55 protein-coding genes, 4 pseudogenes and 1 other annotated feature (1 of these 60 cut by a window edge) are annotated in these 56,656 nt (G+C 71.0%); of the genes and pseudogenes, 39 read left to right on the forward strand and 20 right to left on the reverse strand.

Features of this window, described 5'->3' with window-relative positions; all coding sequences use genetic code 11:
* The coding region (locus K6U06_RS11180; protein ID WP_262322017.1) for an amidohydrolase family protein at positions 1–521 on the forward strand (521 nt) is incomplete at its 5' end.
* Positions 522–860: 339 nt separating this feature from the next.
* Here the strand turns inward: K6U06_RS11180 and K6U06_RS24690 are convergent.
* The 3 genes and pseudogenes from K6U06_RS24690 to K6U06_RS11200 all read right to left on the reverse strand — a co-directional run bounded on the left by K6U06_RS24690 (position 861) and on the right by K6U06_RS11200 (position 3,444).
* Positions 861–1,629 (reverse strand): annotated as a pseudogene (locus K6U06_RS24690) (SDR family oxidoreductase).
* Entirely contained in the window at positions 1,622–2,152 is a 531-nt protein-coding gene (locus K6U06_RS11195; RefSeq protein ID WP_262322020.1) for a lipocalin-like domain-containing protein, read from the reverse strand. The pseudogene K6U06_RS24690 and the gene K6U06_RS11195 overlap by 8 nt, the downstream one beginning before the upstream one ends.
* A gap of 23 nt (positions 2,153–2,175) precedes the next feature.
* Positions 2,176–3,444, reverse strand: a complete 1,269-nt coding sequence (locus K6U06_RS11200; protein ID WP_410051034.1) for an amidohydrolase — start codon at positions 3,442–3,444, stop codon at positions 2,176–2,178.
* A gap of 30 nt (positions 3,445–3,474) precedes the next feature.
* Here K6U06_RS11200 and K6U06_RS11205 point away from each other — a divergent pair, with 30 nt between their 5' ends.
* From K6U06_RS11205 to K6U06_RS11215, 3 genes and pseudogenes are all read left to right on the forward strand, one after another.
* Positions 3,475–4,179 (forward strand): trimeric intracellular cation channel family protein, encoded by a 705-nt coding sequence (locus tag K6U06_RS11205; RefSeq protein WP_262322022.1) that lies wholly within the window; start codon positions 3,475–3,477, stop codon positions 4,177–4,179.
* A 150-nt stretch (positions 4,180–4,329) separates the two neighbouring features.
* A complete protein-coding gene (locus K6U06_RS11210; RefSeq protein WP_262322023.1) occupies positions 4,330–4,722 on the forward strand; it encodes a hypothetical protein in 393 nt (130 codons plus the stop codon).
* Positions 4,723–4,743: 21 nt separating this feature from the next.
* A pseudogene (locus K6U06_RS11215) lies at positions 4,744–5,789 on the forward strand (IS3 family transposase); the annotation flags it as partial.
* Positions 5,028–5,159: a sequence feature (AL1L pseudoknot), on the forward strand. Its footprint overlaps the pseudogene before it by 132 nt.
* A gap of 21 nt (positions 5,790–5,810) precedes the next feature.
* On the opposite strand, the gene K6U06_RS11220 reads toward K6U06_RS11215, so the two are convergent.
* The 4 genes from K6U06_RS11220 to K6U06_RS11235 all read right to left on the reverse strand — a co-directional run bounded on the left by K6U06_RS11220 (position 5,811) and on the right by K6U06_RS11235 (position 9,039).
* Positions 5,811–7,871, reverse strand: a complete 2,061-nt coding sequence (locus tag K6U06_RS11220) for a recombinase family protein (RefSeq protein WP_262322024.1) — start codon at positions 7,869–7,871, stop codon at positions 5,811–5,813.
* Positions 7,872–7,877: 6 nt separating this feature from the next.
* On the reverse strand, positions 7,878–8,138 hold the full coding sequence (locus tag K6U06_RS11225; protein ID WP_262322025.1) for a hypothetical protein: 261 nt from the start codon (positions 8,136–8,138) through the stop codon (positions 7,878–7,880).
* Positions 8,125–8,601, reverse strand: coding sequence for a hypothetical protein (locus tag K6U06_RS11230; RefSeq protein ID WP_262322026.1), 477 nt, complete (start codon positions 8,599–8,601; stop codon positions 8,125–8,127). The genes K6U06_RS11225 and K6U06_RS11230 overlap by 14 nt, the downstream gene beginning before the upstream one ends.
* 189 nt (positions 8,602–8,790) lie before the next feature.
* Positions 8,791–9,039, reverse strand: a complete 249-nt coding sequence (locus K6U06_RS11235) for a Y4bD/Y4pK family protein (protein WP_262322027.1) — start codon at positions 9,037–9,039, stop codon at positions 8,791–8,793.
* 44 nt (positions 9,040–9,083) lie between these two features.
* Here K6U06_RS11235 and K6U06_RS11240 point away from each other — a divergent pair.
* Positions 9,084–9,308, forward strand: a pseudogene (locus K6U06_RS11240) (integrase core domain-containing protein); the annotation flags it as partial.
* 5 nt (positions 9,309–9,313) lie between these two features.
* Here K6U06_RS11240 and K6U06_RS11245 read toward each other — a convergent pair.
* Positions 9,314–9,544 carry an ECF-type sigma factor gene (locus tag K6U06_RS11245; RefSeq protein WP_262322028.1) on the reverse strand — a complete coding sequence of 77 codons (231 nt, stop codon included), beginning with the start codon at positions 9,542–9,544 and terminating at the stop codon, positions 9,314–9,316.
* 145 nt (positions 9,545–9,689) lie between these two features.
* On the opposite strand from K6U06_RS11245, the pseudogene K6U06_RS11250 reads away from it, so the two are divergent.
* The 15 genes and pseudogenes from K6U06_RS11250 to K6U06_RS11320 all read left to right on the forward strand — a co-directional run.
* A pseudogene (locus K6U06_RS11250) lies at positions 9,690–9,893 on the forward strand (IS607 family transposase); the annotation flags it as partial.
* On the forward strand, positions 9,893–10,975 hold the full coding sequence (locus K6U06_RS11255; protein ID WP_262322286.1) for an RNA-guided endonuclease TnpB family protein: 1,083 nt from the start codon (positions 9,893–9,895) through the stop codon (positions 10,973–10,975). The pseudogene K6U06_RS11250 and the gene K6U06_RS11255, both read left to right, overlap by 1 nt.
* A gap of 94 nt (positions 10,976–11,069) precedes the next feature.
* Entirely contained in the window at positions 11,070–11,315 is a 246-nt protein-coding gene (locus tag K6U06_RS11260) for a ribbon-helix-helix protein, CopG family (protein ID WP_262322029.1), read from the forward strand.
* On the forward strand, positions 11,309–11,632 hold the full coding sequence (locus K6U06_RS11265; protein WP_262322030.1) for a type II toxin-antitoxin system PemK/MazF family toxin: 324 nt from the start codon (positions 11,309–11,311) through the stop codon (positions 11,630–11,632). Before K6U06_RS11260 ends, K6U06_RS11265 begins: the two co-directional genes overlap by 7 nt.
* 578 nt (positions 11,633–12,210) lie before the next feature.
* Positions 12,211–13,641 (forward strand): ABC transporter substrate-binding protein, encoded by a 1,431-nt coding sequence (locus K6U06_RS11270; protein ID WP_262322031.1) that lies wholly within the window; start codon positions 12,211–12,213, stop codon positions 13,639–13,641.
* Positions 13,642–13,674: 33 nt separating this feature from the next.
* Positions 13,675–14,619: an ABC transporter permease gene (locus tag K6U06_RS11275; RefSeq protein ID WP_262322032.1), complete on the forward strand. Its 945-nt coding sequence runs from the start codon at positions 13,675–13,677 to the stop codon at positions 14,617–14,619.
* The gene (locus tag K6U06_RS11280) at positions 14,616–15,539 is read left to right on the forward strand and encodes an ABC transporter permease (RefSeq protein WP_262322033.1); all 924 of its coding nucleotides are present in this window, start codon (positions 14,616–14,618) and stop codon (positions 15,537–15,539) included. The genes K6U06_RS11275 and K6U06_RS11280 overlap by 4 nt, the downstream gene beginning before the upstream one ends.
* Positions 15,539–16,534 (forward strand): ABC transporter ATP-binding protein, encoded by a 996-nt coding sequence (locus K6U06_RS11285; RefSeq protein WP_262322034.1) that lies wholly within the window; start codon positions 15,539–15,541, stop codon positions 16,532–16,534. The genes K6U06_RS11280 and K6U06_RS11285 overlap by 1 nt, the downstream gene beginning before the upstream one ends.
* Complete coding sequence (locus K6U06_RS11290; protein ID WP_262322035.1) at positions 16,531–17,343, forward strand: ABC transporter ATP-binding protein; 813 nt, start codon at positions 16,531–16,533, stop codon at positions 17,341–17,343. Before K6U06_RS11285 ends, K6U06_RS11290 begins: the two co-directional genes overlap by 4 nt.
* The gene (locus K6U06_RS11295; RefSeq protein WP_262322036.1) at positions 17,340–18,548 is read left to right on the forward strand and encodes a M20 family metallopeptidase; all 1,209 of its coding nucleotides are present in this window, start codon (positions 17,340–17,342) and stop codon (positions 18,546–18,548) included. The genes K6U06_RS11290 and K6U06_RS11295 overlap by 4 nt, the downstream gene beginning before the upstream one ends.
* A complete protein-coding gene (locus K6U06_RS11300) occupies positions 18,545–19,627 on the forward strand; it encodes a P1 family peptidase (protein WP_262322037.1) in 1,083 nt (360 codons plus the stop codon). Before K6U06_RS11295 ends, K6U06_RS11300 begins: the two co-directional genes overlap by 4 nt.
* Complete coding sequence (locus K6U06_RS11305) at positions 19,624–21,084, forward strand: aldehyde dehydrogenase family protein (protein ID WP_262322038.1); 1,461 nt, start codon at positions 19,624–19,626, stop codon at positions 21,082–21,084. The genes K6U06_RS11300 and K6U06_RS11305 overlap by 4 nt, the downstream gene beginning before the upstream one ends.
* 6 nt (positions 21,085–21,090) lie before the next feature.
* Entirely contained in the window at positions 21,091–21,861 is a 771-nt protein-coding gene (locus tag K6U06_RS11310) for an SDR family NAD(P)-dependent oxidoreductase (RefSeq protein WP_262322039.1), read from the forward strand.
* Complete coding sequence (locus tag K6U06_RS11315) at positions 21,854–22,699, forward strand: FadR/GntR family transcriptional regulator (RefSeq protein ID WP_262322040.1); 846 nt, start codon at positions 21,854–21,856, stop codon at positions 22,697–22,699. The genes K6U06_RS11310 and K6U06_RS11315 overlap by 8 nt, the downstream gene beginning before the upstream one ends.
* A complete protein-coding gene (locus K6U06_RS11320; RefSeq protein ID WP_262322041.1) occupies positions 22,696–23,805 on the forward strand; it encodes a 3-isopropylmalate dehydrogenase in 1,110 nt (369 codons plus the stop codon). The genes K6U06_RS11315 and K6U06_RS11320 overlap by 4 nt, the downstream gene beginning before the upstream one ends.
* Positions 23,806–23,831: 26 nt before the next feature.
* Here K6U06_RS11320 and K6U06_RS11325 read toward each other — a convergent pair whose 3' ends face one another.
* Both K6U06_RS11325 and K6U06_RS11330 read right to left on the reverse strand, forming a co-directional pair.
* Positions 23,832–25,199: an aspartate aminotransferase family protein gene (locus tag K6U06_RS11325; RefSeq protein ID WP_410051035.1), complete on the reverse strand. Its 1,368-nt coding sequence runs from the start codon at positions 25,197–25,199 to the stop codon at positions 23,832–23,834.
* A gap of 13 nt (positions 25,200–25,212) precedes the next feature.
* A complete protein-coding gene (locus K6U06_RS11330) occupies positions 25,213–26,703 on the reverse strand; it encodes a CoA-acylating methylmalonate-semialdehyde dehydrogenase (RefSeq protein WP_262322043.1) in 1,491 nt (496 codons plus the stop codon).
* A gap of 48 nt (positions 26,704–26,751) precedes the next feature.
* On the opposite strand from K6U06_RS11330, the gene K6U06_RS11335 reads away from it, so the two are divergent.
* Complete coding sequence (locus K6U06_RS11335) at positions 26,752–28,101, forward strand: PLP-dependent aminotransferase family protein (protein WP_262322044.1); 1,350 nt, start codon at positions 26,752–26,754, stop codon at positions 28,099–28,101.
* Positions 28,102–28,105: 4 nt separating this feature from the next.
* Here K6U06_RS11335 and K6U06_RS11340 read toward each other — a convergent pair whose 3' ends face one another.
* Positions 28,106–28,384, reverse strand: coding sequence for a hypothetical protein (locus tag K6U06_RS11340; protein ID WP_262322045.1), 279 nt, complete (start codon positions 28,382–28,384; stop codon positions 28,106–28,108).
* A gap of 162 nt (positions 28,385–28,546) precedes the next feature.
* Between K6U06_RS11340 and K6U06_RS11345 the strand changes: the two genes are divergently transcribed.
* The 4 genes from K6U06_RS11345 (at position 28,547) to K6U06_RS11360 (ending at position 31,344) form a co-directional block, all read left to right on the forward strand.
* Complete coding sequence (locus K6U06_RS11345; RefSeq protein WP_262322046.1) at positions 28,547–29,527, forward strand: alpha-ketoacid dehydrogenase subunit beta; 981 nt, start codon at positions 28,547–28,549, stop codon at positions 29,525–29,527.
* A complete protein-coding gene (locus K6U06_RS11350; RefSeq protein WP_262322047.1) occupies positions 29,512–30,573 on the forward strand; it encodes a thiamine pyrophosphate-dependent dehydrogenase E1 component subunit alpha in 1,062 nt (353 codons plus the stop codon). Before K6U06_RS11345 ends, K6U06_RS11350 begins: the two co-directional genes overlap by 16 nt.
* 79 nt (positions 30,574–30,652) lie before the next feature.
* The gene (locus K6U06_RS11355; protein WP_262322048.1) at positions 30,653–31,132 is read left to right on the forward strand and encodes an Lrp/AsnC family transcriptional regulator; all 480 of its coding nucleotides are present in this window, start codon (positions 30,653–30,655) and stop codon (positions 31,130–31,132) included.
* Positions 31,133–31,212: 80 nt separating this feature from the next.
* Positions 31,213–31,344 carry a hypothetical protein gene (locus K6U06_RS11360; protein WP_262322049.1) on the forward strand — a complete coding sequence of 44 codons (132 nt, stop codon included), beginning with the start codon at positions 31,213–31,215 and terminating at the stop codon, positions 31,342–31,344.
* Positions 31,345–31,347: 3 nt separating this feature from the next.
* Here K6U06_RS11360 and K6U06_RS11365 read toward each other — a convergent pair whose 3' ends face one another.
* The 3 genes from K6U06_RS11365 to K6U06_RS11375 are packed head-to-tail and all read right to left on the reverse strand — an operon-like array spanning position 31,348 to position 34,195.
* Complete coding sequence (locus tag K6U06_RS11365; RefSeq protein ID WP_262322050.1) at positions 31,348–32,478, reverse strand: glutamate--cysteine ligase; 1,131 nt, start codon at positions 32,476–32,478, stop codon at positions 31,348–31,350.
* Positions 32,479–32,522: 44 nt separating this feature from the next.
* Entirely contained in the window at positions 32,523–32,984 is a 462-nt protein-coding gene (locus K6U06_RS11370) for a hypothetical protein (RefSeq protein ID WP_262322051.1), read from the reverse strand.
* Complete coding sequence (locus K6U06_RS11375; RefSeq protein ID WP_262322052.1) at positions 32,981–34,195, reverse strand: molybdopterin-dependent oxidoreductase; 1,215 nt, start codon at positions 34,193–34,195, stop codon at positions 32,981–32,983. The genes K6U06_RS11370 and K6U06_RS11375 overlap by 4 nt, the downstream gene beginning before the upstream one ends.
* 77 nt (positions 34,196–34,272) lie before the next feature.
* Here K6U06_RS11375 and K6U06_RS11380 point away from each other — a divergent pair, with 77 nt between their 5' ends.
* From K6U06_RS11380 to K6U06_RS11395, 4 genes are read left to right on the forward strand one after another with little or no spacing between them, the layout of a single operon-like run.
* The gene (locus K6U06_RS11380; RefSeq protein ID WP_262322053.1) at positions 34,273–35,019 is read left to right on the forward strand and encodes a response regulator transcription factor; all 747 of its coding nucleotides are present in this window, start codon (positions 34,273–34,275) and stop codon (positions 35,017–35,019) included.
* A complete protein-coding gene (locus K6U06_RS11385) occupies positions 35,016–36,278 on the forward strand; it encodes a sensor histidine kinase (RefSeq protein ID WP_262322054.1) in 1,263 nt (420 codons plus the stop codon). Before K6U06_RS11380 ends, K6U06_RS11385 begins: the two co-directional genes overlap by 4 nt.
* 57 nt (positions 36,279–36,335) lie before the next feature.
* Positions 36,336–36,533, forward strand: coding sequence for a ferredoxin (locus K6U06_RS11390; protein ID WP_262322055.1), 198 nt, complete (start codon positions 36,336–36,338; stop codon positions 36,531–36,533).
* A gap of 50 nt (positions 36,534–36,583) precedes the next feature.
* Positions 36,584–37,804, forward strand: coding sequence for a cytochrome P450 (locus tag K6U06_RS11395; protein ID WP_262322056.1), 1,221 nt, complete (start codon positions 36,584–36,586; stop codon positions 37,802–37,804).
* A gap of 44 nt (positions 37,805–37,848) precedes the next feature.
* Here K6U06_RS11395 and K6U06_RS11400 read toward each other — a convergent pair whose 3' ends face one another.
* The gene (locus K6U06_RS11400) at positions 37,849–38,502 is read right to left on the reverse strand and encodes a hypothetical protein (protein ID WP_262322057.1); all 654 of its coding nucleotides are present in this window, start codon (positions 38,500–38,502) and stop codon (positions 37,849–37,851) included.
* Between the two features lie 96 nt (positions 38,503–38,598).
* Here K6U06_RS11400 and K6U06_RS11405 point away from each other — a divergent pair, with 96 nt between their 5' ends.
* Positions 38,599–40,215, forward strand: a complete 1,617-nt coding sequence (locus K6U06_RS11405; protein WP_262322058.1) for an aldehyde dehydrogenase family protein — start codon at positions 38,599–38,601, stop codon at positions 40,213–40,215.
* A 177-nt stretch (positions 40,216–40,392) separates the two neighbouring features.
* Here K6U06_RS11405 and K6U06_RS11410 read toward each other — a convergent pair whose 3' ends face one another.
* Positions 40,393–41,586, reverse strand: coding sequence for an MFS transporter (locus tag K6U06_RS11410; RefSeq protein WP_262322059.1), 1,194 nt, complete (start codon positions 41,584–41,586; stop codon positions 40,393–40,395).
* Entirely contained in the window at positions 41,583–42,110 is a 528-nt protein-coding gene (locus K6U06_RS11415) for a Chromate resistance protein ChrB (protein WP_262322060.1), read from the reverse strand. The genes K6U06_RS11410 and K6U06_RS11415 overlap by 4 nt, the downstream gene beginning before the upstream one ends.
* 97 nt (positions 42,111–42,207) lie before the next feature.
* On the opposite strand from K6U06_RS11415, the gene K6U06_RS11420 reads away from it, so the two are divergent.
* Entirely contained in the window at positions 42,208–42,966 is a 759-nt protein-coding gene (locus K6U06_RS11420; protein ID WP_262322061.1) for a phosphatase PAP2 family protein, read from the forward strand.
* Positions 42,967–42,997: 31 nt separating this feature from the next.
* Here K6U06_RS11420 and K6U06_RS11425 read toward each other — a convergent pair whose 3' ends face one another.
* From K6U06_RS11425 to K6U06_RS11435, 3 genes are all read right to left on the reverse strand, one after another.
* The gene (locus tag K6U06_RS11425; protein WP_262322062.1) at positions 42,998–44,050 is read right to left on the reverse strand and encodes a Gfo/Idh/MocA family oxidoreductase; all 1,053 of its coding nucleotides are present in this window, start codon (positions 44,048–44,050) and stop codon (positions 42,998–43,000) included.
* Between the two features lie 195 nt (positions 44,051–44,245).
* A complete protein-coding gene (locus K6U06_RS11430; protein ID WP_262322063.1) occupies positions 44,246–45,784 on the reverse strand; it encodes an MDR family MFS transporter in 1,539 nt (512 codons plus the stop codon).
* Positions 45,781–46,452: a TetR family transcriptional regulator gene (locus K6U06_RS11435; RefSeq protein WP_262322064.1), complete on the reverse strand. Its 672-nt coding sequence runs from the start codon at positions 46,450–46,452 to the stop codon at positions 45,781–45,783. The genes K6U06_RS11430 and K6U06_RS11435 overlap by 4 nt, the downstream gene beginning before the upstream one ends.
* 129 nt (positions 46,453–46,581) lie before the next feature.
* On the opposite strand from K6U06_RS11435, the gene K6U06_RS11440 reads away from it, so the two are divergent.
* From K6U06_RS11440 to K6U06_RS11475, 8 genes are all read left to right on the forward strand, one after another.
* Positions 46,582–50,052, forward strand: a complete 3,471-nt coding sequence (locus tag K6U06_RS11440; RefSeq protein WP_262322065.1) for an SIS domain-containing protein — start codon at positions 46,582–46,584, stop codon at positions 50,050–50,052.
* Between the two features lie 130 nt (positions 50,053–50,182).
* Complete coding sequence (locus K6U06_RS11445; RefSeq protein WP_262322066.1) at positions 50,183–50,575, forward strand: holo-ACP synthase; 393 nt, start codon at positions 50,183–50,185, stop codon at positions 50,573–50,575.
* Positions 50,576–50,975: 400 nt separating this feature from the next.
* Positions 50,976–52,427: an NAD(P)H-hydrate dehydratase gene (locus tag K6U06_RS11450; protein WP_262322067.1), complete on the forward strand. Its 1,452-nt coding sequence runs from the start codon at positions 50,976–50,978 to the stop codon at positions 52,425–52,427.
* Between the two features lie 102 nt (positions 52,428–52,529).
* Positions 52,530–53,039 (forward strand): GNAT family N-acetyltransferase, encoded by a 510-nt coding sequence (locus K6U06_RS11455; protein WP_262322068.1) that lies wholly within the window; start codon positions 52,530–52,532, stop codon positions 53,037–53,039.
* A gap of 64 nt (positions 53,040–53,103) precedes the next feature.
* Positions 53,104–54,333, forward strand: coding sequence for an alanine racemase (gene alr, locus K6U06_RS11460; protein ID WP_262322069.1), 1,230 nt, complete (start codon positions 53,104–53,106; stop codon positions 54,331–54,333).
* A gap of 8 nt (positions 54,334–54,341) precedes the next feature.
* Complete coding sequence (locus K6U06_RS11465; protein ID WP_262322070.1) at positions 54,342–55,394, forward strand: alpha/beta fold hydrolase; 1,053 nt, start codon at positions 54,342–54,344, stop codon at positions 55,392–55,394.
* Positions 55,391–56,260 (forward strand): P1 family peptidase, encoded by an 870-nt coding sequence (locus tag K6U06_RS11470; RefSeq protein WP_262322071.1) that lies wholly within the window; start codon positions 55,391–55,393, stop codon positions 56,258–56,260. The genes K6U06_RS11465 and K6U06_RS11470 overlap by 4 nt, the downstream gene beginning before the upstream one ends.
* Positions 56,261–56,300: 40 nt before the next feature.
* Positions 56,301–56,656, forward strand: the 5' portion of a protein-coding gene (locus K6U06_RS11475; protein ID WP_262322072.1) for a uracil-DNA glycosylase. The gene runs 241 nt beyond the window's last position; the window shows 356 of its 597 coding nt (coding positions 1–356); the start codon lies at positions 56,301–56,303; its stop codon lies beyond the right edge, outside the window.

Consider the following 56,656-nt stretch of genomic DNA (forward strand, 5'->3'; position numbering starts at 1 on the left):
ACCAGCAGGCGCACGATCTAGGCCTAGAACTCGACGTTCTGCCGGAGAGAGTGCTGACCTGCTGGCGGCTCAGCGACCAGCCTCACTCACTCAACCAGCGAGGTGGTCGATCCCCATTAGCCGAGATGCAGGCCGGGACGCTCCCGTGCCAGGCGGTGTGGAAGTTCAGCCGCGACAGCCGGGCGATCATCGACGCGCAGCAGCTACTGGCAGCAAGCCACGTCAAAGTCGCCTACGGGACCGACTGCGGCATGTTTCCCTTCAGCCACGGCATCTTTGAGTTCCAGGCCATGGTCGCGGCCGGTCTGAGCCCTCTACGGGCGCTTCGGGCCGCGACCTCGGTCGCGGCTGAACTGCTCGGCCGAGACGACATCGGGGTGCTCGAGCCGGGAGCCTCCGCTGACATTGTCGCCATGGCGGGAAACCCCCTCGAAGACATCGCCGCAACCGCCGGCGTCGACTTCGTCATGCGATCCGGGCTAGTGCATCGCCATCCAGCGCAAGAAGCTCCACATGGCTGACGCCACCGCAACTGGAACGGCCATCCCAACCACCCGTTGATCCGGTCCTTCGAGCCGGGAGAGGACTGGTGGTGCTACCCGGACCAGCTGTCTTTTGAGGTGGACGGCGCTCCTCTGGCTCCGTCCCACGCCTACAGGCTCGGGTCAAGGTGACGGCATCGCGCCGCTGGCCGGCTCCGAAGCCCGGCGCTCTCACCGCCGGCAATCGCCGGTTCGCCCAAGCGGAGGAAACGTGAATGACCGCGGATGATTCCGCTGTGGTCGATGACCGCGGCAGGTCCGCTACGGGGGCGGACCGTTGCGGACCCCGGCCCACCAGCTTCGTGAGGCTGGTCGATGTCACACCGCCGTCTGGGAGTCGCCGTCGATGGGGACGGTCTGCCCGGAGATCGACTTGGCCCGGTCGGAGGCCAGGAACACCCGCCAAGGCGGCGATGTCGGCCGGGTCGACGAATCGCTTGATGGCCTGCACGCCGAGAGCGTCAGCGCTCACCTCCTCGAGGGATCGTCCGCTGGCCTCGGCCCGGCCCTGCAGGACCCGGCGGATGCGGTCGCCCTCGACCGCGCCGGGGGCGATGACGTTGGTGCGGATGCCGTCGCCGCCCAACTCGAGGGCCAGGGTCTCGGCGAAGGCGATCAGGCCGCGCTTGGTGGTGGCATAGGGGCTGCGGCTGGGGTAGCCGAACCGTCCCCCCCAGGGACGACATGAACAGGACCACGCCCGCAGCGGACTGCTTGAGATAGGGGATGGCCAGGCGGGTGACGTTGAACGTGCCGGTCAGGTTGACGGCCAGTACCTGTTCCCACTGGTCGCGGTCGAGGGTCTCGACCGGGGCGGTGGGCCCGGAGATCCCGGCGTTGTTGACCAGCACGTCGATGCCGCGAGGGTGTCGACTGCGGTGTGGATGAAGGCCTCGACCGAAAGCCGGTCCGAGACGTCGCAGACGGTACCGGTGATGGCCTCGTGGGCTTCAGTGACTGCGTTGAGGGCCTGCTCGTCGATGTCGCAGATGTGGACCCGGTCTCCTTCGGCCGCGAAGGCCTCTGCGATGGCCAGGCCGATGCCGCTAGCGGCGGCTGTCACTACAACCCTGCGCGGGTCACTCATGTGGACTCCTTTTTTGGCGCGGTTGCTCCGACGGCGGCGGGAGGCGCCGTCGGGGGAAGGATGGATGGCCTAGTTTTGCTCGGCGCCGCCACACGAGGACCGAGTTGACGGTCTTCCCGGCGGACTGGATGGGGCTCTCGGTGCCGAGGTGCAGGGTGTCGCCTTCGATCGAGACCCGCCGGGGTTGGGTCTGGCCGGTCCAGTTGGGGAACAGCGACACCAACATCGAGTGGGTGAGCGTGCGGTGCTCCTCGTCGACGTGGAAGGGTCCGGAGTAGGCGATATAGGAGCTGGCCTCGGCCTGGTAGTCCTCCGGGGTGCCGGCGAACCAGTCGCCCGAGGCAAAGCTCGCGCGGTCCGGCTTGGACAGCTGCGCGGACATGTACCCGTCGGGGGTATACATGATGATCCCCTGCGGTTCGGGGCCGAGCGGCTCGAACGGCTCGGAGCCGTCTACCGGTATCTCCTGATAGGACACCAGCTTCCAAGCGCCGATCAGCTGGTCTCGCAGACTTCCGGCCATTGCGCTTCCTCCTGATCCAGCGGTTAGGTGTGCAGGGCGTCGAGGGCGGCGACGATCATGGTTTGGACACCGGTGTCTATGGTGGGGTGCAGGACGGGGGCGAATTTCGGGTTGTGGTTGGTGGGGATGTCTTGGGCCACGCGGCCGGCGGCTTGGGCGGCCCGGTAGGTGTCGGGATCGGTGCCGCCGACATACCAGAACACCGATGGGACGCCCCATTCGGTGCCGAACGAACCGAAGTCCTCGCTGGCCGAGTACGGCGCGGCCAGCTCCCCGACGCGGTCGTCACCGAAGTGGGCTCGCAGCGCGGCCGCTACCCGTTCGGTCCGCCCGGCGTCGTTGACCGTCAGCGGGTAATGCTCAGTGGTGGTGATCTCTGGGGGCTGCGGCGCCGCTGAGGCTTGGGCTTCGGCGTTCACGATGCGGGTGATGGCGTCGAGGGTGCGGCGCCTGACCGCCTCGTCGAAGCTGCGCACGTTGATCTTGAGGATCGCGTCGTCGGGGATGACGTTGTCCTTGGTCCCAGCCTGGAGGGCTCCGATGGTGACCACCACCGCCTGCGACGCGGCTGTCTCGCGAGACACGATGGTCTGCAGGCGCATGACCGTCGCGGCCGCCATGACCACCGGGTCCACGCTGGACTCGGGCATCGAGCCGTGCGCGCCCCGACCGAACAGACGGACCTGCAGACTGTCCGCGGCGGCCTGGGTCGTGCCCGGCCGGTAGCCGACATGACCGGCGACACCGGGCATGACGTGCTGCCCTAAGATCACCTCCGGTTTCGGGAACCGCTCGAAGAGGCCGTCGTCGATCATGGCCTGGGCGCCCTGGGCGGTCTCCTCCGCCGGCTGGAACACGGCCATGACGGTGCCGTTCCATGACCCGGCCGCCTGGGCCAGGAGCCTGACCGTGCCAGCCAGCCAGGTGACGTGCATGTCATGACCGCAGGCGTGCATCACCGGCACCGGGTTGCCTTCGCTGTCGGCGGCGACCTCGACGCTGGCGTAAGGCAGCCCGGTGGCCTCCTTGACCGGCAAGGCGTCCATGTCCGCCCGCAGCATCACCGTCGGGCCCTGCCCGTTGCGGAGCAGTCCCACCACCCCGGTCCCGCCCACCCCCGTGGTCACATCGAAACCGGCCCGCCGCAACTGGTCGGCTGCTTTCCCGGCCGTGCGATGCTCCTGCAGGGACAGCTCGGGATGGGCGTGCAGGTCCCGGTAGAAGGCCTCCAGATCACCCACGACGCCATCCAAACCACCAAGGACCGACCCGGTCTTGCCGTTATCGGACATGGTCACCTCCCGTGCGCAAGGATGCCACGCATGGTCCAGGGCTTTGACCCCACGCTCATCCTGTGGCTCAACCTAATCGGCACCTTCGTGTTCGGCCTCAGCGGCGGCCTCGCAGCAATCAAAGCCCGCCTCGACCTCTTCGGCGTGCTGGTCCTCGCCTTGGTGGTCGCCCTGGCCGGGGGCATCACCAGAGACCTGCTCATCGGTACCCCTCCGGCCACGTTCCGGGACTGGCGTTACCTGGCCGCCGCGGGAGCCGCCGGGCTGGTGACCTTCGCCGCCCGCTTCCTGCTAGAGCGGATCTGGAACGTCATCCAGGTCCTCGACGCCGCCGGCCTCGCCCTGTTCTGCGTCACCGGGGCCGCCAAAGCGATCGAGTTCCGGCTGGGGCCGGCCCAGGCGATCATCCTCGGCGCCATCACCGCCATCGGCGGAGGCATGCTCCGCGACGTCCTCATCCGCCAAGTCCCCACCGTGTTACGACACGACCTCTACGCCGTCCCCGCCCTCGCCGGCGCCGCCGTCCTGGCCGCCGCCCACGGCGCCGGCACCAACAGCGAGGCGTACCCACTCATCGGCTTCGCCGTCTGCTTCGCCACCCGCATCATCGGACTGCGATACAACATCCAACTCCCCGGGTCAGCCAGCCAGCGGCGCCTCCAAAGCGCCAAAGACGCGGAGTCGCTCCACGCCGACCACCAACGAGACGAGCGCGACCAGCGCGAGGCCGACTAGACGACGGCGTCGTCGGCGACCCCCGGTACCGACGGGGTCGAGCGCGGGCGTGGCTCCGACCGCTCCCCGGGGGTTGTGAACTGTTCGCCAGGACGGGTGATTCTGTTTCAGCCGAGGGTTGGTGTCGCACCCTCTCGCCATGATGGTGGCGTGAAGTTGTTCGGGTGGGCGAGGCTGAACGGGGTGAGCTGCCAGAGCGCCGCTCGTTGGTTGCATGCGGGCGTCGTGCCGGTGGTCGCTTATCAGCTTGCTACCGGCATGATGCTGGTGGGTGAGCGGGCTGTAGTTGCTGGTGGCGTGGCGGTCTATGCCGGTGTGTGGTCGGCGGACGAGCGCGGCGACGTGGACCGCCGGGTGGCCGGGCTGGTGGAACACTCGACCGGTGTCGGGGTGGCTCCTGCCTGGGTCGTCTTCGAGGTCGGTTCCGGCGTAAACGGCTACCGCACGAAGTTGGTCGGGCTGTTACGCGACCTAGCAGTGGGCGCCATTGTGGTGGAGGACCGGGATCGACTTGAATCACCCTGGATCCACCGGAGGCTCTGATCTCGCAAGGGAGACTGAGCTGTGCCAGCACCACGAAAGTACGACCAGGAGACCCGTGACCGGGCAGTGAGGATGTATCAGGACCGACGACGGGAGAAGCCGACGGAGTCGGGGTCGCAGGCTCGAAGGCGTGTCGGTGAGCTGCTCGACGTCAACGCCGGAACGCTGCGGGGGTGGATCGAGCGGGCAGAGATCGACGCCGGGGAACGGCCCGGTGTCGACTCGACCACCGATGCCCGGATCAAGGAACTCGAGCGCGAGAACTCCGAGCTGCGTCGTGCGAACGAGATCCTGAAGACCGCGTCAGCGTTTTTCGCTGCGGCGGAGCTCGACCGCAAACTTCGCTGATCGTCGCCTACATCCACCGGTTCAAGGACCGTTTCGGGGTCGAGCCGATCTGCAGGGTGCTCTCCGCGCACGACATGCCGATCGCCCCGAGCACCTACTACGCCCACCTGGCCGACGGGTTCGTGTCCCAAGCAGAGTGGGACGACGCCCATCTGGCCAACCAGCTGTTGGACATCTGGACGCTCAACCGCCGTCTGTATGGGGCGGAGAAGCTGTGGACCGCCGCGCTCGACGACGGTTTCAGCGTCGGACGGGACCAGGTCGCCCGGCTGATGAGGCTCCTCGGCATCGAGGGTGTCCGCCGGGGCAGGCACCGGACCACGACGACTATCCGCGACCCCAAAGCGCCTCGCCACCCCGACCTCATCAAGCGGGACTGGGGTGCGGTGGTCCGACCGGACCAGTGGTGGGTCGCCGATTTCACCTACGTGTGGACCCTGGCCGGGTTCGTGTACGTCAGTTTCGTGACCGACGTGTTCTCCAGGCGGATCCTGGGTTGGCGGGTCTCGACGTCCAAGACCACCGCCCTGGTCCTCTCCGCGCTCGAGCAGGCCCTCTTCACCCGTCGCCGCCACAACAGCCGGTTCACTTCGACGGGGCTGGTGCACCACTCCGACGCCGGGTCGCAGTACACGTCGGTCACCTTCACCGAGGCGCTCATCGACGCCGGAATGGCGCCCTCGATCGGTACTGTCGGCGACGCCCTTGACAAGGCGATGGCTTCATAGTGCGCTCCTTGTCTATGTAGGGATGGGAAGGCGGTCCCGGAACGGTGTCCCTTGTCGTTTGATGAGTCGGGGGTCGCCGGGTTCGGGCGGGTCGAAGAGTCGGATGTTCTTATCGTTGGCTTGGTGTGATTCGAGCAGGCCGGCGTGGTGCCAGGCCTTGATGGTGGATGGGTGCACGCCGAGGCGGTCGGCGAGCTCGGTGATGGTGAGCAGTCCTCGGGCTCGGAGCCGTTCGAGGTGGCTGGCCAACCCGTTGCAGCGGCGCAGGTGTAACACGATGTTGGGCGTGAAGGGCTGCCCGGTCCCGGAGCGGTGACCGGTCTGGTTGAGCAGCTCGGCGGCTTGGGCGTCGGTGTGGTCGTCGAGGAGCCGGTCCAGTTCGGCCAGGGTGGCCGGGTCGGTTTGGCGGGCCTGCCAGCTGGTGAGCGGCAGAGGCAGGGCGAGGCTGGTGGTCTGGCCGCCTTTGAAGCGGACGTGCAGGTCGATGTGGTCGGTGCGGATGATGGTGACGTCTTCGATGAGTAGTCGGGCCATGCGTTTGCGTTCCCGCTGGGGGGTGGCCGGGTCAGACCACAGGGCGGGGAAGTCCGCGGCCAGGGACCGGATCCGTTGCTTGTGCTCGTTGGTGAACGCGGCGCAGGCGGCGGTGGCGGCTCGTTCGTAGTCTTCTTGGGCTTCACGCAACTGGCGCAGAGCGTCGTTCCAGTCGGCCTCGAGGGTGTCGGCCACGAGCCGGTTGTCGGGGTCGACGGCCAGGTAGCGGCGGCGGGCGGTCTCGGCGCGATGCCGGGCCCGTTCCACATGCGTCTTGCGTAGTGCGTCGGCTTCGTCGGCTCGGGTTTCGAGTTCGGCTTGGACGGTGAGGGCGACTTCGAGGGCGAGGGGGGTGACGGTGTCGAGCAGCAGCTGTCCGATGGCGGCATCGATCGCTTTGCCTGAGATCGATGTGCAGGGGGTGACGCCGTCTCTGATGGCGGCGCGCATGCAGCGATAGTCGGGGACTTCGACACCGGCGCGGAGGTGGTAGGCGACGCTCATGCGACATCCGCAGCGTCCGCAGACGGCCAGTCCCTGGAGGAGGGCGTTGCCTTCCCGGGCTGGTCCGGACGCCCGCTCCGTGCCGTGCGCTCGGGCGTTGTCGGCTAGGAGTTTCTGGTTGAGCTCGAAGGTGTCCCAGGTGATGTATCCGGGGTGGGAGTCGGGGATCAGCGCCGTCCACTGTTCGCGGGGGAGTCGTTCGACCCTGAGGCGGCCGCCCGGTCCGGGGCGCTGTCGGAGCCGGCCATAGACGAACGCTCCGGCGTATCGGGGGTTGTGCAGGACGCGTAGCACCCGGTCGTGGCGGAGCGGTGTCCATGACAGTTCGCCCTTGTGTGCTCCGCTGCGGATGCGACCCGGGAACCGTAGTCCTTCGCTCCGGAAGGCCTGGACCACGGCGCGGGCCGATCCGGTGCGGGCGAAGACGGCGAAGAGGTGCCGGATGGCTTGTTGCACTCCTGCGTCGGGGTCGAGCACGGTCTTGCCGGTCGGGTCATAGACCAGCCCGACGGGCAAGATCATGGGCAGTTCACCGCGGCGGGCCTTGGACAGCTGACCGCCGCGGAGGCGGGCCCGGATGAAGTGCAGCTCGGCTTCGGAGAGGGTTCCTTTCAAGCCGAGCAGCATCCGGTCGTTGAAGTCGGCCGGGTCATATAGGCCGTCCTCGTCACAGATCAGGGTGTCGGTGAGCGCACAGATCTCCAACAGCCGGTGCCAGTCGGCGTTGTTGCGGGCCAGACGGCTGCATTCCAATCCGAGCACGATCCCGGCCCGGCCCATGCTCACATCGGCGACCAGGCGTTGGAAGCCTTCGCGGTCGGCGGCGGACGCCCCCGAGTGCCCCTGGTCGACGTCGACCACGATGATCTGCTCTGCCGTCCATCCCAACGCCGCGGCCCGCCGGCGCAGATCGTATTGGCGGAGCGTCGACTCGGTGTTGTTCAACACCTGGCGCAGGGTGGACTGGCGGACATACAGATAGGCGGCCCGGCCCAGATGCGTGGCCTTCACCTTGGTGGGGGCTTCGATGCTCACCGGCGTTCACCCGACCACGGCGAGAGCCATCGAGGCGAGCACGCCGACCAAGTCGCCGCCCAGGCATTCAGTGCCGGTCGGCCGCCCGGCCGGTCGGGAACCGACAGGGGGAATGCTCCGGCTGGTCCGCAGCCATGCCGCCATCCCCCGACCCTGGAGCAGGGCGACGCCGTGACGCCAGCCGGCCGCATCCCCGCCCAGGGCCTGAGCGCGCAGGGCCTCATAGCGCTCCACGTCACCGTCGCCGCCGCCCTCATCGGGATCCACCACTTTTGGGCCGGCGGGAACGGGCCAGGGCTCGCTCCACCGAGCGCGGGTGGACCCGCAGCCCGAAACGCCCCTCGATCGCTTCGACCAGGTCACCGGCCCGCAGGTCCGGGGACTCTCCCAGGCGTTGTTCGACGAAGGCCACTACCTCCTCGGACATCTTGTGAGCCCGCCGAGGACCCGGACGGGCCGGGACCAGCGCCGCCAGCCCACCGGCGTCGAGCGCGGCTGCAGCCTCGTAAAACGACGGGCGGGAGAACCCGTAATCGGCCACAGTGCGGCTCACCGCGTCGCCTTCGACTCTCACCCGGCGCACCATCTCGTACTTCACCTGCACCAGATCCCGGGCGTCAAGGAACTCCGAAGACGCAAACGCCGGGTCGCGCACCGCCTCAGGGCGGGGGTTCAAGCAGCGCTCCTCCCGCAACGCCTGAACCTTCGGGTCCTCCCTACGTCGAGCCATGCGCTCCCTCCCGGCATCAGGACTACAACAGTGTAAGTCCTATTATGCCGACATCGGAACAGCTGTCAAGCGCAGCCGACGGAACCTTCGCCCAGTTACCGGTCAACAGTGGCGCCCTAGCCAACTCATCCACTACGCCTGCCTAGCAGCGGTGACATAATGAGCTTGACACTAACGGCATAGTTCGCCTTACACAGCGTCGGGAGGCATCCCGTCGATGAGCTCCGCCAAAGCCAGCAGATCCACCACCCGGAACGGGCAACGGCCGCCTGACATGGTCACGAAGACATCCGGCTCGGCCGCATCGGTCCACGACGTAGGAAGCGACTTCATAGTCCCGTCGTCGCCGAAGAAGAACACCCGATCCTGCCGCCAGGTCTGCTGCACGACCACGAACGGGAACTCCCGGCCCGACCACGGATGGAACGGATGAGTCACCCGAACAGTTCGCTGCTCACCGGATCCTTCAGGTGCATTCGACGGCAAGGTCCAACGCCCTGCAGGAGTCGACCATCGGCTTGTACAAGACCGAGCTGATCGACCACGAACGGACTGCCACCTGGTCCGGGGCGGCAGAGGTCGAACGGGAGACGGCCGGCTGGGTGCAGTGGTTCAACGACACCCGCATCCACCACTCGATCGGGCGGATGTCACCGGTCCGTTACGAGACCCTCTGGGCCGCCTCGCTGACCGCCGAGAGCGCCTGACCTGATCAGACCGGCAGCGGCGGCTCCCGCCACGTCTCGCCGGTGACGGGACTGTGGCGGAGCCACCGGAACCGGCGGTGAGCGGCCTGCGCGGACACGCCCAACGCCGAGCCGATCTCCGCCCAGGTGCAGCCGGCGTCCATCGCTGCCGCCACCGCCATGTCACGTTGGGACTCCATCGCTGCGAGACGTCCCGAGGCGGTCTCCAGCTTCTTCAATGCCCGGGCCTTGCTCACCCCTATCAACATACGTTGATCAGAGAGAGTCGTCAACAACCGTTGACAGATTCGGCATCGACCGATACAGTCACCACTTCCCCAACCAAGGGGCGTTTGCCGAAACCCAGCCTCCACGAAACCCAGGGCGATTCAACTGGCTTGCTTCGGGGTGGAGTATCTCGAGGCAGTGTTGGCCGCCCAGGGCTGCCGCTTGGTAGTGGTTGATAGCGCGGAGGTCACAGACGACTTGGTGCGCGACATGGTGGAGGTGTTCGCCAGCTTCTGCGCCGGTTTCTATCGACGACGCTCGGCCAGAAGGCGGGCGGAGATGGCCGTTGTCGTTGCGGGGAAGGTCCAGGCCCCGTGATGCTGGTCTACCAGGCGTATCGCTTTGAGCTGGACCCGAACAACCACGCCCGCTCAGCGTTGGCTTCTCATGCTGGTGCTGCCCGGTTTGCCTATAACTGGGGTGTGTCCCTGGTGAGCAACCACCTAGCGGCCCGCCGGGCGCTCGTGGCGCTGGCCGTCCGCCAGGGCGCTGGGGTGGGAGAGGCCGGGGAGTGGGTCGATGGCCTACTCGGCCCCTTGCCTTGGACGTTGCCGGCGCTGCGGCGAGCCTGGAACCAGGCGAAGGCCGAGGTAGCACCGTGGTGGGCGGAGAACTCCAAAGAGGCGTACAACTCCGGGCTCGACGCTCTGGCCAGGGGCCTGGACGCCTGGTCCAAGTCCCGCCGGGGGGCGCGCCAGGGTCGAAAGGTCGGCTTTCCCCGCTTCAAGGCCAAGCACACCCGGCGAAGCTTCAAGGTGACCACCGGGGCGTTCGGGGTGACAGACGCCCGCCACATCCGCCTGCCCCGCATCGGGGTCATCCGAACCAAGGAGCCGACGACCAAGCTGGCCCGGCTCCTCGACGCCGGTGCTGGCCGGGTGCTTTCGGCAACCGTGTCGCAGGCCGCGGGGCGCTGGTATGTGGCCTTCGGGGTCGAGGCCGAGCGGGGAGCCGACCATCGGGCAGCGCACGGGCCGCCTGTGGGTGTTGACGTGGGCGTGAAGTCCCTGGCCGTGCTCTCCACCGGTGAGGTCGTCGAAAACCCCAAGCGTCTCTCCAACTACCAGCGGCGCATGGCCCGGCTTCAGGCGCAGTGCTCGCGGCGGCGCGGCCCGGCCAAGGGCCGGGCGGCGTCCAAGCGCTGGCAGCGCTCCAAGACCCGCCTGGGCCGCGCTCATGCCAAGGTTGCCCAAGCCCGCGCCGACGGGCTCAACAAGCTGACCACCGGCCTGGCCAAGAACCATGAGACGGTGGTGGTCGAGGACCTGAACGTGGCAGGGATGACCGCCAGCGCCAAAGGATCGGGCCGCTGGCGGGGCAAGGCCGGGCTGAACAAGACCCTCACCGCCACCCGGCAACAGGTGGCTCCGAAGCCCGTCCTCGTCGGAAGTGACAGATGAGACAGATTTCGGAACGGCCTGCCCTCAGGCGAGTCCGGTCGACCTGGGAGACACCGTCGTGCTTTCCCATAACCATATGGCATACCATATGGTTATGGGACGGAAAGAGGTGCTCGTACAGCTCGACGACGATCTGATCGACCGACTCGACCGACTCGCCGACAAGCAAGGAACGAGCCGTTCGGAGCTACTGCGACGCGGCGCCTCTGCGGTCCTCGAAGCCGCCGAGCACGCCGAAGCTGACCGGGCCCTGCAGGAGGCCTACCGGAGGGTGCCTCAGGATCCCGCCATCGTCGCCGCCGCTTCCCGGCTCGCGGCACTCACCGCCCCCGAGTGGTAGAGCGCGGCGACATCGTCTGGGCAGATCTGGGGCCACCAGCCGGGCGGCGACCGGTCTGTGTCCTCACCCGAGACGCAGCGATCGCGGTTCTCACCGCGGTCACGTGCGCGCCGATCACCCGGACGACCCGTCGTATCCGGTCAGAGGTTGAGATCGGGGTCGCCCAGGGCCTGCCCGATCAGAGCGTCATCAGCTGTGACAACCTGATCACCATTCCGACCATGCTCCTGGAGTCAGAACCAGTTGGCCGCCTCGACCTCGACGCCCGGGTCAGGCTCGACCAAGCGCTCCGCTACGCCCTCGATATCCAATACTGACTGAACTGGTGGTCGGCCGTCCGGGACACCGGGCCCGATGTTCGCTGCGCGCATGTGGCCCCCGCCGCTTCCACGCCACGAGGTCGGCGGCGGGGACGAGAACCCACCGCCTCGTCCGAACTGGGCTCCTCGGCAGCTGCGCTGGTCACGCTGGGCACGGTGTCGCGCCTCTGTTGGGCGCTCGCGCCGGTGGGGAGGTGCGCGAAGAGATGGCCATCCCGGCTGTGCGCGCTGGGAGCTCGGCATGCCGGATAAACCCAGATTGCGACGCTGCGCTTCAACGACGATGCGCGACGCGCCCATCCGATTGAACTGGTCCGACCAGTTCACTTAGCCCTTGACCTCCCGTTCACCCCCTGGTTACTGTTCGTTACGGGGGCCACGCACCCGTGGGCCTGCCACAGGGAGGAAAGATGAATCGCTTGGGGAGGGGAGCAGCCGTCGCCTGCTCGCTCAGTGCGGCGTCGTTGCTGGCTGCGGCGTGCGGCGGGAATAGCGGGAACGGAGGATCCGCTCCGGCGGCGTCGCCCGGAACCAGCGGCGCGTCCGGCGGCGGGTCACTGGTCGTTGCATCCGCGGTGGCCCCCCCGACGTTGGATCTCACGTCGAACCCGGCGGCGGCGATCGACGAGGTGCTCGACTACAACGTCTACGAGCACCTCGTGCAGCTCGACCCCAAAGGCAAGGTCATCCCGGTCCTCGCGAGCTCGTACACGACGTCGCCCGACGGGCTGACCTACACGTTCACGGTGCGCCAGGGCGTCAAGTTCTCCAACGGAGACCCGATGACGCCCGCCGACGTGGTGTTCAGTCTGCAGCGGGCGTTGGCGCCGGGGTCCAAGTACCCCTACGCCAAGCTGCTCTCCGACGTCAAGAGCGTCGCCGCTGCGGGCGCCTACCAGGTGGTTGTCACTCTGACGAGTCCGAACAACCAGTTCCTCTACGACCTGGCGGCGTACAGCAACGGCGTCGTCTTGGACTCGAAGGCCGTGGGGACCATAGCGACGCAGCCGGTGGGCACCGGCCCTTATGTGTTCCAGTCGTTCCGTCCCAACTACAGCGTCGCGCTGAGCCGGAACCCGGATTACTGGGGGACCAAGCCCGGTGTCAGCACCGTGACATTCCGCTATTTCTCGAGCTCGAACGCCGAGAACAGCGCGCTGCAAAGCGGACAGGTCCAGGTCATCGACAACCTCGAGAACCCGCAGGACGCCGCCCAGTTCAAGGGTAATTCCTCGTTCAAGATCATCGCCGGGCCGACCAACGGCAAGATCCAGATGACGCTGAACAACGGCTCAGGACCGTTCAGCAAGCAGCAGGTGCGCGAGGCGGTCGCCTACGCAACCGACAAGAAGGCCATCCTGCAGTCGACAGGGGCAGGCTACGGAACGGTGATCGGAAGTGATGACGTGCCGGGCGATCCGTGGTACGACCCGTCCCTGGCAAACACCTACTCCTACGACCCAGCCAAGGCCAAGCAGCTGCTGGCGCAGGCCGGCTACCCGAACGGGTTCTCCGCCACTCTCACCCTCCCGCCCTACGGGTACGCCACCAATGCGGGACCGCTGGTGCAGGCCGAGCTGAACGCCGTTGGAATCCATACCACCATCAGCCAGGTGCAGTTCCCGCTGTGGTTGAGCCAGGTGTTCAACAGCAGCAACTTCCAGATGACGATCATCAACCATGTGGAGGCGCGCGACATCTCCAACTACGCGAACTGCTCCTACTACTGGAAGTTCGCCGGATGCAACCAGGTCGCGTCGATGCTCGGGACCGCGGAAAAGGCCACCGATAAGTCGCAGGAGGTCGCGGGCTTCAAGCAGGTTGCCACGCTCATCGCCCAGCAGGCGGTCAATGACTTCCTCTACAACCCCGACCAGGTCACCGTCGCCAAGAGCGACGTGACGGGTCTCCCGAGCTCCGGGCTCACCGAGTCGTTCGACCTGGCCAACGCTGCGATCGGCGGGAAGGTGTCCGCGGCGGCGAGCGGGCAGGGGTATGCCCAGTGAGCGCCGGGCGCTGACGATGACAGGGCGTTGCTGATGGTGCGCTTCGCTGCTCACCGTCTGGGCATCCTGGTGCTGTCGCTGGTGGGCGCGTCGGTCCTCGTGTTCGGGGCCTTGACGCTCCTGCCCGGGTCTCCGGCGCAGGTCATCCTGGGCACGCAGGCCACTCCCCAGTCAGTGCACCACCTGACCGTCCAGCTGGGCTTGGACAAGCCCCTGTGGCAGCAGTACTTCGATTGGCTGCACGGGATGGTGACCGGCGCTTTGGGTACGTCTTACGTGTCGCAGCTGCCGATCGGGACCCAGATCTGGCAGGCGCTGCAGGTGACCGGGCCTCTGGTGCTCTTGGGTCTGGTCATCGGGCTGGTGATCGCCATACCGCTCGGCCTGTTCGGTGCGTTGCTGCAGGGGCGTGCCACCGGCGCGGTTCTCGGCGCCATCGGACAGGTCGGGCTGGCGGTCCCCACGTTCGTGGGGGGAACGCTGCTCATCATCGTCTTCGCCGTGGAGTTCCACGTCCTGCCCGCCAGCGGGTTCCCGGAGTGGTCACATCCGGGATCGGCATTGAAGTCCCTGCTGCTGCCGGCGATCAGCCTCGGTGTCGTCGAGGGCGGGATCATCAGTCGCTACCTGCGAACATCGGTGCTCGACTTGCTTCAGTCCGACTACCTGCGGACGGCCCGGATGAAGGGACTCAGCATGGGCCAGGCGCTGCGCCGCCACGGGCTTCGCAACGCCATGCTCCCCCTGGTCACCGTCGGCGGCCTGGAGCTGGCCGGTCTCATCGTCGGTGCGATCGTGGTGGAGAACGTGTTCACCCTCCCCGGGATCGGAACCCTGCTGCTGACATCAGTCAACAATCGCGACCTGCTCGTGGCGCAGGACATCGTCATGTTCGTCTCGGGAACGGTGCTGGTGCTCAACCTCCTCGTCGACCTGTCCTATCGCCTCCTGGACCCCCGGCTGGCGGGTCGGTCGTGAGCGCGCAGGCCGAACCCGCCGGGGCCAGCGGTCCCGCCGCGGCCGTCGCCGGGACGGCGGGCAGCGCCGGGCCCGAGGTGGTGGGCGGCCCAGCCGTCGGGACTCGCCGTCGGGTTCGCAGCTTCTCCCTCGTGGCCGGCGGCCTCATAGTCGCACTGATCATCGTCACCGCGTTGGTGGCCTTGATCTGGACGCCTTACCCTGCCCTGGCTGTGGACCCGGCGGGGCGCCTGGCTGGATCGAGCGGCGCCCATCTGCTCGGGACCGATCAGTACGGCCGCGATGTGCTCAGCCGGCTCATGAGCGGGGCGAGGATCACGCTCTACACCGGGTTCATTTCGGTCCTGGTGGCCACAGCGGTCGGCATCCCGGCTGGTCTGGTCGCCGCTCTCTACGGCGGGGTCGTCGGGCAGGCGGTCCTCCGGCTCACCGACATCCTCTACGGGTTCCCGGCCCTCCTCGCGGCGATCGCGCTGTCGGCGGCGCTGGGCGCATCCACGACTACCGCCATGATCGCCATCGGCGTCGCTTACATCCCCGTGTTCGTCCGGGTCACCAGGGCCAACGCCCTCGGCGTGCTGGCGTCGGAATACGTGATGGCGGCCAGAGCCTACGGGCGGCGCCCTTGGGCGATTGTTCGCCGCCACGTTCTCCCGAACATCGCGACGACCATCGTGGTGCAGATGTGCCTGCTCTTCTCGCTGGCGATCCTCGCCGAGGCGGCACTGGACTACTTGGGGCTCGGCACCCGGCCCCCGGCGCCGTCATGGGGCAGCATGCTGCAGCAGGCGCAGGGCTATCTCCACAGCGATCCGGCCCTCAGCCTGTGGCCCGGACTGGCCGTCTTCGTGGTCGTGCTCGGGTTCAGCCTTCTCGGTGACGGGCTCGCCGAGCTGTTCGACGTGAGAGCGAGGCGCTGATGGCGGCCCTTTCCGTCCGGGACCTCAGCGTGCGGGCGCAAGGCCTGGAGTTGGTCCGCGACGTCTCCTTCGAGGTGCATTCCGGTGAGCGGGTTGCGCTGATCGGAGAGTCAGGGTCGGGCAAGTCGCTCACCGCCATGGCGATCGTGGGGCTGCTCGGACGCGGTCTCAGCGCGTCGGGGGAGGCGCGTCTGGGCGACGAGGATCTACTCGGCGTCTCCGAGCGGCGCCGCTGCCAGCTGCGAGGCGACCGGATCGCCCTGATCTTCCAGGATCCCATGACGGCTCTCGATCCGACCATGCGGATCGGGCGGCAGGTCGGTGAGGCACTGCGCCAGCACCGCGGTCTCAGCCGCCGCCAGGCCGCGGAGGCGGCCGTCAAGCTCCTTGCCCGAGTCGAGATTCCCGATCCCGCCCGCTACGCCCACTCGTACCCCCACCAGCTGTCGGGGGGTCTGCGCCAGCGGGTGATGATGGCGATCGCCATCTCCTGCGATCCCGACGTCATCCTCGCCGACGAGCCGACGACCGCGCTCGATGTCACCGTGCAGCGCCGGGTGCTCGAGCTGCTGGATCGGCTGGTTCGCGAGGAGGGCTCCGCCCTGCTGCTAATCACTCACGATCTGGCGGTCGTGAGCGAGATGTGCGACCGGGTGGTCACGATGTACGGCGGTCGGGTGGTCGAGAGCGGGTCGGTGGAGTCGATGCTCACGGCACCGCAGCACCCCTACACGGACGCTCTGCTGGCGGCATCATCAGCGGTTTCAATCGACGGCGCCAGCGGCGAGCCGCTGCCCGCCATCGCCGGGAGCGTGCCGGCCGCAGGCCAGTTCCCGCCGGGCTGTCCTTACCGTGACCGTTGCCCCCGGGCTTCGCAGCAGTGCACGACCATGCCCCCCCTTGAGGCAGTGGGTGACCGCACCGTCGCATGCTGGCATCCCGTCGGCCGCGAGGAACCGGCGGCGGGGATCACTACCGAAGGGACGCTCAAGTGAGCGGCCCGCCGGCGGTGCTCGAGGTGCGTTCCGTCGCCAAGACCTACGATCCGAAGCGCCGCGCCGGCCACGAGCCGAGTTGGGCGCTGCGAGGGGTCAACCTTTCCGTCAACGAGGGCGACACCCTCGCCATCGTGGGGGAGTCGGGTTCGGGGAAGTCGACTCTCGCTCGTATCGTCACCGCGCTCGAGCGCCCCACCGAAGGATCGGTGCTGTACCGGGGGGAGACCGTCAGCGGCCGGCGGGAACGGGATCTACGGGATTTCCGCAGGCGGGTGCAGATCGTGTTCCAGGACCCGATGTCATCGCTCGACCCGAGGATGAAGGTGCATGACATCCTGGCGGAACCTCTCCGCTCCCTCGGGCTCGTAGACAACGAACGCGAACAGGTGCGGACGCTTCTGGCGTCGGTGGAGCTGCCCGACTCCGCTGCCGCCCGGTACCCCCACGAGTTCTCGGGAGGGCAGCGGCAGCGCATCGCGATCGCCCGGGCGCTCGGACCTTCGCCCGAGCTGCTGGTGGCCGACGAACCGGTTAGCGCCCTCGACGTCTCGGTCCGGGCGCAGATCCTCAACCTTCTGAGCGGACTGGTCGCCGACCTCGGCTTCACGCTGCTGTTCGTCTCCCATGACATGGCCGTCGTGCGTCACCTCTGCCGCAGCGTCATGGTGCTGTACCAGGGGGAGGTCGTCGAGCAGGGGCCGACCGACGCAGTCTTCAAGGACCCGCGGGCGGAGTACACCCGCAGCCTGCTCGACGCGGCTCCTCGTATCCGACATCGGAGAGAAAGAGGAGATGCGAGTTCATGACCGTTGAGATGCCCCAACTTGTCGTCGACGACGACGTCGTTGACTTCACCCAGCAGCTGGTGCGGATCCGCAGCGTCTACGACCCGGTGGCCGGCACCGACGAGTCGGCAGCCGCGGAGCTGGTAGTCAGCAAAATGCGGGAGTTCGGCTGGGCCCCGACCGTCACGGAGGTGGCGCCGGGCCGGCCCAACGTCGTCGCCGACGTGGACGGAGGCGGAGGACCGGGGCCCATCCTCGCGTTCGAGGGTCACCTCGACGTGGTCACCGAAGGGAACATGGCGACGTGGACCGTGGACCCCTATGGCGGGGAGATACGCGACGGCCGGCTGTACGGCCGGGGATCCGCCGACATGAAAAGCGGCGTCGCAGCGATGCTCTACGCCGTCAGGGCGCTCCAGCTGGCCGGTCCCTTCGCTGGCCGGATCAGGGTCATGGCGCTCATCGACGAGGAAGGCATGATGCTCGGAGCCAAGCATCTCGCGGCCTCCGGTGGTCTCGAGGGCGTGGACGGCGTCATCGTCTGCGAGCCCGAAGAGGGAGAGATCTGCACCTCCGCCAAAGGCGCACTACGGGTGCGCGTCGACATGCACGGCAAGATGGCGCACGGGGCGATGCCCCAGCACGGAAGGAACCCGCTCCCCGCGGTTGCTCGCCTGGCCGCCTGGTGTGGGGACTACCAGGACAAGCTGCAGGCCGAGACCGGGACCCACCCTCACCTCGGGGACGTCTACGTCACCCCCACCGTGCTCAGCGGCGGGTCGCTCGAGCAGATGAACGTCATCCCCGCCGTCGCCACTGTGGCACTCGACGTGCGCACCGTCCCCGGCGTCGACCACGCCAAGATCGTCGAGGCGGTGACCGACGCCGCCAACGACTTGGCGGCGGCGGCTGGAGTCACCGCGGAGGTGGCGGTCATCGACGACCGCCCGAGCGTCGAGGTCGACCCAGACCACCCCATGGTCCGGGCGCTGGCCGAGGCGCACCGCGCCGTGACGGGCGAGGAGCCCAGGTACGGCGGCGTGCCCGGCTCCACCGACGGCACCGTGCTGACCCGCGACGCGGGCGTCGCGACGGTGGTGTACGGGCCGGGCGGAAAGTGGATCGCCCACCAGTCCGACGAGTACGTCGAAGTCGACGAGATCCGCCGGGCCACCGCCGTGTTCGCTGAGGCGGCCAGACGGTTCCTCTCCCGGGTGGTGGAATGACCGGAACGTGGGTGGCGGGACCGACCAATTCGATCGTCGACGTTGACGGTCTGCGCGTCGGTCACCACACCCGCACCGGCAACGGATGGTTGACCGGCACGACTGTGGTGGTCGGCCCGCCGGAGGGGATGGTCGGCGGTGTCGACGTCCGCGGCGGCGGCCCCGGCACCCGGGAGACCGACGTGCTGGGGCTCACGACCGCGCAAACGCCGGTTCACGCAGTGGTGCTCGGCGGGGGAAGTGCTTTTGGGCTGGCGGCTGCCTCTGGGGTGGCCGACTCGCTCGAAGAGGACGGCGTCGGCGTGGAGGTGACGACCCCCTACGGCACCATGACGGTCCCGATCGTGCCCGCTGCCATCGTGTTCGACCTTGGCCGGGGCGGCGACCCCAAGTGTCGCCCAGACCCCGGGTTCGGTGCGGCCGCCTACCGGGCGGCCTCGACGGAACCGCCTGCCCAGGGCTGCGTCGGAGCAGGAACGGGCAGCGTCGCCGGCGCGATCAAGGGAGGTATCGGCTCGGCCAGCGTGGTGATCGACGGCGCCGTGACGGTGGCTGTGATAACCGCGGTGAACGCCGCCGGGTCCGCGGTGGACCCGGCGAACGGGGAGTTGTACGGGGTCCGCTTCGGCCTTCCCGGCGAGTACGACCGGCTGCGTGCGCCTGCTACCCCCGAACTCGACCGGGCCCGCGCCGGCGGTCAGGTCCACCCTCCGAGCGCCCACGCCCCCGCAGGGCCCGCCCCGCTCAACACCACGATCGGGGTGGTGGCTACCGACGCGGTGCTCACCAGGCCGCAGTGCACCAAGCTCGCTGCGGTAGTCCACGACGGTATGGCCCGGGCCCTGCGCCCCTGTCACAGCATGCAAGACGGCGACAGCGTCTTCGCCTTGGCGACCGGGCGAGGGCCCTCACCTGACGACGGGTTGTTCTTCTCGATCCTGGCGGCCGGCGCCGACTGCTTCGCCAGGGCCGTCGTCAACGCCATGCTCGCTGCGACCTCTGTGACCACTCCGGTCGGGTCGTGGCCGTCATATCTGGATTTGATGCCGTCGGCGATGGAAGCGAAAGGACAGCAGTGAACCAATTCGATCCTCCTTACCCATCCGGTCTCCCGATCGGTGACGGGTGGCTCGAGCCCGCCGCGACCGCGCCGGTGACGTTCCCCTACGACGGAAGCCTGATCTGTGACGCCCCGGTCGCGGACGCGTCGCTGGCCCACCGCGCCGTCGACGAGGCTGTCGCGGTAGCCGGCGATGTCGCGGCCGCCGCCGCCCACCGCCGCCGGAGCGCGCTCGAGGGAGTCAATCGCCGGCTCGCCGCTCACCGCGAGCAGTTCGAGCACCTCCTGGTACTAGAGAGCGGCAAACCCCTCGTCGACTGCCGTACCGAGGTGGCCCGGACCCTCGTCACATGGTCCGCGGCGGCCGACGAGGTCGGGCGCATCCACGGAGAGACCGTCGCGTTGGACGCGGCGCCATCAGGCGAGGGGCTGCTTGGCTTCTGGGTGCGTAAGCCGGTCGGCGTGGTAGTCGGAATCGCCGGGTTCAACTACCCGCTGCTGCTCGCCAGCCACAAGATCGCTCCGGCGATCGCCGCCGGTTGCCCGGTGGTGATCAAGCCGGCCCCGCAGACCCCCCTGGCGACGCTGTGGCTGGTCCATCTCGCCCGCGAGGCCCTCGCGGAGGCCGGCCTGCCGCCGGCGGCAGTGCAGATGGTCTCCGGCGACGCGTCGGTCGGCTCCGCGTTGGTCACCGATCGCCGGATCGGAGCTGTCTCCTTCACCGGTTCCGCGGCCGTCGGCCACCGGATCGCCCGCGATGCCGCGCCGACCAAGACGCTGCTCGAGCTCGGGTCGAACGCCGCTTTGGTCGTGGCAGCCGATGCCGACCTCGACGCGGCCGTGGACGCCATCGTCCGCGGCGGGTACTACGCGTCGGGCCAGGCCTGCATCGCGGTTCAGCGGGTGATCGTGGTGGAAAGCGTCAAAGACGCCGTGGTCCGCCTCCTCGAGAAGCGGATGCCCGAGGTGCGACTCGGGGACCCTCGCGACCCCGAGACGCGGGTCTCGGCGCTCATCGACGACCGATCCGCCGACCGGGTCGAAGCCTGGGTCGGCGCCGCGGTCAACGCCGGTGCCAACCTCCTCGCCGGCGGAACTCGAGAAGGCCGCGCCGTCACACCGACGCTGCTCGAAGGCGTCCCCGACGGCTCGGACGCGTGGGACGAGGAAGTCTTCGGACCGGTGGTCGCCGTCCGCAGCGTCCCCGACATCGACGCGGCGTTCGACGCCGTCAACCGGTCGCGCTACGGGCTGCATGCCAGTGTCTTCACCACCTCACTCGACACCGCGATGTCCGCCCTCGAGCGGCTGGAGGTCGGCGGCGTCATCGTCAACGAGGTCCCCGGCTTCCGCTCCGACACGATGCCCTACGGGGGAGTGAAGGACTCGGGGCTCGGGCGCGAAGGTCCCCGTTTCGCCATCGAAGAGATGACCGTCACCCGCATGGCGGTCATCCGCCTGCCGCGAGCAGCGTAAGCGCCGATGTCCGACGTCAGCTTCAACCTCGAAGGAAAGACCGCGCTGGTCATCGGTGCCGCCAGCGGGATCGGCCAGGAGGCGGCCGGGGCTCTAGCCTCCCACGGGGCGCGGGTGGTATTCGCCGACCGCAATCTCGACGGTGCGGACGCCGCCGCTCGCGCCGCGGGCGCCGGCCACTCGGCGGTCCACCTCGATGTTCTCGACGACAGCAGCATCGCTTCGGCCGCGGCCCGCCTACCGGTGCCCGACGTGTTGGTGTTCACCGCCGCCACCAACGTCAGAAAGCGGATCCTCGACTACGACCTGGCCGAATTCGATCGGGTCGTAGCCCTCAACCTTCGTGCCTCTTTCAACATCATCCGTTCCTTCGGCGGCCCGATGTGCGAGCGCGGCAGCGGCAGCATCATCGGCTTCGGGTCGATCCGGGCAGTGACTGTCGAGCCCGGCCAAGCGGTGTACGCCGCGACCAAGGCAGGTCTGGTGCAACTGGCGCGGACAGCCGCCGCCGAGTTCGGGCCCGACGGGGTGAGGGTCAACGTCGTCAGCCCGGGAGTTGTCGACACGCCGCTCACTTCGCAGATCCGCAGCGACCCCGACTGGTACGGCGCGTACGCTGCCAAGACTGCTCTGGGCCGCTGGGCCCGGGCCGAGGAACTGGCCGGAGCGGTGGTCTACCTGGCATCCGACGCGTCCAGTTACGTGACCGGCTCGGTCCTCACCGTCGACGGCGGGTGGACCGCCATCGACGGTCGCTACGATCCGCCGAATGGCTGACGCTCCCTCCGCCGGAGGCCGTTCGGCCCCACGACTGCCCGAGGGCAGGTCGATGTTCGCCCCGGCGCGCCCGGTGCGGGCCTATGAACGCGTCGTCGAGCAGATCGAGGCGGCCATCCTCGACGGGAAGCTCCTGCCCGATCAGCGCCTTCCCTCCGAGCGGGAGCTGGTCAAGGAGTTCGCGGTCAGCCGCTCGACGCTGCGCGAGGCGTTGCGGGTGCTGCAAAGCCGCGGTTTCATCCAGTCCCGGGCCGGCGATCCCCAAGGAGCCGTCGTCCAGCACTTCTCGACCGACTCGTTGCGCGGCTCGATGGCGGCCCTCGCCCGGGTCGAGCACCTGACCCTTCTTGAGCTCCTGCAGTTCCGGGTGATGGTCGAGGCGTGGACCTGCCGGCTGGCAGCGGCGGGGCGCAGCGACGAGCAGCTGGAGGAGATGGACCGGGAGATGGCCGCCATGCGGGCCCACATAGGAGGGGATTCGGAGGCCTTCGCCGAGGCCGACCTGGCCTTCCACGCCGCCCTGGCCAGGGCCGCCGGCAACAAGCTGCTCGAGATCTCGGGGTCGGTCGTCCACGACGTGGTCCTCACGCTCGTCTCCTCCAAGATCACCGCGTCGCGCAACCGTCGCAAGCAGATGCAGGAGAGCTGCGAACGCCACGCCAGGGTGCTGAGCGCCATTCGCGAGGGTGATCCGGCCGAGGCGGCGAGGATCAGTTACCAAAACATCGTCGACTACTACTCGGTGTATCTGGTGGCCGCCGATCGGCAGCGCCTGGTGGACATGGGCGCTGCGTTCGGTGCGGACCCCGCCGCGGCGGCGGGGAGCGTCGGGTCGTGACGGCCCGAGCGGGCCAGGGCGCGGCCACCGACGAGCCGCGCTCCTACGACATTGCCGTCATCCCAGGCGACGGTATCGGGCCGGAGGTGACCGCGGAGGCGATGAAGGTCCTGGAGGCCGTGGCGGTGATGTCACCGATGGAGTTTCGCTTCGACGAGCTCCCCCTGGGTGCCGACTTCTATCTTCGCCACGGCGAGGCGCTACCCGATTCGATGGAAGCGCGGATCGGGCGCGCCGACGCGATCTTCTTGGGTGCGGTGGGCGATCCGGCGGTCCCTCCGGGGGTCCTCGAGCGGGGCTTGATCCTCCGGCTCCGGCGCAGCTTCGACCAGTACGTCAACTACCGGCCGGCGAAGCTGTACCCGGGGGTCCCGAGTGTCGTCACGACGGTGACTCCCCAGACCTGCGACATGGTGGTCCTCCGAGAGAACACCGAAGGGCTCTATGTGGGATCCGGGGCCTACCTAAACCGTGGCGGGCCGGGTGCGGTAGCCACCCAGAACTCGGTCAGCACCGGCTACGCCACCGAGCGGATCATGCGCCACGGGTTCGACCTGGCCGAGACCCGACGTCGGCGTGTCGCCGTGGTCCACAAGACCAACATCCTCGTGCATGCCGGCCAGCTGTGGCTGGACGTGCTGGAGCGGGTCCGTGGCGAGCATCCCGACGTCGCAGTGGACTACGTCCACGTGGACGCGATGTGCCAGCACCTTCTCCTCGACCCCGGCCGCTTCGACGTGATCGTGACCGAGAACCTCTTCGGTGACATCATCTCCGACCTCACCGCCACCCTTCAGGGAGGGCTGGCGGTGGCCGCCAGCGCCAACTTGAACCCCGCCCGGAGCGCTCCCAGCATGTTCGAGCCGGTGCACGGGTCCGCGCCTGACATCGCCGGGCGGGGCTGGGCCAACCCGGCGGCGGCGATCCTCAGCGCGGCCCTGATGCTCGTCCACCTCGGCGAGGTGGACGCAGGCGGCCGGGTGGAACGCGCCGTCGCCGAGGTGCTGCCCACCCTGAGCGCCCTGGCGGGCCCCGGCATGGGCGGCTCGACGGCCGATATCGGAGACGCGGTCGCGGCCCGGCTGGTGAGCCCGCCGCCGGCATGAGCGACGCCGGCGGCGGGCCGGTCTCGTCAGGCCTCTGAGGTGTAGCGATCGGCTACGGCGAGTGCCTGGTCGAGGATCTCCAGACCGGATCTGACCTCGCCCTCGGTGATCGGGCAGGGCGGCACCACGTGGGTCCGGTTGAAGTGGGTGAACGGCCATAGCCCCATCTGCTTGCATGCCGCGGCGAACTCGGCCATCGGCGCCGCCGCCGCGCCGGTCGCGTTGAACGGCACCAACGGTTCGCGAGTGGTGCGGTCCTTGACCAGCTCGAGCGCCCAGAACACGCCCAGGCCTCGGACCTCGCCGACAGATGGGTGCGTCTCGGCGAGGGAGGCGAGCGCGGGGCCGATCACGTCGCGTCCGAGGTCGCGGGCGTGGTCGACGATGCCTTCGTCGCGCATGACGGTGATCGATGCGAGCGCGGACGCGCAGGCAAGCGGATGCCCCGAGTAGGTGAGCCCTCCGGGGTATGGCCGCTCGGCGAAGCTGGCGGCGACGCGCTCGGAGAGGACGACCCCCCCGAGGGGGACATAACCGGAGTTGACCCCCTTGGCGAAGGTGATCAAGTCCGGGACGACGCCCCATCGGTCGACGGCGAACCACTCGCCGCAGCGGCCGAATCCGGCCATGACCTCGTCGGCGATCATGACGATGCCGAACTCGTCACAGAGCTCCCGGACACCGGCGAGGTAGCCGTCGGGGGGGACGAGGATGCCATTGGTGCCGACGACGGTCTCCAGGATCACCGCGGCGACGGTGTGCGGTCCCTCGACGGCGATGATGTCTCGGAGGTGGCTGAGCGCGCGCTCCGCCTCCTCCGCCTCGCTCTGGGCGTGGAACGCCGAGCGGTACAGGTACGGTCCCCAGTACCGGACCACACCGGGCATCCCCGGCTCGGAGGCCCAGCGCCGCGGGTCGCCGGTCAGGGCGATGGCTCCAGCGGTGGCGCCATGGTAGCTGCGGTAGGCGGCGAGGACCTTGTGGCGGCCGGTGTGCAACCGGGCCATGCGGACGGCGTTCTCGTTGGCCTCGGCTCCGCCGTTGGTGAAGAACACCCGGTTGAGATCCCCCGGCGCGACCTCCGCGATGAGCCCGGCGGCCTCGCTGCGCACGTCGTTGGCGAAGGCGGGCTGGACGGTGCAGAGTCGCTGCGCCTGCTCGACGATCGCGGCAACGACCTTCGGGTGCTGGTAGCCGATGTTGATGTTGACCAGCTGCGAGGAGAAGTCCAAGAACCGGTTGCCCTGGTAATCGGTGAAGTACGAGCCGCTCGCCGACGCGATCGGCAAGGGGTCGATGAGGGCCTGCGCCGACCACGAGTGGAACACGTGGTCCCGGTCGAGGCGTCGGACGGTCGCCTCGTCGAGCGCGCTTTTGGTGGAGGACGTGTCGATCTGGGTCACGGCTCTACCTGGTCTGGGGGAAGCCGAGGTCCACGACAGACGTGGCGGGGTCCGGCCAGCGGGAGGTGACCACCTTGCCGCGGGTGTAGAAGTTGATCCCTTCCGGCCCGTACATGTGGCTGTCGCCGAACAGCGACGCCTTCCACCCGCCGAAGGAGTAGTAGGCCACCGGCACCGGGATCGCGACGTTGATGCCGACCATCCCTACCTCCACCTCGTTTTGGAAGCGGCGCGCCGCGCCGCCGTCCCGGGTGAAGATCGCAGTGCCGTTGGCGTACGGATTGGAGTTGATGAGCTCGAGCGCTTCGCCGAAAGTGTCGCGGCGCACCACCGAAAGCACCGGCCCGAAGATCTCGTCGGCGTAGACGCTGGCGTCGGCCTCGACGTGGTCGAGGAGGGTGGCCCCGAGGAAGAAGCCGCTCGTCGGGAGCTCCCCGTGGCGGCCGTCGACGACGACGGTCGCCCCTGACTCCGACCCGCGGTCGATGTAGCCAGCGACGCGGTCGCGGTGTTCCGCGGTGATCAGCGGGCCCATGTCGGTGTCGGGACTGGAACCGGGCCCGACCCTCAGCTTCGGAAGGCGTGAGGCGATGGCGTCCACCAGGCGGTCGCCGATCCCGCCTACCGCCACCACTACCGAGATGGCCATGCACCGCTCGCCGGCCGCCCCGTAGCCCGCTGATACCGCCGCGTCGGCGGCGAGGTCCACGTCGGCGTCGGGCAGAACCACCATGTGGTTCTTGGCCCCGCCGAGGGCCTGAACCCGCTTCCCTGCGGCCGTCGCCGTCTCGTAGATGGACTTGGCGATCGGGGTAGAGCCGACGAAACTGACGGCGGCGATGTCATCGTGGGCGAGAAGCGCATCGACGGCCACCTTGTCGCCCTGCAACACGGTGAAGACGCCGTCGGGCAGACCGGCCTCCTTCCACATCTCCGCCAGGAGCAGCGACGCCGAGGGGTCCTTCTCACTGGGTTTGAGCACGAAGGCGTTGCCGCAGGCGATGGCGTTGGCGCACATCCACAACGGCACCATCACCGGGAAGTTGAACGGCGTGATGCCCGCGACCACACCGAGTGGCTGTCGGAGGGAATAGGTGTCCACCCCGGTGGACACCTGCTCGGAGTAGGAGCCCTTCACCAGGTGAGGGACGCCGGTGGCGAACTCGACGTTCTCCAGTCCCCGGGCGACCTCGCCGGCGGCATCGGAGAGCACCTTGCCGTGCTCGGCGGTGATCACCATGGCCAGCTCGTCCTGGCGGGCGTGGAGGATCTCGCGGAAGTTGAACATGACCGCGGCGCGCTGCGAGAGGGAACTGCGGGCCCAGTCCTGGGCGGCGGCCCGTGCCGTTGAGACCGCCTCGTCGACCTCGCGCTGGTCCGCCAAGGCGACCGATCCGGTCTTCTCTCCGGTGGCGGGGTCGTACACGGCGGAGGACCGACCTGAGGTCCCCTCGACCAGTCGGCCAGCGACCCAGTGATGTATCTGTTTGCTCACACCGCCGAACCTACGTGTGAGTCGGCGGGCACACAATAGTATCTTTGTGTGGTTACAAACGCAGGAGCGGTGATCGGTGAGCGCCTGGTCGAGCGGACCAGCCGGGGCCTGGCGCAAGCCGTCCACGACGCGGTGGCCGACGGCACGCTGAGCGAGGGAATGAGGCTCCCGCCGATCCGCTCGCTGGCCTTGCAACTGGGGCTTTCTCCCAGCACGGTCAGCGCGGCGTGGGAACAGCTGTCGCAGGCGCGCGCGATCCGCACCGACGGGCGGCGGGGTACGACGATCGCTCCGTTGCGGGTGATCGGCCCGGCCCGCTATCGGCGGGCGCTGGAGCGCAGCGCCTCTTTCGCGCTGGACCTATCTACCGGCGTCCCCGACGCGTCGCTCCTCCCCGACCTCACCGACGCACTGAGGGGGCTCCATCACACGTGGACCCCCGGCAACTACCTGGTCCGGCCGGTGATCGACGACCTCGAGGAGGTGCTGCGCCGCGACTGGCCGTATGCGCCGGAGGGGATGACGATCGTCGACGGCGCGATGGACGCCCTCGATCAGGTGTCATCGCTGCTGCTTCGTCCCGGCGGCACCGTCGTGGTCGAGCATCCCAGCTTCCCGCCGCTGCTCGACCTCCTCGACGCCCTCGGCGTCCGCACCATCGGTGTCGATGTCGATGAGCGAGGGATGCTCCCCGGCCCGCTCGCAGCGGCGATGAGATCCAACCCCGAGGCCGTCTTCCTCCAGCCGAGGGCGCAGAACCCCACCGGGGCCTCTATGGATCCCGACCGGGCCGAGCAACTCGCCGACGTGCTCCGCGCCGGCGCGGCGATGGTCGTCGAGGACGACTCGGCGGGCGCGGTGTCTTCCTGGCCGCCGGTAAGTCTGGCGCGCTGGCTGCCCGAACGGACCGTCCACGTCCGCAGCTTCTCCAAGTCCCACGGTCCTGACCTCCGGCTCGCGGCGGTCAGCGGACCGGAGGCCGTAATCGGCAGGTTGATGGAGCGACGACTGCTGGGGCAGGGCTGGACCAGCTGGCTGCTACAAACGGTGCTGCTCGACCTGCTCACGAGCCGGGCCGCCAGGGCGCAAGTCAAGCGGGCCCGGTACACCTACGCCCGCCGCCGCGAGAGCATCGTCAAGGAGCTGGAACGCCTCGACATCCCGGTCGCGGCACCCGACGGGCTGAACCTGTGGCTCCCGGTTCGCGACGAACCGGCCGCCCTCTTGCACCTGGCCACCAACGGCGTCGGCGCGGCAGCCGGCAGCCCGTTCGCCACCCGGCAGAACCACGCTCCCCATCTCCGGGTGACCGTAGGCCTGGTAACCGGCGACGCCAGGCCGGTGGCCGAACTTCTGGCCCAAGCAGCGCGGGCCGCCCCGTGGTCGGGGCCCCGGTAGATCCTCAGTGACTCCGCATGGCGACGCGCTCGGTGCTCAGCACGCCGACGGTTCGCTGCACGAAGGTCATCACCTGGTCGACCACCTCCCCAGGACCGCTCACCTCCACGACCAGAAGCCCGAAGACACCGGCGCGAGGCGGCTCGTACGCCAGCCGCTCGTAGGGGAGGCGCCGTACCCGCAGCACCCCGAGCAGACGCTCGAGAGGGTCCTGAGCCCCGCCGTGGATGCGAATCTCGAGGCGCCACTGCGCGGCGCCGGCGGTGTCCGGCTCGTCCGGCATCAGCGCCTGCGTCCGGTGTGATACTTGACACATGGCATGCCGCTGCACTGTACTGCCATGCATATGGTTGGTGCTAGGGCGGAGCTGACGGACGTTCATCCAACTTATGGCCCGGTTGAGGTCACGTCTGGCTGGTTCGAGCAGCCCGGTGCGCGGTCCGAAGTGAGGGAGGGCGGCGTCACCTATCTCGATGCGGTCACCGCAGCGCTGGAAGACGAGATGACTCTCGACGAGCGGGTCGTGCTCATCGGGGAGGACATCGGGGTCATGGGCGGCGCGTTCCGGGCCACTCGCGGACTGTTCGACCGCTTCGGCGCCGAGCGGGTGATCGACACACCGATCTCGGAGACCGCCATCGTGGGCGGCGCCATCGGAATGGCCATCGCTGGGCTGCGCCCCGTCGCCGAGCTGCAGTTCGCCGATTTCATCTCCTGTGCCTACGACCAGATCGTTACCGAGGCAGCGAAGCTGCATTACCGATTCGGGGTCCCGGTCCCACTCGTCATCCGAGCTCCCTCCGGCGGCGGGGTGGGCGCTGGCCCGTTCCATTCGCAGAACCCAGAAGGGATCTTCGCCCACGTCCCAGGGCTCAAGGTGGTCTGCCCCTGGTCGGTGCAAGACGCATACCATCTCCTGCGCGCCGCGATACGCGACCCCAATCCGGTGTTGTTCTTCGAGCACAAGGCGCTGTACCGATCGCAGCGGGGCGATCTCACCCGGTCGCAACCCGCCCAGCCGCTCGGCCGAGCCGCCGTCAGGCGTTCCGGTGGGGACGTCACGCTCTTGAGCTATGGGGGGCTCGTCGGTCGTTGCTTGGAGGTGGCTGACCTCCTGCACGCGGAGGGCGCTTCGGTCGAGGTCATCGACCTTCGCACGGTGTACCCCCTCGACATCGAGACGATCCTGGCGTCGGTCACCAAGACCTCCCGTCTTGTCGTCGTCCACGAGGACACCTTGAGCTCCGGTATCGGTGCGGAGGTCGCCGCTCGGGTGGCAGAGCACGCCTTTCACTGTCTCGATGCCCCGATACGAAGGATCACCGCGCCAGACACCCCGGTGCCGTTCGCGCTTCCCCTGGAAACCGCCTTCATCCCATCGGCGTCGCGCATAGCGGAGGGAGTACGCGCGTGCCTGACCTACTGAACCCGCCGCCGGGCGCCGAGCCCGACCGCGGCGGCCAAGTAACCCGCGGCCCGGCCACCCCTGAGTCCCTCACGGTGATGCGGTCCCTGCTTCGGTGGATGGTGCTCAGTCGGGCCGTGGAGGACCGCCTCCGCACCATGTACCAGCAATCACGCCTGCGGGGACGGCTCATCTCCGGGCGGGGACAGGAGGCCACCGCCGTCGGTGCGGCATACGCCCTGGGGGCCCTCGACGTCGTGGCGCCGGTGCATCGCGACCTAGGCGTCCACCTGGTGCGCGGCACGCCGGTCCTGGATGTCGTCCGCCACTACCTGGGCCGCGCCGCGGGCCCCTCGGGCGGCCGGGACGGGGACATCCACATGGGGGAATGGCATCGCGGCGTCTTCCCGATGGTCTCGCACCTACCTGACTCCTGGCCGGTCATGGCGGGCGTGGGACTCGCCTTCAAGCTGCGCGGCGAGTCGCGCGTCGCTATGGCCCTGTGCGGGGACGGAGCGACATCGGTTGGCACGTGGCACGAGGCGGTCAACTTCGCAGCCGTGTTCGAGACGCCCACCGTGTTCGTGGTGGAGAACAACCAGTACGCCTACTCCACACCGACCTCCCGCCAGTACAGAGTCGAGCATCTCGCCGAGCGCGCTTCGGCCTACGGGATCCCCGGTGTCCGCGTTGACGGCAATGACGCCGTCGCGGTCTACCGGGCCTGCCTGGCCGCGGTCGAGTCCGCCCGCTCAGGCGGCGGTCCGACCCTGATCGAGACCGAGACGTTCCGCGTCGACGGTCACGCCATCCATGACGACGCCAGGTACGTGCCGGAGGAGTTACGGCTGGCATGGCAGGCGCGGGACCCCATCGACCGCCTCGCGGAGGCCTTCTGTCGCCACGGAGGGACCGCTGCCGAAGTGCAGACGATGAAGAGGGAAGCAGCCGCCGAGGTACGAGCCGCCGTGGCCCAAGCCGAGACCGAACCCCTCCCGGATCCGGTGACACTTACCGACGGGGTGTATGCGCCGGCCCTGGAACAACATGCCCAAACACAGCGCTAGGCCAGAGGGTCCGCCGCCCGCGGGAGCCGTGGACCCGCCCCAGCCGCGCGCCGTCACCCGCAGGGATGTCGTGCGTTCGGTGGGGCCCTCCCCCCTCGACGAGGTTGACCTGCGAATCCTGGGCCTGCTCACCCGCGACGCCAGGCTCTCGGTTCGGGCCATCGGCCGTGACCTGGGCAAGTCGCCGGGGGCGATCTCGGAACGCATCGATCGCATGGAACGAGCCGGGGTGATCCGCGGGTACCACGCTGAGATCGACCCTGCAGCGATCGGATACGGGACCGAGGTGTTCGTCGGCCTGCGCACCGACCAGGGGCCATACCTCGAAGACGCCATCGCCCAGCTCTCCACCGTGCCCGAGGTAGCGTCCATCCACGTGGTCACCGGCCAGTGGGACGTCATCGTCGGACTGCGGGTGCGGGATCATCAACATCTCCGTGACCTGGTGCTGTCGCAGGTGTGGAAGGTCTCCGGCTTCTTGCACAGCGAGACGCTTCTCGTGCTGGAGAGCCATGCCGGGCCACCGGACTGGTTCGCCAAGGTCGCCGCCCTCGAATAGCCGGAGGCCCGGTGCTCGTCGGGGCCGCTTCCACCTCCGCAACAGCGAACCGTGACGGTCATCCCAGCAGGAGGGGCGAGATGCGGCTCGCCGAGATGGACAAGACCCGCCCGGTCATCGTGCTCGCCCGCAACCCGGTAGGCCGCTACCTCGACGCTGTGCTGGTCGCCCCGGCTGTCACCGAGGCGGCAGCTCGTCGAGAGATCACGTGACTCTCAGGCAGACCCGGCGGTCTCCGCGGCGAGGAGGGCGACGACGTCGGCGAACGACTCCCGCTCGGCGTACGCCCGGCGCTGACGGTCCGCGCTGTTGCCGTCGGTGAGGATCCGATCGACTCCGTTCTCCGCGCGGTCCCGGTCACCGCTGGCGTCGAGGGCCGGGCCGCACCAGTCGAGCAGCTCGCCGACCACCTCCCGGGCGGGGGCCAGGCGGCCGTTTCGGGGGCTGATCAGCTCCCCGTTCAGGCCGTGGCGGGCGGCGCCGCGCACTGCGGCCTCCAGCACCTCGGTGCGCAGGTCCGCGGTCTTCGACGGCGGCGTGCAGGCCGGGTCCAGCGCGGCGCGCACCACCGCCCGGGCGAGAGAGGCGACGGTGAGCCCGTCGTCGAGGCGGGGGCAGGCGTCCGCGACGCGCAGCTCGACGGTGGGGAAGCGGACCGATGGGCGCAGATCCCAGTAAAGGTTGGTCCCGTCGTCGACCGCGCCGGCGGCGACGAGCGCGTCGACGAGAGCGGCGAAGTCGGCCCAGTCGGTCATGGCGTGAGGGACCCCGGTCTGGGGCCAGCGGCGAAAGACCGGCGTGCGGAAGCTGGCGAACCCGGTGTCGCGGCCTTCCCAGTACGGGGAGCTGGCGCTCAACGCCAGGAGCGGGCCGAGCCACCCGCGGGTCGCGTTGAGGGCCCGGATGCGGTCGTCGGGGTCGGGGACCCCGACGTGGACGTGGAGCCCGCAGATGACCGTCTCGAGTGCGACTTGGGCCATCGCCCGCTCCAGGTCGTGGTAGCGGGTCTTGTCGGTGACCTCCTGATCCGCCCACCGGGCGGTCGGGTGCGACCCGACCGCGACCAAGTGGCAGTCCACGGTTCCCGCCGCGGCGCCGACCTGCTCGCGGAGGCGGATCAGGTGGGTGGCGGCGTCCTCGATGGTGGCGCAGACTGGGGTCGCCACCTCGACCTGGCTGCGGAGCAGCTCGGGGTCGATGTCCTCTCCGAACACGGAGCGTACGACCCGCCGGACGGTCGCGCTGTCTTGGCGCAGATCGCCGGCGCCCCGGTCGACGAGCAGATACTCCTCTTCGACGCCGAGGCGCCAGGCGTCGTCGTCGCTGGGGGCGGCTGGCGAAGGCATCGGGCCAGTCTCGCCGATCGGCGGCCCGGCGCGGCGAAGCGGGCTCAGCTCGGGCGGGACCTCCGGCGTAGCAGCCAGCCGCCCACCGCGGCCACGACCACCGCGACCACCACGGCCGCGGCCACCGCGCCCAGGTTGGCGGTGTAGTTGTAGGGGAGCGACGTCGGGTTGTGGTTGACCCGGGCGTAGTCGCGCACCTCCGGCCAGGAGAACAGGGCCAGGCAGCCGACGACGATCAGCCCGGCTTGTACGTGGGCCCGGGCCCGGGCCGGGACCAGGCGGGCGACCGCGTAGCCGGCGCCGAGGACCAGCGGGGCGAACACCACGTCGTGGAGGATGACCCCGCCGACGAAGAACTTGGCCCAGTTGGCGGGCCGGGTGTCGATGTGGTGGGCGAACAACCCGCGCACCCCCCAGGCGATGCCGGCGCCGCCGATCAGCGCAGTGACCCAAAACAGCGGTCCCCGGCGGGTGACCTCGGGCGGCGACGGGACGTCGGGGGTCATACGACCTCCACCCGGGTGACCCACTTGGTCTGGTTGACGCCTGGACGGTCGGGGCCGATCAGGCGCAGCGGGTAGCCGTGGTCCAAGCTGAGCAGCCGCCCGTCGAGATGGGTGGCCAAGAGGGTGTCGGGGTCGTGGGCCTGGATGTGGTTGACGAACGACACCGAGTAGATCGAGTGGGCCTCGAGGGAGTGGACCCGCACCGCGGCGTCGCCGGGGGCGCCGGCCCGGGCCAGGAGGTCGCGCAGGCGCACACCGGACCACCGGGCCGAGTAGCTCCACCCTTCGACGCAGGCGATCGGCAGCTCCGCCGACTCGGTCGGCAAAGCTCGCAGCTCGGCGAGGCTCAAGGTGAACGGCCGGGCCACCCGGCCGCTGACCGCCAGCTGGTAGGACGCTGCGGTCGCGGCGGTGATGACGCCGGCGTTGCGGGCGCTGCGGTTGATCGGCTGGGCGGCCGGTTTGCGGGGGGCCAGCACCGCGAAGCGCCGCAGCAGCGGCCAGGTCTGGCCGACGGTGACGAAGGTGAGCACCCCGGAGGCGGCCGCGACGGTGCCGAGGAACCCCCGCCGGCTGAGCCCGGCGTGGCTGCCCTCCGCGGAGGCGCCGAGGGCCGGGTCGATCTCGGAGAGCGCCGGACGGCGGGGTCGCCGCCGCAGCGACCGGCGGGTCACGAACCACTTGGACCCGAGGTGGGCGACGATCGCCCCCTCCGCGACCCACGCCACCCAGAAGTGGGTGACGGTGAAGGAGAACCGCCACGGGTACCACTGGGCGATGTTGGCGACGCCGCTGAACACCTGGAACACGCCGCCGCCGATGAGCGCCAGGACCTCGACGCGCTCGACGACGTCGCTGACCCTCCGGAACGGCGGGAAGGTCAACACCCGAGGCCAGATCGTCCACAGCTTGGCCAGGAGCACCGGGACCGACGCGATGCCCGCCGCGACGTGGACGCCCTGGGTGACCCGGTACAGGCCGGCGGGGCGGGCCGGCACCGGCAGCCAGGAGACGGGATGCTGCTGGATGTGGGAGAAAAGGCCGGTCACGAAGCAGATCGTGAACAGCACCGCGAGCGACGCCCCGAGCCAGGCGGCGACGCGCGGGTCGCGCAGCGCGCTGGAGAACCGCTTCTGTCGCAGCGGCAGGTCCGGGTCGGTCGTGACCCGCTCGACGAGGTCCTCGAGTGGTCTGGGGATCAGGGTGCTCATCGCAGTTCCTTTGTACCGACTGGGGTCCTCCACGTGACGCCCAGAGTCCTCACTATTCGGTGAACAGACGCTGGTGGATGACCGAGACGGCGCAGAAGGACGATCATGGTGCCGTGCTCGACACCTCTCCTGCCTCGCGCGTGCTAATCGTCGAGGACGACCCCAACGTCGGCGACGTGGTCAGCCGCTACCTCGAGCGGGAGGGCTACCGGGTCGAGGTGGTCGCCGACGGCGCCGTCGGTCTGCAGCGGGCCCTGGCCGAGCCCCCCGACTTGGTGGTGCTCGACGTGATGCTCCCGTCGATGGACGGCCTGGAGGTGTGCCGCCGGCTGCGGCAGGTCCACCAGGTGCCGGTGATCCTCCTCACCGCGAGGGGCGGAGAGAACGACCGGGTGGCCGGGCTGGAGCTGGGCGCCGACGACTACGTCGCCAAGCCGTTCTCGCCCCGCGAGCTGACCGCCAGGGTCAAGGCGGTGCTGCGCCGCAGCGCGCCGGGTTCGGCCGGCTCGGCGTCGGGGCCGCCGGTCGATGTTCTCTCCGCCGGGGACCTGGAGGTCAACGTCCGCACCCACGAGGTGCGCCGGGGCGGCGAGCTGGTGGCGGTTACCGCCAAGGAGTTCGAGCTTTTGGCGCATCTCATGGCCCATCCCCGCACCGCGTTCCGCCGCCAGCAGCTGCTCGAAGACGTCTGGGGCTTCACCTACGGCGACACGTCGACGGTGACGGTGCACGTGCGCCGCCTGCGGGAGAAGATCGAGACGGACCCTTCCGCGCCGCGCCACGTGTGCACGGTGTGGGGCGTCGGCTACCGGTTCGAGCCTTGACCCGGGCCCGGTCCTGGTGGCCGCCGGCCGCGGTCGCCGCGGCCGGCGCGGCGGGCACCGCCATCGCCGCGTCGGCGTCGGGCATCGCGCCGCACTCGGCGTTGCGTCTCGTCGAGGAAGCGGTCGCCGCGTCCGCGTTCACCGGAGGCGTGGCCTGGCTGGTGCTGCGAGGGTTGCGTCGCGCCGCGATCGGCGCGCAGCTGGCGGTGGCCACCTTGGCCCCGGTCGTCGCGGTGGCCCTGGCCGTGTGGTGGGCCTCGTCGAACATGTTCCTCATGAGCCACGACGTGTCGGTGCTGATCGTCGTGCTGGTGGTGTCGGGCACCGCCGGGCTGGTGGCGGCGCTGCTCCTCGGGCGGCGGGTGGCCGGCGCGACGCGGACCATCGAAGCAATGGCCCGCCGCATCGGTGACGAGGCGGCGGGGGCTCCCGCCTCGCCCCGCGACCCGAGGGCGATGCGCGCCCCGGGGGAGCTGGGCGACCTGGCAGCCGAGCTGCACGCCACCGCGGCCCGCCTCAGCGCGGCCCGGGTCGAGTCGGAGGCGCTGGAGCGCAGCCGCCGGGAGCTGGTGGCGTGGGTGTCGCACGACCTGCGCACCCCTCTGGCCGGCATCCGGGCGATGGCCGAGGCCCTCGAGGACGGCATCGTCGACGACGACACCACCGTCGCCCGCTACCACCGGGTGATGCGACAGGAGACCGAACGCTTGACCGGCCTGGTGGACGACCTCTTCGAGCTGTCGCGGATCCAAAGCGGGGTCCTCGACCTGCACGTGCAGCCCGTCGCCCTCGACGAGCTGCTCACCGAGGCCACCGCGGGCGCCGCCATCGCCGCTTCGAACAAAGGCGTGGAGCTGACCGGCCCGGCACGCGACCGCTCGCCGGTAGTGGACGTGTCGACCGCGGAGATGTCGCGGGTGGTGCGCAACCTCCTCGACAACGCGATCCGCCACACCCCGCAGGGAGGGCGGGTGGAGGTCGGCGTCGGCGGCGACGCCGCCCGGCCCAGCTTGTGGGTGCAAGACGGCTGCGGCGGGATCCCGGCGGCCGTCGCGGCGCGGATGTTCGAGCCGGCCTACCGCGGCGACGAGGCCCGCACGCCCGGCGACGGGCGCGCCGGGCTCGGCCTGGCCGTGGCCAAGGGCCTGGTCGAGGCTCACGGCGGGACGATCCAGGTGACCAACCACGGGCCGGGGTGCCGTTTCGTGGTGACCCTCCCGCCCGCCGGTGCCCCCTCGCCGGCGGCTACGCTCCGCTAACCGCCGGCCGCGAGGCCCCAGGCCGTCGCCGCCGGCACCGCTGAGCAGGGGGAAGCCATGCAGGTGCACGTCGATCGAGAACGCTGCCAGGGCCACAGCCGCTGCTACGACCTGGCCCCGGAGATCTTCGATGTCGACGATCTCGGGAACGCCTTCGAGCTCGGCGACGGGACCGTGCCCCCCGAGCTGCACGACAAGGCTCGCCTGGCGCAGACCAACTGCCCCGAACACGCCATCGAGATCCGGGAGGACTGACCAATGCTCACCGCCGGGCCAGGGGAGACGCGACGAGAGGGGAGCGGGCGATGACCGCCACCGAACCGGGACGCGTCGGCGACTTCGCGACCGATTTCGATCACACCGACCCGGCGTGGGTCCACGACCCCTACCCGATCTGGGAGGACCTCCGGGGTCGCTGCCCCGTCGCCCACACCGACCGCTACGGCGGGGCGTGGCTGCCGGTCACCCACGAGGGGGTGGCCGCGGTGGCCTACGACACCGAGCACTTCACGTCCCGTTCGGTGGTGATCAGCAACGTGAAGCCCGGCCCGCTCGACCTGCCGGCGCCGATCGGCCTGGCCCCGCCGATCACCTCCGACCCGCCTTTCCACGCGATGGCCCGCCGGCTGCTTCTCCCGGCGTTCTCACCCAAGGCGATCGCGGCGCTCGAGCCGATGACCCGCCAGCTGTGCCGGGACCTGCTCGACGCGACCGAAGGGCGCGACGAGCTCGACGCGGCGACCGACTACGCCCAGCACATCCCGCTGAAGGTGATCATCGGGATGCTCGGCTTCCCCCAGGAGGACGCCGACATCTTCCGGCGGTTCATTCACATGGTGCTCGAGAGCGTCAACGCCACCGCCGAGGAGCGCCTGGCCCAGATCGAAAACGGCGAGATCGACGCCTACATCAACGCCCAGATCGACGACCACCTGGCCCACCCCCGCGACGACTTGACCAGCTTCTTGCTCTCCGCCGAGCTCGACGGCGCCAAACTGGCGCCCGAGCACGTCCGGGGGACGATGGTGCTGCTCATGATCGCCGGTATCGACACCACCTGGTCCGCGATCGGCTCGTCGATCTGGCACCTCGGCCTGCACCCGGAGGACCGCCGGCGCCTGGCGGGCGAGCCGGAGCTGCTCCCCACCGCGATGGAAGAGTTCCTCCGGGCTTACGCGCCTGTGACCATGGCCCGCATGGTCGCCAAAGACGTCGAGCTGGAAGGCCGGACCCTTCACGAAGGCGACTGGCTCTTGCTGCCTTTCCCGGCGGCCAACCGGGATCCGGCGGTGTTCCCCGACGCCGACCGGGTGGTCATCGACCGGGCCGACAACCGCCACGCCGCTTTCGGGCTGGGCATCCACCGCTGCCTCGGGTCGAACCTGGCCCGGATGGAGCTGCGGGTGGCTCTCAGCGAGTGGATGGCCCGCTACCCAGAGTTCGAGGTCAGCGACCCCGACGCGGTGACCTGGTCGGCCGGCCAGGTCCGCGGCCCGCGCCGCATTCCGATCCGTATCCTGCGCTGACCGCTGTCGGCGCGAGGCCCGAAGACGGCCGTCGCCCCGGCCGCTCAGCCGAGACGCCGGCGCAGCTCCCCGTACACGTCGGGGCCGACCAGCGCCTCCAGCTCGGCGGCGAGGGACTCGACGACCGGGCGCTCGCCGGTGTAGGCCAGGTCGCCCTCGGTGCAGCACCAGGCCATGGTCTGCCCCTCGGCGCCCCAGTCCTCCCGTCGCCAGCCGCGGACGGTCGCGACCTCGGTGCCGTCGGCTTGGGGCTCCCAGTCGACCTTGATCGGCAGCTGCCAGCACACCGACGGCTTCCAGGCGACCGGTGACTCCCCGGCGTCGAGCGCAGCCAGGTGCAAGGCGCAGCCCTCCCCGCCGGCGAAACCACGACGGTTGAGGAAGATGCACGCTCCGTTCACCACCCGGGTGTTGGTCCGGGACCCGTCGTTGAACACCCCGTGGGCGGCGGCCTCCTCGTGGTGCTCGAAGCGGGCCGGGTCGAGGGTGGCGCCGAGAGCGGCGATGTTCATGGCCTCCTCGACGTCGCCCAGCTCCGCTCCGACCGAGCAGCACCCCAGGTGGGAGTCGGGATCCGGGCTGGCTTCGATGCCGAGACAGCCCCGACCCCAGATGCAGTTCCAGTTCGACGCCAGAAAGGCCCGGTCGAAGCGCCACCGGGTCGGACCGTCGGCGATGTCCTCGGTAGGGCCGGTCACCAATGGCAGGCTACCCGGGTCGGCAGCGGCGCCCGCCGCGGGTGACCGGCGCCGGTCGAGTCGGCCGCCGGCGCCGGTAGGTGATCGAATGGCCCGGTGCCGTCGCCCGTCCCCGCCTCGCCGACCGATCCCCCCGCCCCGACCGGTCCTGCCATCCCGACCGGTCCTGCCATCCCGGCCGAACCTGCCATCCCGGCCGAACCTGCCATCCCGGCCGGTTCCGTCCCAGGCGACGGCGACGCCCGGGCGGCCGATCTGCGCCGGCACCTCGACGCGCAGCGCTTCGCGTTCGTCCGCGACGGGCCGCCGCCGGTCGCGGTGCGCGTCGGGCGCATCGACCGCCTGATCGAAGCGGCCGTCTCCAGCGCCGACGACCTGGTGGCCGCGCTGTCCGCGGACTTCGGTCACCGCTCGCCGGTCCAGTCGCTCATGACCGACGTGATCGGACCGCTGCCGACCATCAAGCACACCCGAGCCCACGTGGCGCGCTGGATGCGCCCGACGCGCCACCCCGCCGGGCCCTTGGCCCCGCTGGTCGGGCGGGCCACCGTCCGGCGCGACCCGCTCGGGGTGGTCGGGATCATCAGCCCGTGGAACTTCCCTGTCACCCTGGCCGCGGCCCCCGCCGCTCAGGCGCTGGCCGCCGGGAACCGGGTCATGCTCAAGCTCTCCGAGGTCGTGCCCCGCACCTCCGAGGTCCTGCGCGCCGCGCTGGAGGCCCGATTCGACCCCGAGGAGCTGGCGGTGGTGACCGGCGACGCCGAGGCGGGAGCGGCGTTCAGCCGGCTGCCCTTCGACCATCTGCTCTTCACCGGGTCCGGCGCGGTCGGGCGCCAGGTGCAGGGCGCGGCGGCCGCCAACCTGGTGCCCGTCACCCTGGAGCTGGGCGGGAAGTGCCCAGTCGTGGTCGGCCACGGCGCCGACCTCGGGCGCATGGCCCGGCGGGTCATGACCCAAAAGCTCCTCAACGCCGGGCAGCTGTGCCTGGCGCCCGACCACCTCTACGCCCCCGACGGGGACCTCGCGGCGGTGGTCGACGCACTGCGGGCCGCGGCCGCGGCCATGTACCCCACCCTCGGACGCAACCCGGACTACACCGCGGTCGTCACCGACGCCCACCGCCGGAGGCTCCTCGCTCACGTGGAGGACGCCCGGCGCAAGGGCGCCGCGATCATCGAGGTGAACCAGGCCGGCGAGGACCTCGACGCCGGCCCGGCCCGGAAGGTGGCGCCGACGATCATCGTCGGCGCCACTGCGGAGATGACCGTCATGCAGGAGGAGATCTTCGGTCCGCTGCTCCCGGTCATCGGCTACCGCAGCATCACCGGCGCGGTGGCGGCCATCGCGGCGCGACCCCACCCTTTGGCCCTGTATTTCTTCGGCCCCGACCGCAGCGAGGCGGACGCGGTCATCGACGGGACCCGCAGCGGGGGAGTCACCATCGACGACGTGGTGGTCCACTACATGGTCGAGGGTGTCCCTTTCGGGGGTGTCGGCGCCAGCGGCATGGGCGCCTACCACGGCCGGGCCGGCTTCGAGACCTTCACCCACGCCCGAACCGTCGTGCGCAACCGGTCCCGCTGGTCCCCCAACGACGTGCTCACTCCGCCCTACGGGCCGGCCACCCACCGGCTCATGCGCCTGGCCGTCGCCTGGGAGCGCGCCGCGGTCCGCCGGCGCCTGGCCGGCGCGGCCCGCCGCGGCCGCGACTGATCCCAGCCCGGCCGTACCCGCCGGGGCGGTCGCCCGCCCCGGCGCCTTGGGGCTATTCGAGGGGTCCGGGGTACGCCGCCTCGGCCTCGCCGACCGGACGGTACCGACCTTGTCGCCGGCGACGCTCGCGAGGAGAACGCCCTGTCCAACCGAGGTTGGACACGAGGCGCTCGACGTTCACGTCGCGGGCGCCTCCAGGGGCGCGCCGTGCGGCGGCGTCACCCGCGGCAGGGCAAGCGCCGCGCACGCCACCAGCGCCACCGCGATGGCGGCGAACCCGGCGCCGAGCCCGAAGCTGCCGAACGCTCCCACCAGCGCCGGCCCGCCGGCGTCGCCCAGCTCGCGCCCGACTTCCCCCGCCCCCATCGTCTGACCGAGGCGGTCCGCGGGGGCGGTCGCCGCGAGGCGGACGAAGCCGAGCGGGGTCACAGCGGCCACCCCGGCGCCGATCGCGACCGCGGCCGCGGCCATCGCGACCGGCGACGAGAGCCCGGCGACGAGAGCGAACCCGCCGGCGCAGACCACCAGCCCCCCCGCAGCAAAGGCCGGGTGCGGCTCCCCGCGGTCCAGTCGGCGTCCCGCCCACGGTTGCAGCAGCGCGGCGGAGGCCGACAGGAGCGACACGATGGCCCCGGTGGCGACCGCGTCGAGGTGGTGCCGGTAGCCGAGGACGGGAAGGAAGCCGACCCCGGCCGACAGCGCGGCGGTGCCCGCCCCGAGCAGCAACACCGGCTGAAGGAAAGACGGTTGGCTGACCCGGCGGGCGAACTGACCAACCCCAGAGCGCGCCCGACGGACCGGGGCCATGTCGGGCACCAGCCACACCACCGCGGCGGCGGCAACGAACGCCACCGCGCCTAGGACCGCGAACAGCAGCTGGTAGCCGCCGGCGACCACCAGCGCCCCGCCCAGCACCGGGCCGAGCAGGTGGCCGATTCCCTTGGCGCCTCCGTAACCGCCGAAGAGCCGCCCGGAGCGTTTCTTGCCGCCAAGGGTCGCCACCGCCGCGCCGGCGGCGGGGGAGAAGGCGGCCGCGGCGGCTCCCTGGGCGAGGCGGGCCGCGCCGAGCAGGTTCGCGTCGCCCCCCACGGCGAAGGCCGCCGACGCCACGCCGAACGCGACGAGCCCGCCGACCATCACCTTCTTGGCTCCCCTCCGGTCGACGACCGCGCCGAACACCGGCTTGAGGACGACCTCGGCCGCGTCGTACACGCCGAGGATCAGGCCCAGCTCCAGAAGCGAGTCGTGACGGGCGAGGGCATACGCGCCGAGGTTGGCGGCCACCGCGTGGGCCCCGAAGGCGGTGACGAAACCGGCCCCGTACACCGGGGCGACCTGGCGGCGCCCGGCCGCCGGCGCGGTGGCGCTCACGGCCGGCCGCGAGCCTCGTACACCCGCTCCGCAAAGTCCTCCAGCAGCTCGCTCACCTCCTTGAGCCGCCGCTCACCCCGCCCGGCCGAGGGAGCAGCGAAGATGTCCTTGGTCCGCAGCTCCCGGTACCAGCGCCGGAGCCGGTCGACGTTCTGCTCCTCCTCGTCGAGCTCGGCGAGGGTGAACTTCTCCTTGTCGATCTCGCCGAGCAGCTCGGCTTCGGACTTGTCGCACTCCGAGCAGAACTCCACCCACTCGGCTTCGCGCTCCGCGGTGTAGAGGGATTCCACCGCGGCCAAGGTCTCGTCGGAGGCCGCCACCTCGAAGCACAACGCCTGCCCTCCGGACCGTTTGACCAGCGCCGTCGCCCGCTCCAGTCCTTCGTCGAAGCCGTCCCCCGTCGGGACGGCCCACGTCGCCGACTGCAACGCCACCGCGCCGACCCGGCGAAGCTCCCGCCACACCGCCACCCGATGGCGCGACTGCTCACCCGACAACCGGTACGTGAGGATACGCCATCCCATGTAACGCATGCTACATAGCTGGAGGGTCGCCGGTGCTACGTTGAGGTCACCGTCGGTTCATCCTCTGGTCACCGGCCAGTCATTTTGAGAAGGCCCCGTGGAATTCCTCACCGCCGTTTTGAGCTCAGCCCCGCCGAGCCCGCCGCCCGCTCTCCCCGGCGTGCGGGTGCTGCCACCCAAGAGCCTGAACACCTCGGTCTACCTCGACCTCAACCGCTTCTCCAGGCACACCGCGTGGGCGCACGGCTTCATGCACCACTACGCCCTCTGGTTGGGGCCGGTGCTCCTCGCCGTCGTGTTCGTCGCGGCCTACGTCGTGTCTTGGTGGCGCCGGGCGCCGCGGGCCGCGGCGCTGCTGCTCCTCGGGGGAATCGGGACCGTAGTCGCTCTCGGGCTGAACCAGATCGTCGGGCACGCGGCCAAAGAGCTGCGACCCTACGCGGCTCACCCCAACGTCTTGGTGTTGGTGGCCAAGGCCAACGACTACTCGTTCCCCTCCGACCACTCGATCGTCGCCGGTGGCCTCACCGTCTCGGTCCTCGTGGCCCTCGCCGGCGGGGCGTGGAAGGGTCGCCGCCCGGCGGGAGATGCTCTTCGGGAGGGGGCGGCGGCGCCGGGGATCCTCAAAGCCCTCGCCGCGGCCAACGTCGTGCTCGGTGTGTTCCTCTGCTTCGCTCGGGTCTACGTAGGCGCCCACTACCCAGGAGACGTCGTGGCCGGCTACCTGCTCGCCGGCGTCGTCGTGCTGGCGGCGTTCCTGCTGAGACCCCTCGTCTTCCGGGCGGTCGGGGCCATCGAGGCGACGGGGGCGGGGAGCCTCTTGCGGCGCCCGGGAGCGGTACCGGCCGACGTCTAGGCGTCCGCCGGTCGTTCGGCCGACGGCGGCTTCAGGTCAGGGCCACTTCCTGGCCGCTGCCCGCCGAACGGCGGGCGGCCTCGATGATCTCCAGGCCGGCCACGGCGTCGCCCGGCGCGACCGGGGGCGGGGCGCCGTCGCGCACCGCGGCGACCACCCCGGCGTAGAAGTCGGGGTACGCGCCGGCGCAGGTCTCGACCGCCTCGGTGCCGCCGTCCACCCCGAGGCGACCCCACGTCGCCTCCGGGTCGCGTCCCCATCCGTCGCCCGGCACGGCGCCGGCCCGCAGGGCGGCTTCCTGCCCGTCGATACCCCACTTGGTGAACCCTCCGTGGTCCCCGAGCAGCCGGAAGCGGGGTCCGGCCTGGGGGGCCGTCGCGCTCATCCACAGGTGGGACCGCACGCCGCTGACGTGGGTGAGGGCCATGAAGCTGTCGTCGTCGACCTGCGCCCCGGGCCGGCGCAGGTCCATCTCGGCGTACACCGCCCGGACCGGCCCGAACAGTTGCAGCGCCTGGTCGACGAGGTGCGGGCCGAGGTCCCACAGCACCCCGCCGGCGTCGCCCAGCCCGGGGTGCTCCCGCCAGCCCGCTTTGATCGCCGGGCGCCACCGCTCGAAGCGGGACTCGAAGCGGGCCACCTGCCCGAGGCGCGCCCCGTCGAGCAGGTCCCGCACGGTCAGGAAGTCGCCGTCCCACCGGCGGTTGTGGAACACCGTCAGCACCACGCCGCGGTCCTCCGCGCTGGCCGCCAGCCGGCGGGCGGCGTCGGCGGAGGCGGCCATCGGCTTGTCGACGACCACCGCCAGGCCGGCGTCGACGGCTCGTTGGGCGAGGGGGGCGTGGGTCCGGTTGGGGGTGGCGACGACGATCACGTCCAGGTCCCGGGCGAAGAGGGCGTCGGCGTCGGCGACGACGGTCGCCTCCGGGAAGCGGGCCGCGGCCCGCGCCGCCCGCCCGGCGTCGGAGGTCACGATCGCGTCCAGTCGCAGCCCGGCCACCGCGGCCACCAGCGGAGCGTGGAAGTACTCGCCGGCCAGCCCGTAGCCGACCAGCCCGACACGGAGGTCTGCGGCGTGGGTCACCGGCCCAGCCAAGCACACACCGACGGGCAGGAGAGGGGACAAGCGCCAGCGCTTGAACCTGCCAGTCGCCCCCCGGACGGCTTCCCCAACCGGGGCACCGTCCCCCGACGCGACCCGTCCCACCCGCCGGGGGCGTGCGGGTGGGACGGTGCGGGGGGAGCTTGTCGAGGCAGGGTTACCCTGCGAGGCGAGGCTCTATGCGCCGTCGGCGCCGGAGGTGGTCGCCGCCGCGGCCGACTCGGCGAGGGGCAGCGGGCCGCCCTCGCCGAGCGGGTTGGCCTCGGCGCTGCTGCGCAGCTTGATCTCCCGGAGGGCGAACGAGATGACGAAGGCCAGCGCGGCGACCGGCACCGCGTACAGGTAGGCCTGATCCATGCCGTGGGTGAAGGCGTGCAGCGGCCCCTGGACCGGCCCGTAGCGGTGGATGTAGCCGGGGGCGGAGGACTTCTCCTGGGCGATCAGCACCGCGCCGAGCACCGCGGAGCCGATCGCCCCGCCGAGGGTCCTAAAGAACGTCACCGCCGAGGTGCCCACCCCCATGTCCTGGGGCTTCACCGAGTTCTGCACGGCCAGGACCAGGGTCTGCATGAACAGCCCGAGCCCGGCGCCGACCACGAAGATCATCCCCGAGACCACCCAGAAGTTGGTGTCCACCGAGATCCGGGTGAGCAGCACGAACCCGATGGTCGTGATGGCGGTGCCGACCACGACGTACGCCTTGTACTTGCCGGTCCTGGAGATGAGCTGCCCGGAGCCGATCGAGGTGATCAGCAGGCCGCCGAGGAGCGGCAGGAGCCGCAGCCCTGACAGCGTCGGGCTGACGTGGCGGACCGTCTGCATGTACTGGGGCAGGAAGATGATCGCCCCGAACATGACCGCGCCGGTGATGAAGCCCATCAGGTTGGCGACGCTGAACACCTTGTTGGAGAACAGCCGCAGCGGCAGGATCGGCTCCGCGGCGCGCCGCTCCCAGAAGACGAACGCCACGGTCAACAGGAGCCCGACGACCCCGTACACCATCGACGCGGTGGTGAACGAGGCGGTCTGCCCGGCGTCTTGAACGCCGACGAGGAACAGCCCGACGCCGGCCACGAGCAGCACGGCTCCGGTCCAGTCGATCCGGGCTCTGCGGGGGTTGTGGTCGAGTTGTAGCACCCGGTTGACGACCACCAGGGCGACGATGCCGATCGGGATGTTCACGTAGAACACCCACCGCCACGACGCCTGGTCGACGAGGAACCCGCCGATCAGCGGTCCGAGCACGCTCGACGCCCCGAACACCGCCCCGAAGTAACCCTGGTACCGGCCCCGGTCGCGGGGCGGGATGACGTCTCCGATGATCGACATGGCCAGCGACATCAGCCCGCCGGCGCCGAGGCCCTGCACCGCCCGGAAGCCGATCAGCTGGAACATGTTCTGGCTGAGGCCGGAGAGGACCGACCCGGCCAGGAAGATGACGATGGCCAGCTGGAAGATCCGCTTGCGCCCGTAGAGGTCGCTGATCTTGCCGTAAAGCGGGGTGGTGACCGTCGAGGTCAGCAGGTACGCGGTGACCACCCAGCTGTAGAGGTCGGGGCGGTGGAAGTCCCGGCTGATCGTGGTCAACGCGGTCGAGACGATCGTCTGGTCCAGCGCGGCCAGGAGCATGCCGAGCAGGAGGCCGGACATGATCAGCAGGATCTGCCGGTGGTTGTAGGTGCGCGCCTCGGCGGGCGCGGCCAAGTCGGTGGTCACGTGGAAGCTCCTTGAGCGGTGGGGACGGCGAGGCGGGAAGCGCCCGCAGAGGGGACCGGCAGCCCGGCTTTGACCGCGGCGAGGGCGTCGTCGATGAGGGTGGTCAGGTCCTGCTCGGGGTGCTCGGCCCAGTGCATCATCGCGGTGCGGGCGGCGACCACGCCGATGTTGACCACGAGCAGCGGGTAGAGGTCCTGGTCGGTGTCGGATCCGATGGCGGCGGCGATGATGCCGGCCACCCGCCGGCCCATCTCCTCCCACTGCGCCGACGCGACGGAAAACAGCATCGGCTCGTCGCGCATCAGCTTCATTCGCCGGCGGAGCTGGTCGGAGCTGAGGTCCTTCCAGGCCGACTCGGCGCGCATCGCGCCGTGGACCGCGTCTAGCGGTGAGTCTCCGGCGGCCAGCCGCTCCGACACGGCTTCGCAGACCCGGGCGTTGCGCTCGCTGTCGCTGCCGAGGACGGCCTCCTCTTTGGAGGAGTAGTAGTTGAAGAACGTGCGGGTGGCGACGTCGACCCGGTCGGTGATCGCTTCGATGGTCACGTGGGCCAGGCCCCGCTCCTCGACCAGCGCCCAGGCGGCCTCGTGCAGCGCCTGGCGGGTGGCCTGCTTTTTGCGCTCCCGGCGGCCGGGCTGCTCGGTGAGCGTCTCGGTGTGCGTGCCCATAACGAACTTCATCGTACAGGGCAATTCTGCAGTAGCTGCAAAATTTCGTCTTCTGCGACCGTCCGGGGTGGGGGGTGAGGGCAGGGGGTCGCGGTCCGAGGCCGGCGCCCGCCGGTAGCCTTACGGGCCATGTGTGGGATCGTCGCCGTGCTCGCCCGGCCGCCGAGGCGCCCGATTCCCGACGCCGCCGCGGTGGCGGAGGCGGTGGCGGCCGCCGTCGGGTCGATCGACCAGGGAGCCGGGATCCTCGGCCGTGACCCCGCCGCGGGCCTGGCCGCGCTCGACGCGGCCGCCGCCACCCTCGAAGACGCCAACCGCACCCTGCGCGGGGTGCCCGGCGTCGCCGGGCTGCTCGCCGGTCCCGGCGCAGAGGCCCTCGAAGCGGTCGTCGCCGCGTCGGGGGTCCTCGGCGCCCGCCTGGCCGCGCTGGAGGCCGATCTCGACCAGGGCGTCATCGCCGTCGCCGCCGGCGACCAAGAAGCGGTAAACGCGGCCATGGTCCGGCTGAAGGACGGCTGGTGGGCCATCGACCGGGACCGGGTCGGGGCGGCCCGGGCGGTCGCCGACCTGGCCGCGTTGTGCCCCTCCGAAGGAGGCCTCGGCCTCAACACCCTCTCCGGGTACTGGGCCATCCAGGTGGCCCTGGCGTCGATCGACCGCCTCGAGGTCCGCGGCCGCGACTCGGCGGGGGTGCACGTCCTCGTCGCCGGTCACGGCCTCGACGTCGAGGCTCCCGAGATCCAGTCGCTGCTCGGCGCCCGGGCCGCCGACCCGCTGTTCACGTCTTTCGGGGTGCGGACCCGGCCCGACTGCCTCAGCCTGGTCTACAAGGCCGCGGCGGAGATCGGCGAGCTGGGCGACAACGTCTCGGCGCTGCGCGCCGCGGTGCGCGGCGACGCCCTCCTGGCTCTGGCCCTGGCCCAGCCCGGCGCCCGGGTCACCGTGGTCGGCCACACCCGCTGGGCCAGCGTCGGGATCATCTCCCAGGCCAACGCCCACCCGCTGAACTCCGACGAGACGGGCCGTCGCGACGGGCCTTACGTCGTCGGGGCGTTGAACGGCGACGTCGACAACTACCTCGACCTGCGCCTCTCCGAGCACCTGGCGCTGCCGGCGGAGGTGACCACCGACGCCAAGGTCATCCCGACGCTGGTGTCGCACCGCCTGGCCGCCGGCGACCCGATCGACGACGCCTTCGCCCGGACCGTCGCCCGCTTCGAGGGGTCCGTCGCCATCGCGGTGTCGGCGGCGGACAGCCCCGACCGGCTGCACCTGGCGCTTCGCGGGTCGGGCCAGAGCCTCAACGTCGGCCTGGCCGAGGACGCCTACGTGGTCGCCAGCGAGGCCTACGGCCTGGTGGAGGAGACGCCCTGCTATGTCCGCCTCGACGGGGAGGTGACCCGCGGCCAGACCGTGGTCCTCGACCGGGCCGGCGCCGGCACGCTCGAAGGTATGCGTGTTTCTACCTACGCCGGCGCGACGATCACCCTCGACGACGGCGACGTCGTGACCGCCGCCATCACCACCCGGGACATCGACCGGGCCGGCTTTCCCCACTTCTTGCTGAAGGAGATCGAAGAAGCCCCCCGCTCGTTCCGCAAGACGCTCCGAGGGCGGATCGCCACGACCGACAGCGGACGCCTCGCCGCCCGGCTCGGCCCCGACGCGCTGCCGCCCGCGGTCATCGACGAGGTCGCCGCCGGGCGGCTGCGGCGGATCCTGGTCATCGGGCAGGGCACCGCCGCCGTCGCCGGGCAGGCCGTCGCCGCGGCGCTGACCCGGGTGCTGCCCGGCGTCGCGACCAGCGCGGTGCCCGCCACCGAGCTGTCCGGCTTCGGGCTGACCGACGACATGTCCGACACCTTGATCGTCGCCATCAGCCAGTCGGGGACCACCACCGACACCAACCGCACCGTCGACTTGTGCCGGGGCCGGGGGGCGCAGGTGATCTCGGTGGTCAACCGCCGCAACAGCGACCTGGCCGCCAAGTCCCACGGGACGCTCTACACCTCCGACGGGCGCGACGTGGAGATGAGCGTGGCGTCGACGAAGGCGTTCTACGCCCAGGTGGCCGCCGGCTGGGTGCTTGCGGTGGCCCTCGCCGACGCGGTCGGCGCCCTCGACCCCGCCGAGTCCGACGCCATCCTGCGCGCCCTGCGGGAACTCCCCGACGCCATGGAGGAGGTGGTGCGCCAACGTCCTCGTATCGGTCGCATCGCCGCCGCGCTCGGGCCTCCCCGCCGGTACTGGGCGATGGTCGGCAGCGGGCCCGACCGCGTCGCGGCGGAGGAGATCCGCATCAAGCTTTCCGAGCTTTGCTACAAGGCCATCGCCTGCGACGCGACCGAGGACAAAAAGCACATCGACTTGTCCTCCGAGCCGCTCATCTTGGTGTGCGCCGGTGGTCTGTCGGGGCCCAACGCCGACGACGTGGCCAAGGAGGTGGCGATCTACCGGGCCCACAAGGCCGCGCCGGTGGTGATCGCCGCGGGGGGCGAAGGCGCCCGCTACGACGCCGCGCTGGAGGTCATCGAAGTCCCGGCGTGCGCCCCCGAGCTGGCGTTCGTGCTCTCGGCGATGGTCGGTCACCTCTTCGGGTACGAAGCGGCGCTGGCCATCGACAGCCAGGCCCTGCCCCTACGCGCCGCGCGCGCCGCGATCGAGGCCGTCGCCGGTGACGGCCCCTCGTCGCTCGAGCGGCTCGGCCCGAGGCTGCGGGAGGCCAGCCGGCCGTTCCTCGAGGGCCTGCGCGGGGGTGCCTACAACGGCCACATGGAGGCGGCCACCGCCGTCCGGCTGGTCTCCCTGCTGCACTACGCGACCGGCGACCTGCCCGTCGAGAACTACGAGCTCGAGACGGGCAAGGTCGGCTCGCCCGGTGTGGTCGTCGCCGACCTGCTCGACGCGCTGAGCACCGGCATCGACGAGCTGACCCGCCCCGTCGACGCCATCAAGCACCAGGCCAAGACCGTCACCGTCGGGATCTCCCGCAGCGAGGACGCCCTGCTCAGCAAGCTCCTGGTCAAAGAGACCATGGCCGCCGGCGCCACCGCCGACCTCCTCGGCTACCGGGCCCTGCGGGCGCTGGCCGCCCTCGACCCGGCCGTCGAGGCGGTGCTCGGCTTCACCCGCTACCGCATCGACCCCGCCCCGACACCCCCCGGGAGGGTCCATCCCCCCGCCGGCGCCCTGGCCGCGACCATCACCGTGGTCGACCAGGGAGGCATGGCCGCCAACCTGCCGTCGCGCACCGCGTCCGACCCGCGCCTGCGCGGCACCAAGCACCGCGCCGCGGACGAGCGGGAGGTGACCGTCGCCCGGGGCCGCAGCGACAACCGGACGGTGATCTTGATCCCCGAGGCGAAAGGGAGCCAGGTGACCGGCATGACCCTGCTGCACGTCCAGTTCGCCTCGCACCTGCCGGCCGCCGCGGCCCGGGAGGTGCTGAGCGGCTACCGCGGCCGGTACTCGGCGCTGTCGGACGCGGTGACTGAGACCGAGCCTTCCTTCGACGACGAGGTCCTGGCCCGGGTGCCGGTAGTGGACCTGCTCACCGAGCCGGTCTACGTCCTCGCCGAGCGGTGGCGGCGAGCGGCGTGAGCCACCCCGAGCCCGGCCCACGCCCCAGCCGGCAGAGTCGGGCTGACGACGCCGGCCGGGCCCCGGCGGTGACCGCAGCGGTCCTGGCCGCGCCGTTCCCGACGCCAGCGGTGACGTCGTTCGTGGCGTTTTGAGCGGAGCCGGCCGGCTCGTCGGGTTGGGTATCGACTCGGTCGACATTCCCCGCCTGGCCGCGATGCTGCGCCGGCGACCGTCCATGGCCGAGCGGCTCTTCACCGCCGGCGAACGGGCCTACGCCGCGGAGCTGCGCAACCCGGCGCCGTCCCTGGCCGCCCGGTTCGCGGCCAAGGAGGCGACCATGAAGGCGATGGGCGTCGGGCTCGGCGCAATGGACTTCACCGATGTCGACCTTCGCCGGGACGGGCTCGGCCCGCCGGCGCTTCACGTCACCGGCCGGGCCGGCGCTCTGGCGGCGTCGCTCGGGGTGACGGGATGGATGGTGTCGCTGACCCACACCGACTCGGTCGCCTCCGCGGTCGTCGCCGCGTTGGCCGGCCCGTGACCGGGGCGGCCCCGCCCGGCTGACCCGGGCGTGGCGGGTTCTTGGCTCCCAGGCGATCGTGCTGAGCGGGCCGGGCGTAGAAGCCGGGCGGAGTCGGCGCGGCGGACTTCGAAAGGCACGAGCCGGCCTGCGCCCGACTCGCTACCGCCCTCGACTCGCTTCGCTCGCTCGGTTGGTGTCGGGCTGACGCTGCCCCGACCCTCCCGGCGGGGGAACCGCCGGGCCGGGTGGGAGACCAGGAGCTGGCGTCCGCGCGGGTTGTACAGGCGATGTCAACCGATGGTTGCAACGAGTTGGGCGGGCCGTTGGGGTAGAGGACCGACGTGCCACGCTTCGCAGCCCCGCCGTCCCTCCAGCCGCCGTGCGACGGGCGGCGCCGGCCGCGCCGGGAGGCCCGGGCGTGATCCCCGTCGTGACACCCGAGGAGATGGCCGGCGTCGACCGCTCGGCGCCCGAACCGGTCGAGGTCCTGATCGGGCGGGCCGGCGCCGCGGTGGCCCGCGCCGCGCTGGCCATGCTGGCCGAGCACACCGACGGCATCTACGGCCGGAAGGTGGTCGTCGTCGCCGGCAAGGGGAACAACGGAGGCGACGGCCGGGCCGCGGCCGCCCGCCTGGAGAGGCGGGGGGTGTCGGTTACGCTCGTGGAGGCCGCCGCTTTGGGCGCCGGCGCCCGCCTGCCCGACGCCGACCTGGTCATCGACGCGGCGTACGGCACCGGGCTGACCAAGCCGTACGCGGCGCCCGACCCGAACGGTGCCCCGGTGCTGGCCGTCGACATCCCCTCCGGGATCTCCGGTCTCACCGGCGACCCGGTGGGCGGAGGGGAAGGCGGGGGAGGCGAACCGGCCGGGAGCCCGGCGCGAGCGGAGCGGACCGTCACCTTCGCGGCGCTCAAGCCGGGGCTGGTGCTCGGCGCCGGCCCGGAGCACACCGGGACCGTCGAGGTGGCAGGGATCGGTCTGGGCGAACTGGCGGCCGAGGCGGCCCGCATGTGGCTGGTGACCGACAACGACGTGGCCACCGGCATCCCTGCCCGTCCCCGCAACGCCCACAAGTGGCAGTCCGCGCTCCAGGTCGTCGCCGGGTCGCCGGGAATGTCCGGGGCGCCGTGGATGGTCAGCCGGGCGGCGATGCGCGCCGGCGCCGGCTACGTCCGGCTCGGGATGCCGGGCATGAGCCCGACCGAGGCCGGCCTCCCTCCCGGGGAGCTGGTCAGCCGGGCCCTTCCCGGCGAGGACTGGGCGGAGGAGGCCCTCGACGGCATCGAGCGGGTCAAGGCCCTCGTCGTCGGCCCTGGTCTCGGGGCCGCCGGGCGGGGCAGCGGCGGCGCACCCGGCGACGCCACCCCCGTCGCCCGGCTGCTGGCCGGCGCGCCCGACACGCCGGCGGTGGTCGACGCCGACGGGCTCAACGCGCTCGGAGACCTAGACGCAGTGGCGGCGGTAGTCGCCCGTCGGCGGGCGCCGACGATCCTGACTCCCCACGACGGCGAGTTCGCCCGCCTCACCGGCGACGCCCCGGGACCGGACCGGGTGGCGTCGGCTCGCGCCGCTGCCCGCAGCTGCGGGGCGATCGTGTTGTTGAAAGGCTCGGTGACGATCGTCGCCTCGCCCGAAGGGGTGGTGCTGTTGTCGTCGTCGGGATCGGCGCGGCTGGCCACCGCCGGTACCGGCGACGTCCTCTCCGGGGTCATCGGCGGTCTCCTGGCGCGGGGGGTGCCGGCGGCGCTGGCCGGGGCGCTCGGCGCGCACGTCCACGGGCGAGCCGCGGCCACGGGCTGGCACGACGGGCTGGTGGCCACCGACCTCCCCGACCTGGTCGCCGCTTGGATGTCGGCGGTCCTCGGGTGACCCGGGTCGTCGGCTGAGACGGTCCTCGGGTGACGCGGTCCTCGGCTGAGACGGTCACCGCGAGGAGCGCGGCTCGTCGCGGCGACGCGCCACAATGCAGCCGTGGGTGTGGTGATCGAGACCCCGGCGGAAGAGCACCAGCGGGAGTTCCTGGCGGCGGTGCGGGCCAGCTTGCGGCTCCACCGGCCGTGGATCGCGCCGCCAGCCAAGCCGGACAGCTACCGGCTGTGGCTGGAACGGACCCGCCGCGACGACCAAGCCTCCTACCTGCTGCGTCACGAGGAGTGCGGCGCCCTCGTCGGGTACGCCAGCGTCAACAACATCGTCCGGCGGGCCCTGCAGTCGGGCGCCCTCGGCTACGGCGCGTTCGCCGGCCACGAAGGGCGGGGTCTCATGACCGACGGACTCCGAGCGGTGCTCCACGACGTGTTCAACAACCTCGGCCTGCACCGGGTCGAGGCCAACATCCAGCCCACCAACAACCGGTCGCTGGCCCTGGCCCAGCGGCTCGGGTTCACCAAGGAGGGCTACTCCCGCCGATACCTGCAGATCGAGGGGGAGTGGCGCGACCACGAACGCTGGGCTCTGCTGGCCGAGGAGTACGGCAGCTGAGCGCTGAGGTCCCGGCCCCCACCCTCCGCCTGGCGCGGCGGGCGGCCCGGTAGCGTTGAGGTACATGTCCAACCCAGCCCGACCGCAGGCCCGGGCCGCGGCCGCGGCCCCCGAGTTGCCGCTCGCCGGGGGCGACGACCAGCCCGGCGCCCGGGTGGAAGCCGGCAGACTGCGCCCGGCGTGGGCGGAGGTCGACCTGGCCGCCGTACGCCACAACGCGTCGCTGCTCGCCGGGGTCGCCGCTCCCGGCGCCTTGTGCGCGGTGGTCAAGGCGTGGGGATACGGGCACGGGTCGGTGCCCGTCGCTCGCGCCGCGCTCGAGGGCGGCGCCCAGTGGCTGGCCGTGGCGCTGGTCGAAGAAGGCCGCCAGCTGCGCGACGGCGGCATCGACGCCCCGGTGCTGCTCCTGTCTGAGCCGGCGCCCGCCGCGATGCAAGAGGTCGTCGCGTCGCGTCTCACCCCGACCATCTATACCGACGCCGGTCTGGCCGCGGTGAGTGCCGCGGCGCGCGCCGCCGGCGAGGTGGTCGACGTGCAGGTCAAGGTGGACACCGGCATGCACCGCGTCGGGGCCGCGCCGGAGCGGGCGGTGGCCGCCGCGTTGGAGGTGGAGCGCCGACCGGAGCTTCGCCTTCAGGGGTTCTGGACCCATCTGGCCGTCGCCGACGAGGTCGACGACCCCTACACCGGCGCGCAGCTGGACGTCTTCGCGGCCGCGGTGGACGACCTCGCCCGCCACGGCCTGCGCCCCCCGCTGCTCCACGCGGCCAACTCCGCCGGCGCCATGTGGCACCCCCGGGCCCGCTACGACATGGTCCGCTGCGGCATCGCTCTCTACGGCCTGTCACCGGCGGGCCAGGAAGCCGCACGCGAGCCGGTGCCGCAGCTGCGACCCGCGCTGGCGTTGGTCGCCCGGGTGTCGCACGTGAAGGAGGTCGCCGCCGGCGAGCGGCTGTCCTACGGGCTGCGCTACCGGCTCGACGCGAGCAGCGTGGTCGCCACCGTCCCCCTCGGCTACGCCGACGGCGTGACCCGTTCCCTGTCGTCGGCCGGCGGCCAGGTCCTCGTCGGCGGGACCCGCCGGCCGATCGCGGGGACCGTGACCATGGACCAGATCCTGGTGGACTGCGGTCCCGGCTCGGACGTGTCCGTCGGCGACGAAGTGGTTCTCATCGGGACCCAGGGCGGCGAAACCATCGGTGCCTGGGAGTGGGCCGAGCGCACCGGGACCATCGCCTACGAGGTGGTGTGCGGCGTCAGCGGCCGGGTGCCGCGCGCGTACCGCAACCCCTGAGCGCCGCGATGCCCAACCGCACCCGCCGGTCGCTGATCGGCCTCGGCATCGGCGCCGTGGGCGTCGCGGGCGCCGGTCTGGCCGGACAGGTCCTGGCCCGCCGGGCGCTGCCCGCCCTCGAGGCGCGCGCCCCCGGCGCCCGTCCCGCCGGGATCCGCGAGCAGCGCCTCCGGATGGACGACGGGGCCTCCCTCCGGGTCCTCCAAGCCGGCCCCGACCCCACGCCCGGCTCAAGCCGCCCGCCGGTGGTCCTCCTCCACGGCATCACCCTCGGCGCCGACATCTGGCACCGGCAGATGTCGGACCTGGCCGGCGCCGGCCACCCGGTCGTGGCCTATGACATGCGCGGCCACGGCGGCTCCGACGGCGCGCAGCTGACCTTCGCCCGGCTGGTCGCCGACTTGGAAGAGGTCCTCTCGCAGCTGGACCTGGCCCGAGTGGTGCTCGTCGGGCACTCGATGGGCGGGATGATCGCCATCAAGGCGTTGTCCTCGGACCGGGTGACCGCGTCGGGACGGGGCCGGGTCGCGGCGCTCGGGCTGGTCGCCACGTCGGCCAACCCGGTCAGCGGGTCGGGGGTCCCCGGCGCCCGGGTGGTGGCCCGCACCCTGCAGCCGCTGCTGGCCCGCACCGCGTGGCTGGCGTCGCGGATCCCGGGACCCACGCTGCCCAAAGCCGACCTCGCCTACCTCCTGGCCCGGGTCAACTTCGGCGACGACCCGCTGCCCTCGGAGGTCGCGCTGACCCAGCAGCTGGTGACCGACGTCCGGGCCCACGTCACCGGCGAGCTGATCGTGGAGATCCTCCGCTTCGACGACCTGGCGGCCCTGCGCCACGTGGACCTGCCCGCCGCGGTGGTGGTCGGCACCCGGGACCTGGTGACCCCGGTCCGCCACGGGCGGGCCCTGGCCGACGCGATCGGCGGGGCGGAACTGACGGTCCTCGAGGGGTGCGGCCACATGGTCATGAACGAACGCCCCGCCGAACTGCTCGACGCCATCACCGACCTGGCGGCTCGGATCCCGCCCGCCGACCGGCGCCCGGCCGGCGCCGCCCGATGACCCTCGAGGGGGTCGCCGTCGGCCACTGGGAGGACCGCGCGGCGCGCACCGGGGTGAGCGTCGTGGTGCTGCCGCCGGGCACCGTCGCGTCGGGGGAGATCCGCGGCGGAGCGCCGGGCACCAGGGAATGGGCCCTCCTCGACCCCGGCGCGACCGTCGGCGCCGTCGACGCGGTGGTGCTGACCGGCGGCTCGGCGTTCGGGCTGGCGGCGTGCGACGGCGTGGTGCGCTGGTGCGAGCAGCAGGGCCGGGGCTGGCCTACCCCCGCCGGCCCGGTCCCGATCGTGGTCGGGATGGTCCTCTACGACCTGTCGGTCGGCGACCCGGCCCGCCGTCCCGGGCCCGACGAAGGCGTCTCGGCGTGCCAGGCGGCGACCGCGGGAGCGGGACGCAGCGGCGCGCTCGGAGCCGGGACCGGAGCGACGGTGGGGAAGTGGCGTCCAGGGCACGAGTCGCCCGGCGGCCTCGGAACCGCCGACACCGACGACGGCGGGGTCACCCTGCGAGCCGTGTTCGCGGTCAACGCGCTCGGCGACCTGCGCGGCCCGGGCCTCGACCCCGACCTGCCGCCGTTCCCGCCGGCGGGGTCGGAGGGCACCAACACCACCGTCGGCGTGGTGGTCACCGACGCGGCCCTGACCAAAGGCGAGTGCCTGCTGCTGGCCCGCGCCGCTCACGACGGCATGGCCCGAGCCCTCGAACCGGTGCACACCGCCTACGACGGCGACGCAGTGGTCGTCGCGGCCACCGGCACCGCCGGGCCGGCGTCACTCGACCGCCTCCGGGTCCTCACCGCCAGGGTCGTCGAAACGGCCATCCGCCGTGGCGTCGAGGCGGGCCGGGCCGACTGGGCGCCCCCGGCGTGAGTGCCGGAGCTGCACCGGAGGGCGCCGGTACGATGACCGGATGGCCTCCACCACGGGCGACCCCGTCATCGAGGCCCTCGCCGTCCTCGCCGCCGACGCGGCGGGGTGCACCCGCTGCCCGCTGGCCGCGACCCGGACCACCGTGGTGTTCGGCGAGGGCGACCCCCACGCCGGGATGATGGTGGTGGGGGAAGGGCCGGGGCGCGAAGAGGACCTGCAGGGCCGCCCGTTCGTCGGCCGCTCCGGCCAGCTCCTCGACCGGCTCCTGGCCGAGGAGGCCGGTCTGCGTCGCGAGCAGGTCTACATCGCCAACGTCGTCAAGTGCCGCCCGCCCGGCAACCGGGACCCCGAACCGGCGGAGATCGAGGCGTGCGGCTCCTACCTCGCAGGCCAGGT

The organism is Acidiferrimicrobium sp. IK, assembly GCF_025499425.1.
Classification (GTDB): Bacteria; Actinomycetota; Acidimicrobiia; order Acidimicrobiales; family Palsa-688; genus Acidiferrimicrobium.

Coding starts and splice junctions, on each gene's coding strand:
- K6U06_RS11360 (WP_262322049.1), top strand. CDS start 31,213: ATGCGGCTCGCCGAGATGGACAAGACCCGCCCGGTCATCGTGCTCGCC.
- K6U06_RS11470 (WP_262322071.1), top strand. CDS start 55,391: ATGACCCTCGAGGGGGTCGCCGTCGGCCACTGGGAGGACCGCGCGGCG.
- K6U06_RS11285 (WP_262322034.1), top strand. CDS start 15,539: ATGGCGGCCCTTTCCGTCCGGGACCTCAGCGTGCGGGCGCAAGGCCTG.
- K6U06_RS11370 (WP_262322051.1), bottom strand. CDS start 32,984: ATGACCCCCGACGTCCCGTCGCCGCCCGAGGTCACCCGCCGGGGACCG.
- K6U06_RS11375 (WP_262322052.1), bottom strand. CDS start 34,195: ATGAGCACCCTGATCCCCAGACCACTCGAGGACCTCGTCGAGCGGGTC.
- K6U06_RS11380 (WP_262322053.1), top strand. CDS start 34,273: ATGACCGAGACGGCGCAGAAGGACGATCATGGTGCCGTGCTCGACACC.
- K6U06_RS11230 (WP_262322026.1), bottom strand. CDS start 8,601: ATGGCTCGACGTAGGGAGGACCCGAAGGTTCAGGCGTTGCGGGAGGAG.
- K6U06_RS11295 (WP_262322036.1), top strand. CDS start 17,340: ATGACCGTTGAGATGCCCCAACTTGTCGTCGACGACGACGTCGTTGAC.
- K6U06_RS11260 (WP_262322029.1), top strand. CDS start 11,070: ATGGGACGGAAAGAGGTGCTCGTACAGCTCGACGACGATCTGATCGAC.
- alr (WP_262322069.1), top strand. CDS start 53,104: ATGTCCAACCCAGCCCGACCGCAGGCCCGGGCCGCGGCCGCGGCCCCC.
- K6U06_RS11465 (WP_262322070.1), top strand. CDS start 54,342: ATGCCCAACCGCACCCGCCGGTCGCTGATCGGCCTCGGCATCGGCGCC.
- K6U06_RS11390 (WP_262322055.1), top strand. CDS start 36,336: ATGCAGGTGCACGTCGATCGAGAACGCTGCCAGGGCCACAGCCGCTGC.
- K6U06_RS11340 (WP_262322045.1), bottom strand. CDS start 28,384: ATGCCGGACGAGCCGGACACCGCCGGCGCCGCGCAGTGGCGCCTCGAG.
- K6U06_RS11395 (WP_262322056.1), top strand. CDS start 36,584: ATGACCGCCACCGAACCGGGACGCGTCGGCGACTTCGCGACCGATTTC.
- K6U06_RS11205 (WP_262322022.1), top strand. CDS start 3,475: ATGGTCCAGGGCTTTGACCCCACGCTCATCCTGTGGCTCAACCTAATC.
- K6U06_RS11300 (WP_262322037.1), top strand. CDS start 18,545: ATGACCGGAACGTGGGTGGCGGGACCGACCAATTCGATCGTCGACGTT.
- K6U06_RS11200 (WP_410051034.1), bottom strand. CDS start 3,444: ATGTCCGATAACGGCAAGACCGGGTCGGTCCTTGGTGGTTTGGATGGC.
- K6U06_RS11440 (WP_262322065.1), top strand. CDS start 46,582: ATGTGTGGGATCGTCGCCGTGCTCGCCCGGCCGCCGAGGCGCCCGATT.
- K6U06_RS11415 (WP_262322060.1), bottom strand. CDS start 42,110: ATGGGATGGCGTATCCTCACGTACCGGTTGTCGGGTGAGCAGTCGCGC.
- K6U06_RS11365 (WP_262322050.1), bottom strand. CDS start 32,478: ATGCCTTCGCCAGCCGCCCCCAGCGACGACGACGCCTGGCGCCTCGGC.
- K6U06_RS11255 (WP_262322286.1), top strand. CDS start 9,893: ATGCTGGTCTACCAGGCGTATCGCTTTGAGCTGGACCCGAACAACCAC.
- K6U06_RS11310 (WP_262322039.1), top strand. CDS start 21,091: ATGTCCGACGTCAGCTTCAACCTCGAAGGAAAGACCGCGCTGGTCATC.
- K6U06_RS11435 (WP_262322064.1), bottom strand. CDS start 46,452: ATGGGCACGCACACCGAGACGCTCACCGAGCAGCCCGGCCGCCGGGAG.
- K6U06_RS11315 (WP_262322040.1), top strand. CDS start 21,854: ATGGCTGACGCTCCCTCCGCCGGAGGCCGTTCGGCCCCACGACTGCCC.
- K6U06_RS11195 (WP_262322020.1), bottom strand. CDS start 2,152: ATGGCCGGAAGTCTGCGAGACCAGCTGATCGGCGCTTGGAAGCTGGTG.
- K6U06_RS11275 (WP_262322032.1), top strand. CDS start 13,675: ATGGTGCGCTTCGCTGCTCACCGTCTGGGCATCCTGGTGCTGTCGCTG.